Genomic DNA, 55,564 nt, shown 5'->3' with positions numbered 1-55,564 from the left:
CTGGTCGAAAAACCCGGTGAATTCGCTGATGCCCTCAAAAGTGCCCAAGGCGAGGCGACCACGGCCTTTGGCAACCCGGACGTTCTGATCGAGAAGTACATCCAGCAGCCCCGCCATATTGAAGTACAGGTTTTTGGCGACGGGACCCACGCGGTGCATCTGTTTGAACGCGACTGCTCGCTGCAGCGCCGCCACCAAAAAGTGATCGAGGAAGCGCCTGCGCCGGGCATGACCGAGGAGATGCGCGAGGCGATGGGTCTGGCCGGCGTGCGCGCCGCCGAAGCAATCGGCTACAAAGGCGCGGGCACTGTTGAATTCATCGTTGACGGCTCTGACGGTCTGCGTACCGACGGGTTCTGGTTCATGGAAATGAACACCCGCCTGCAGGTGGAGCATCCGGTCACGGAACTGATCACCGGCGTCGATCTGGTGGAATGGCAGCTGCGCGTCGCCTCAGGCGAGAGCCTGCCTGCAGAACAGGAAGACCTGACCATTACCGGCCACGCGTTCGAAGCGCGGCTTTATGCGGAGGACGTGCCGAAGGGTTTCCTGCCTGCAACCGGCACGCTGACCCATCTGTCCTTCCCGGCTGAGTGCCGCGCCGACAGCGGTGTGCGGGCAGGGGATACCATCAGCCCTTGGTACGACCCGATGATCTCCAAGGTGATCGTGCATGGCTCCACCCGCAAGGTGGCGCTGTCGCGGCTGGCCCGCGCGCTGGAGGAAACCCAAGTCGGCGGCACCGTCACCAACCTCGCCTTCCTCGGTGCACTGGCGGCGCATGAAGGGTTTGCGGGTGGAGAAGTGGACACCGGCCTGATTGCCCGCGACCTGGATGCTCTGACCGCTGCACCGGAAGTCGAACTGCGCCACAAGGCGGCCGCCGGCATGGTGGCGCTGGATCTGGTGGAGGCTGCGCCGGACACCGGCTTCACCCTCTGGGCCCCCTTGCACCGGGCCGTTACCCTTTCCCATGCGGGTGAGGCATTCACGGCGGACGTGCAGGTGGACGGGCCGGACCGGCAATTGTGGACCGTTGCAGGCGAAACCGTTGTGGCCGAACGCAGCCAGGGCCAGTGGCGCATCGGTGAGCGCCGGATGCCCGCGGTCTCGCAGTCCGGTGCGCTGATCACTGTGCATGACGCCTATGGGCTGGAGTTCACCGCGATTGATCCGCTGGACCGCGATGCGGCGGCAGGCGGAGACAGCAACGTGATCGAGGCGCCGATGCCCGGTCTGGTCAAGGCGGTCTTTGCCGAGGCCGGCCAGACGGTGAAGGAGGGCGACCGGCTTGCCATTCTGGAAGCGATGAAGATGGAGCATTCGCTGCTGGCCGCCCGCGACGGCGTGGTGGCGGAGGTGCTGGCCGCTGCCGGCGACCAGGTCGAGGCCGGCGCGGCGCTGGTGCGGCTGGAAGAAGAAGACGCCTGATCCGCAGCAGGGGCGGAGCGTTTGCCGCCCCTGCTGCGGATTGAGTATTTATGGAAAGATGAAGCCGGAGGGCATTCCCATGGGCGAATTTGCCGAAATCTTCGAGGTTGGCCCGCGCGACGGGTTGCAGAACGAAAAGCGCGAAATTCCGGTTGCGGAAAAGGTGGCGCTGACTGACTGCCTGAGCCGGGCCGGGTTCAAGCGCATCGAGGTCGCCAGCTTCGTGTCGCCCAAGTGGGTGCCGCAGATGGCGGGCAGCGCGGAGGTGCTGGGTGGCCTCACCCGTGCACCCGGCGTCCGCTATGCGGCGCTCACGCCCAATATGCGCGGATACGAGGATGCGGTGGCTGCCAAGGCGGATGAAATTGCGGTCTTTGCCTCCGCGTCCGAAGGGTTTTCCAAGGCCAATATCAACGCCTCCATCGAAGAAAGCATCACCCGCTTTCTGCCGATCCTGGAGGCCGCCAAGGAGACCGGGCTGCCGGTCAGGGGCTATGTCTCCTGCGTGACCGACTGCCCCTATGACGGGGCCACCCCGCCCGGGAAGGTGGCAGAGGTGGCTGAACGGCTGTTCTCTCTCGGCTGTTATGAGATTTCGCTGGGCGACACCATCGGCCAGGGCACCCCGGAGGCGATCACTGCGATGCTCAAGGCTGTCACCGCGCGGGTGCCCGCCGCACAGCTTGCTGGCCACTACCACGACACCGCGGGCCGGGCGCTCGACAATATCGAGGCCTCGCTGGCGCAGGGCTTGCGGGTGTTCGATGCGGCTGTCGGCGGCTTGGGCGGCTGTCCCTATGCGCCGGGGGCGGCGGGCAATGTGGCAACTGAAGCGGTGCACAAGCGCTTGACCGGACTGGGCTATGACACCGGCCTGGATGCGGAGGTGCTGGAAGAAGCCGCGGCGCTGGCCCGGGCCATGCGCGGCCTGCAATAAGATTTCACCGGAGACACGAGATGTTCGAAACGATCACCCTGGACACCGACGCCCGCGGCGTCTGCACTCTGACCCTGAACCGGGCCGAGAAGCACAACGCCATGTCCGGCCAGATGCTGCAGGAACTGACCCTGGCGGCGAAGCGGCTGGCGGAGGACGAGACCGTCCGCGTGGTGGTGCTGACCGGTGCAGGCAAAAGTTTCTGTGCGGGCGGCGACCTTGCTTGGATGAGGGCGCAGATGGATGCCGATGCCGAAACCCGCGCGCGTGAGGCGCGGGTGCTGGCGGAGATGCTGATGGCGCTCAACACTTTGCCCAAGCCCTTGATCGGCGCCGTGCAGGGCAATGCCTTCGGCGGCGGTGTTGGAATGGCGTCGGTATGCGACGTGGCCATTGGTGCGGACCATCTGAAGATGGGCCTGACCGAGACCAAGCTGGGACTGATTCCCGCCACCATCGGCCCCTATGTGATCGCCCGGATGGGCGAAGCCAAGGCGCGGCGGGTGTTCATGTCGGCCCGCCTGTTCGGCGCTGCGGAAGCGGTGGAGCTGGGATTGCTGGCCAAGGCAGTACCTGCGGACCAACTGGCCGAGGCGGTCGAGGCAGAGGTTGCCCCCTACCTGAACTGCGCCCCCGGCGCAGTGGCGGCAGCCAAGAAACTGGCCCGCGATCTGGGTCCGCGGCTGGATGACGGCGTGATCGACCATACAATCAAGGCGCTTGTGGAGCGCTGGGAGGGACCGGAGGCTGGCGAGGGTATCGCGGCGTTCTTCGAAAAACGCAAACCGGTCTGGCAAAGCTGAAAACCGGTATTACTGACTCACGTTTTCACGGCGGCTGCAGCTTCCCCTGCAGCCGCTTTTCTTATGAAAACACTTGGGAATTATCCCTGTGTTGCAACAGTGCTTTTTCTATCCAAACCCCTGTGGATTAACCTCGCTTTAGTTGACGCTCCGCAGGCGCAGGGGTATGCACAGTCCAAATCAACACGCCAATTGACGCCGCGCGGAAATCCGCCCGGGGAAAGGAGCTGCTCTTGGAAGAGATGTTGAGGGAATACCTGCCGATCCTGGTCTTCCTGGCCGTCGCGGCAGGTCTGGGGATTGTCCTTATCCTGGCAGCCGTCGTCCTGGCGGTCCGCAACCCGGACCCGGAAAAGGTCAGCGCCTACGAATGCGGTTTCAACGCCTTTGACGATGCCCGCATGAAATTCGATGTCCGGTTCTACCTGGTGTCGATTCTCTTCATCATTTTCGACCTGGAAATCGCCTTCCTGTTTCCCTGGGCCGTCGGTTTCAAGGACATGAGCGACCTCGGCTTCTGGTCGATGATGGTGTTCCTGGGCGTGCTGACCATCGGTTTTGCCTATGAGTGGAAGAAAGGGGCCCTGGAATGGCAGTGATGACCGGACCCAACACGGCGGGCGTGGACAAGGAAGTTGTCACCCGGACCATCAATGCCGAGCTTCAGGACAAGGGCTTCCTGCTCACTTCGGCCGAGGACATCATCAATTGGGCGCGCACCGGTTCCTTGCACTGGATGACTTTCGGTCTCGCGTGCTGCGCGGTGGAGATGATGCACACCTCGATGCCGCGCTATGACGCCGAGCGTTTTGGCATCGCGCCGCGCGCCTCGCCGCGCCAGTCGGATGTGATGATCGTCGCGGGAACCCTCACCAACAAGATGGCACCTGCGCTGCGCAAGGTCTACGACCAGATGCCCGAGCCGCGCTATGTGATCTCGATGGGTTCTTGCGCCAATGGCGGCGGCTATTACCACTACAGCTATTCTGTGGTGCGCGGCTGCGACCGGGTTGTGCCGGTCGACGTTTACGTGCCCGGCTGCCCGCCGACGGCTGAGGCGCTGCTGTATGGCCTGATGCAGCTGCAGCGCAAGATCCGCCGCACCGGCACCCTGGTGCGCTAAGGAAGGGCGGAGGCAAAATGAGCGAAGCACTGAAAGAACTGGGCGCCCAGATCGAAGCTAAACGCCCCGACTGCGTGGTGGCCTGGAATGTGTCCTTCGATGAGCTGAACATCGACGTCACACCCTCGAACATCGCGGGTCTGGTGGAATTCCTGAAGCTGGACGCCAACTGCAAGTTTTCGACCCTGGTGGATATCACCGCGGTGGACTACCCGGACCGCGCCAAGCGGTTCGACGTGGTCTACCACTTCCTGTCGATGTACCGGAACCAGCGCATCCGTCTGCGCGCCGCTGTGCGCGAGGATGAGATGGTGCCCTCAATCGTGAATGTTCACCCCTCGGCCAACTGGTTTGAGCGGGAAGTCTACGACATGTTCGGTATCTTGTTCTCCGGCCACCCGGACCTGCGCCGGCTGCTGACCGACTACGGCTTCCGCGGCTACCCGCTGCGCAAGGATTTCCCGACCACCGGTTATACAGAGGTCCGCTATGACGAGGCGCAGAAGCGCGTGGTCTACGAGCCGGTGAAGCTGGTGCAGGAATACCGCCAGTTCGATTTCATGTCACCGTGGGAAGGTGCTGAGTACATCCTGCCTGGCGACGAGAAGGAGGGGGCGCAATGATGTGGTTTGAACCCCTGGCCGAAGTGGGAACGTTTCTGGCGGGATGTGCAACCGCGCTGAATGCGGCGAAAGCACATTTTAAAAAAAATCTACGAGTTACCAATCTGGTAACAGGCCGCTATAGACACAGTGCAATTGCTGGAGGTCGGGTATGATGGACGGCTCCAAATTTGACGACGGCAGCGTTGATGCGCTGAGCGGCGAGCAGAAGATCCGCAACTTCAACATCAACTTTGGCCCGCAGCACCCTGCGGCGCATGGGGTTTTGCGTCTGGTGCTGGAACTGGACGGCGAAATCGTTGAGCGCTGCGATCCGCATATCGGCCTGTTGCACCGCGGCACCGAAAAGCTGATGGAAAGCCGCACCTACCTGCAGAACCTGCCATATTTCGACCGCCTCGACTACGTGGCGCCGATGAACCAGGAGCATGCCTGGTGCCTGGCCATTGAAAAGCTGACCGGCACCGTGGTTCCGCGCCGCGGCCAGTTGATCCGGGTTCTGTACTCGGAAATCGGCCGGGTGCTGAACCACCTTCTGAACGTCACCACGCAGGCGATGGACGTCGGCGCGCTGACCCCGCCGCTCTGGGGCTTTGAAGAGCGCGAGAAGCTGATGATCTTCTACGAGCGGGCCTGCGGCGCACGCCTGCACGCGGCCTACTTCCGCCCCGGCGGCGTGCATCAGGACCTGCCGGACGACTTGCTCGATGATATCGACCTTTGGGCGCTGGAATTCCCCAAGGTGCTGGACGACATCGACGGCCTCTTGACCGAAAACCGCATCTTCAAGCAGCGTAACTGCGACATTGGTGTGGTGAGCGAGAAAGAAATCCAGGACTACGGTTTCTCCGGCGTCATGGTGCGCGGATCCGGCTTGGCTTGGGACCTGCGCCGCGCGCAGCCCTATGAATGCTATGACGAGTTTGAGTTCCAGATCCCTGTCGGCAAGAACGGCGACTGCTACGACCGCTACCTCTGCCGGATGGAAGAGATGCGCCAGTCGACCTCGATCATCCGCCAGGCGATTGCCAAGCTGCGCGAAGCCACCGGCGATGTGATGGCGCGCGGCAAGCTGTCCCCGCCCAAGCGCGGCGACATGAAGACCTCGATGGAAAGCCTGATTCACCATTTCAAGCTCTACACCGAAGGTTTCCACGTCCCCGCGGGCGAGGTCTACGCCGCCGTCGAGGCGCCCAAGGGCGAGTTCGGCGTCTATCTGGTGGCGGACGGGTCCAACAAGCCCTACCGCTCCAAGATCCGCGCGCCCGGGTTCCTGCACCTGCAGGCGATGGACCACGTTGCCAAGGGCCACCAGCTGGCCGACGTCGCCGCCATCATCGGCACTATGGACGTCGTATTTGGAGAGATTGACCGCTAATGCTTCGCCGTCTGCATTCCGAACAACCCGACAGCTTTGCCTTCACCCCGGCCAACCGGGCCTGGGCTGAGGCACAGATCACCAAATATCCTGAGGGGCGCCAGGCCTCCGCGGTCATTCCGCTTTTGTGGCGGGCGCAGGAGCAGGAAGGCTGGGTCACCAAACCCGCCATCGAGCACATCGCGGACATGCTGGACATGGCCTATATCCGGGTGCTGGAAGTCACCTCTTTCTACTTCATGTTCCAGATGCAACCGACAGGGTCCGTTGCCAATATCCAGATCTGCGGCACCACGTCCTGCATGATCTGCGGGGCAGAGGACCTGGTTGCGGTCTGCAAGGAGAAGATCGCCGGGACGCCGCACACCCTGTCGGCGGACGGCAAGTTCACCTGGGAAGAGGTCGAGTGCCTCGGCGCCTGCACCAACGCCCCGATGGCACAGATCGGCAAGGATTACTACGAGGACCTGACCGTCGAGAGCTTCACCAAGCTGCTGGACGATTTGGCGGCGGGCAAGGACGTCACGCCCGGCCCTCAGAACGGCCGTTATGCGGCGGAGCCAAAGTCAGGCCTGACCACACTGACCGACTTTGACAGCGGCAAGACGCAGTACAACGCGAGCGTGCAACTGGCGATGGACATCAAAGATGGCGTCAAGCGCATCCAGGGCGATGAAGTGCCGCTGCTGACCCCGTGGGTCGGCAAGGACGGCGTCGTTGCCGGCCGCGCCGCCGAAGGCCAGCCGCCAAAGGCGCCGGAAGCCCCCAAACCTGCTGTGAAGCAGGCGGAGGAAGCGGCCAAGGCTGCCCCGAAGAAAGCGGACACCGCTGAACCGGCTTCGCCCGAGGGCGCTGCAGCGAAACCTGCAGCTGATAGCGCTGAAGTGGAAAGCCAGCCGGAAATCCTGAAAGAGGCCCGCGGCGGTCTGCCGGATGACCTGAAGCTGCTGAAGGGTGTCGGCCCCAAACTGGAAGAAAAGCTCAACGAACTGGGTTTCTTCCACTTTGACCAGATCGCCGAATGGACTGAGGCCGAAGTCGCGTGGGTCGATGCCAGGCTCACATTCAAAGGCCGGATCGAAAGGGACGGCTGGATCACACAGGCCAAAAGGCTGGCGGTGGGTGACGAGACCGAGTTTGCGAAGCGTGCCAAAGAAGAGCACATCTACGACGAAAAAGAAGACTGATCGGATGCGGCCCGGCCGGGCTGCCTGCGGGTGATAGGGAACAGATGAGCAAGGAACAGGAACAGGCCATCGCAGCAAAAGGCCGGCACATCGCATTGGTGATTGCTGGGACTATCTCGCTGTGGGTCGCCGTTTCGCTGTTCATCGGCCCCATGCTGGGGCTGCCGGGGCGTTATGCGCTCTTGTTCGACTTCGCCGCGCTGGCGGGCATGATCTATGCCCTGGTCAACATATTTCAACTCTGGCGCATGCGTCAGGACAGCCAAAGGTAGGCACACATGCTGAAGGATCAGGACCGGATCTTTACCAACCTTTACGGAATGCACGACCGCAACCTGGCGGGCGCCAAGGCGCGCGGCCATTGGGATGGCACCGCCGGCATCATCGAAAAGGGCCGCGACTGGATCGTTCAGACCATGAAGGACAGCGGCCTGCGCGGCCGTGGCGGTGCCGGTTTCCCAACTGGCCTCAAATGGTCGTTCATGCCCAAGGAAAGCGATGGCCGTCCCGCGTATCTGGTGATCAACGCCGATGAATCCGAGCCTGGCACCTGCAAAGACCGCGAGATTATGCGCCACGATCCGCACACGCTGATTGAGGGCGCGCTGATCGCCTCCTTCGCGATGAACGCGCATACCTGCTACATCTACCTGCGCGGCGAATACATCCGCGAGCGCGAGGCGCTGCAGGCCGCCATCGACGAATGCTACGATCAGGGCCTCCTGGGCAAGAACGCGGCTGGTTCAGGCTGGGACTTCGACGTCTTCCTGCACCACGGGGCAGGGGCCTATATCTGCGGCGAGGAAACCGCGTTGATCGAAAGCCTTGAGGGCAAGAAGGGCATGCCCCGGATGAAGCCGCCGTTCCCGGCAGGCGCGGGCCTTTACGGCTGCCCGACCACGGTGAACAACGTGGAATCCATCGCCGTTGTCCCGACCATCCTGCGCCGCGGCGCCGACTGGTTCGCTTCCTTCGGGCGCCAGAACAACGCGGGCACCAAGCTGTTTGCGATCTCCGGCCATGTCAACAACCCGTGTGTCGTTGAAGAAGCGATGTCGATCGGGTTCGAGGAGTTGATCGAGAAGCATTGCGGCGGCATCCGCGGCGGCTGGGACAACCTCTTGGCAGTGATCCCCGGCGGCTCGTCGGTGCCGTGTGTGCGCGGCGAGAACATGCGCGACGCAATCATGGATTTCGACTACCTGCGCGGCGAGCTGGGCTCGGGCCTTGGTACCGCGGCGGTCATCGTGATGGACAAGCAGACCGACATCATAAAGGCGATCTGGCGCCTGTCCAAGTTCTACAAGCACGAAAGCTGCGGCCAGTGCACCCCGTGCCGCGAAGGCACCGGCTGGATGATGCGCGTCATGGACCGCTTGGTAAAGGGCGAGGCAGAGCTGGAAGAAATCGACATGCTGTGGGACGTGACCAAGCAGGTCGAAGGCCACACCATCTGCGCCCTCGGCGATGCGGCGGCCTGGCCGATCCAGGGCTTGATCAAGAACTTCCGCGAGGAAATCGAAGACCGTATCAGGGCCCAGAAGACTGGCCGCATGGGCGCGATGGCGGCGGAATAACTGATGGACGTCTTTGCTGCATATTCCCACGCTCTGGCCGCGCTGGTGATCTTTACCCTGATCACCCTGGCGCTGTCGCCGTTTTCGGCGCTGGCCAAGCAGAAGGCGGGTCTCGCACCGGGGGCCACCCCGCGGGAGGATTATGCGGATAAGGCCTACCGGCTGAACCGCGCCTATCTGAACGGCTGCGAGACGTTGCCTGCCTTCCTGACTGTGACACTGGTGGCAATTCTGGCGGGCGCGGCACCGTTCTGGGTGAACCTGCTGGCCTCTGTGGCGGTGGTTGCCCGGGGTATCATGATTTTCATTCACCTGCAGGGCACCGGCAAGCCGCATGGCGGTCTGCGCTCTGTATTCTACGTTACCGGCTGGGCCTGCATGGCAGGTTTGGCAATCCTGGCATTGGCGGCAGTATTTTGAGCATGATGAAGACATACCGGATGGCCGTGCCTGCGGCCTGCCTGGCGGCCTTGGCGCTGGTCACGGCCTGCGGCACCTCCGTCACCAACAAGAGCCGGACGCTGTATGACGGCGTGCCGTTCAAGGCCAAGGCGAAGCCGATCGACAAAAAAGCCGATCCGGCCTTGTTTCAGATCGACATCAAGGGTGTCGAGCGGTCGCTGGCGGGCGCACGCGAGGCGGCGGCCCATGGCGGCACCACCTATTGCGTGGTGAACTTCGGCTCCTCCAAGATTGATTGGGCCAACGACCCGCGCAACGAAGACGTGCCGCTGACCATCACCGATGGCCGCGCCCTCTTTCAGGGAACCTGCACCCCGTGAGCGGATTTCCGGCATATCAGGGTCTTGCGGCCCGGCTGCTATTGCATAGCAGCAGCGCGCGGCTGCGCATGGGGGCTTCGAAACTGAAGGAGACCCATGCCATGCGTGCCCTGATTGCCGTTGCCCTGTCCACCATTGTTGCCCTGCCGGCCTCGGCGCTGGCCAAGCCGTCGCTGCGCGATGTGCAGGAAATCGAAGACCCGCTGTTTGCCGTCGCCGTGGCCAAGGAAGTCTCGGATTACTGCGACGATATCTCTCCGCGGTATCTGAAAGGGCTGGGCGAGTTGCGCCGGCTCAAAGCGCGGGCGAATGAACTGGGCTATTCGGACGCGGAAATCCGCGACTACATCGAAGCCGATGCCGAAAAGGACCGCATGCGCGCCAAGGGCGAGCAGCTCCTGGAGCAGAACGGCGTTGACTACGGCAAACCCGAAACCTTCTGCGCCTATGGCCGCGCAGAGATTGAGAAAAACAGCGCGATCGGCGTGTTACTGAGGGCGAAATAGACCATGTCTGACCTCCGCAAGATCAACATTGACGGAACCGAGATCGAGGTGGATGGGGCGATGACCCTGATCCAGGCCTGCGAAGAAGCCGGCGTCGAGATCCCGCGTTTCTGCTACCATGAGCGGCTGTCGATTGCCGGCAACTGCCGCATGTGCCTGGTTGAGGTTGTTGGCGGCCCACCGAAGCCCGCCGCGTCCTGCGCGATGCAGGTGCGCGATCTGCGCCCTGGCCCCGAAGGCCAGGCGCCGCAGGTGAAAACCAACTCGCCGATGGTCAAGAAGGCCCGCGAAGGCGTGATGGAATTCATGCTGATCAACCACCCGCTGGATTGCCCGATCTGCGACCAGGGCGGCGAATGCGACCTGCAGGACCAGGCGATGGCCTATGGCCTGTCGGGCAGCCGCTTCAAGGAAGCCAAGCGCGCGGTGGACGATCTGGACCTTGGCCCGCTTGTCGCCACCACCATGACCCGCTGTATTTCCTGCACCCGCTGCGTGCGCTTCACCACTGAGGTCGCGGGCATCACCCAGATGGGCCAGACCGGCCGCGGTGAGGATGCAGAGATCACTTCCTACCTGAACCAGACGCTGCAGTCGAACCTGCAGGGCAATATCATTGACCTGTGCCCGGTCGGCGCTCTGACCTCAAAGCCGTACGCCTTCTCGGCCCGCCCGTGGGAGCTGACCAAGACCGAAACCATCGACGTGATGGATGCGCTGGGGTCGAACATCCGCGTGGATACCAAAGGCCGCGAAGTGATGCGGATCCTGCCGCGCAACCACGACGGCGTGAACGAGGAATGGATCAGCGACAAAACCCGCTTTGTCTGGGACGGCCTGCGCCGCCAGCGCCTGGACCGCCCCTACGTGCGCGTCGACGGCAAGCTGAAGCCTGCCACCTGGGCCGAGGCCCTGTCAGCGGCCGCCGCAGCCATCAAGGGCAAGAAGGTTGCCGGTCTGATCGGCGATTTGGCCCCGGTTGAGGCCGCTTTTGCCCTGAAGCAGCTGGTCGAGGGCCTGGGCGGCAAGGTTGAATGCCGCACCGACAACGCCCGCCTGCCGATTGGCAACCGCGCAGGCTATGCCGGCACCGCCACAATCGAAGACCTCGATGACGCAGAGATGATCCTGCTGATCGGCACTAACCCGCGCGACGAGGCGCCGGTGCTGAATGCCCGTATCCGCAAGGCCTGGGCCAATGGTGCCGAAGTGGCGCTGATCGGACCCGCAGCGGATCTGACCTATGAATACTACCACGCCGGCACCGGCCGCGACGCGCTCAGCGATATGATCGACAAGGGCGTCTCGGAAGAGACCCGCGACAACAAGAAAACCTTGATCATCGTGGGACAGGCCGCCCTGCGCGAGGCCGATGGCCTGGCCGTGATGGCCGCCGCCCAGAAGATGGCGGAGCTGTCCGGCTCCAAGCTCATGGTGCTGCACACTGCCGCCTCCCGCGTGGGTGCGATGGACGTCGGCGCCGTGACCGAAGGCGGCATGGAAGCAGCCATCGACGGGGCAGAGGTGATCTACAACCTCGGCGCCGATGAGGTGGAAATCGATGCAGGCGCATTCGTGATCTACCAGGGCAGCCACGGCGACCGCGGCGCGCACCGCGCCGATGTGATCCTGCCAGGTGCAGCCTATACCGAGGAAAACGGGTTGTTTGTGAACACCGAAGGCCGCCCCCAGCTGGCAATGCGTGCTGCATTTGCGCCGGGTGAGGCCAAGGAAAACTGGGCCATCCTGCGCGCGCTGAGCGCTGAAGCGGATGCCAAGCTGGGCTATGACTCGCTGGCACAACTGCGCCAGGCGCTGGTGGCAGAGGTTCCGCATCTGGCCCGGATCGACGAAGTGGCGGAGAAAGACGGCGAGCCGCTGGAGCAGGACAAACTCGGCAACGCCGATTTCCTGCCCGCGATCAAGGATTTCTACCTGACCAACCCGATCGCCCGCGCATCCCAATTGATGGCGGAACTGTCGGCAGGCGTGAAATCCCGCGAAACCGGGAAGCTGGCCGCCGAATGATCCGCTTCGCCCTCATAACGCCGTTTCTGCTGGCCGCCTGCGCAATGGCGCCAGGCACAGAAGGCGCACGGCCCGCTCCTGTCTACGAAGGGGTGGAAACCAGTCTGCTGGAGGGCGATCTGGTGCAATTTCACGTCTCCATGCGCGGGACGCGCACGGACGGCGATCTTGATAACTATGCGGAATGCGCCGCCGCGCAATATGCGCTGATCCGGGACTACGGGTTTGCGCGCCATGTGCGCACAACAATGACACAGGCAGGGGGCAGCCGGACCGCTGACGCGGTCTATCTGATTTCGCCCTCTCTGCCGCGCGGGCTGCGCACCATCGACGCCGAAGTCGTGGTCGCGGATTGTGCGGCAAACGGAATACCCACGGTGTGAGGACCTATGGCTGATTTCTTTAACACTCCAGGCGGCATCGCTGTTCTGATCCTGGCGCAAGTGCTTGCAGTTGTTGCCTTTGTGATGATCTCGCTCCTGTTCCTCGTCTACGGGGACCGTAAGATCTGGGCCGCGGTCCAGATGCGCCGGGGCCCGAACGTGGTGGGCGTCTACGGCCTGCTGCAATCGGTGGCCGACGCGCTGAAATATGTGGTCAAGGAGGTGGTGATCCCGGCCGGTGCCGACCGTACCGTCTTCATCCTGGCGCCGATGACCTCCTTTGTGCTGGCGATGATCGCCTGGGCGGTGATCCCGTTCAACGACGGCTGGGTTCTGTCGGACATCAACGTCGCCATCCTCTATGTCTTCGCGGTCTCCAGCTTGGAGGTTTACGGCGTGATCATGGGCGGCTGGGCGTCGAACTCGAAATACCCGTTCCTCGGCTCCCTTCGCTCCGCCGCGCAGATGATCTCTTACGAGGTCTCCATCGGCCTGATCATCATCGGCGTGATCATCTCCACCGGTTCGATGAACTTTGGCGACATTGTACGTGCGCAGGACGGCGATCTGGGCCTTTTGAACTGGTACTGGATCCCGCATTTCCCGATGGTCTTCCTGTTCTTCATCTCGGCGCTGGCAGAAACCAACCGGCCGCCGTTCGACCTGCCGGAAGCGGAATCGGAACTGGTCGCGGGCTACCAGGTGGAATACTCGGCGACCCCGTTCCTCTTGTTCATGGCCGGGGAATACATCGCCATCTTCCTGATGTGCGCGCTGACAACCCTGCTGTTCTTCGGCGGCTGGCTGTCCCCGATCCCGGGCCTGCCCGATGGCGTCCTGTGGATGGTCGGCAAGATGGCGTTCTTCTTCTTCCTTTTCGCAATGGTAAAGGCGATCACCCCGCGCTACCGCTACGACCAGCTGATGCGCCTGGGCTGGAAAGTGTTCCTGCCGTTCTCGCTGGCCTGGGTGGTTTTCGTGTCCTTTGCTGCAAAATTTGACTGGTTCTGGGGCATCTTCGCCCGCTGGACCGTGGGAGGCTAACTGATGGCGAACATCGACTACACCCGCGCCGCCAAATACTTCCTGCTGCAGGATTTCTGGGTCGGCTTCAAACTGGGGCTGAAGTACTTCTTCGCCCCCAAGGCCACCCTGAACTACCCGCACGAGAAGGGCCCGCTGTCGCCCCGCTTCCGCGGTGAGCACGCGCTGCGCCGTTACCCGAACGGCGAAGAGCGCTGCATTGCCTGCAAGCTGTGCGAGGCGGTCTGTCCGGCGCAGGCGATCACCATCGACGCGGAACCGCGCGAGGACGGCAGCCGCCGCACCACGCGTTATGACATCGACATGACCAAATGCATCTACTGCGGCTTCTGCCAGGAAGCCTGCCCGGTGGACGCAATTGTCGAAGGCCCGAACTTCGAGTTCGCCACCGAGACCCGCGAGGAGCTGTTCTACGACAAGGACAAGCTGCTGGCGAACGGGGAACGCTGGGAAGCCGAGATCGCCCGCAACCTGGAAATCGACGCGCCGTACCGATGACCGCAGACGCGCTTCATACCGATACCTATGCCCGCGGCAAGGCTCTGTCCGAACAGGTCAACCCCGGCATGGAGGAGGCTTTGCAGGCCCGTTACGACGCTCTGGTTCCGGGGCTGTCGCGGACCATTGTGGATGTGGCCTATGGCCAGTTCTACACCCGCGGCACGGTGGATGAGAAAACCCGCCTGCTGGCCACCGTGGCGGCATTGGCTGCGCTTGGCGGCCAGACCCGTCCGCAGCTGAAAGTGAATGTCGCCAGCGCCCGCGCTGTGGGGGCAAGCCGCGAGGAGATCTCCGAGATCATCTTTCAGATGGCGCTTTATGGCGGGCTGCCGTCGATGATCAATGCGCTGAACGCCGCAATCGAGGTGTTCGAAGCGGAGGAGGCCGCGGATGACTGATCCCAAGAACCCTTTCGAGGCCATGATGGCCCAGATGCAGACCCAGGCGCAGGAGATGGCCAAGGCCTTCAATCCGGCGCTGGAGAACTTCTCGCCCTCCGAGGCGTTCAAGGAGTTCGAGGCGCTGTGGCCCACCATGCCCAAAGAGGTCATGGAAATGATGTTCGGCAACACCGTCAACAAGGACGGGCTGGATGCCAAGACCCGGCTGCTGCTGACATTGGCCGGGCTGACGATGCAGGGCGCGCAGGCTGACAGTGCCGTGCGCCAGACCGTGCGCCACGCCCTCGCGGCAGGCGCCAAGAAACAAGAGATCGTGGAAACGATCGGACAGATGTCGGTTTTTGCCGGCATTCCGGCCATGAACCGGGCGCTGGATCTGGCGCAAGCGGTCATGGACGACAACAAGGACGATGAGACATGAGCGTTTTTGCCTTCTACCTCTTCGCCATCAGCGCCATCACCGGCGGGCTGTTCACCGTGATCAGCCGCCAGCCGGTGCATTCGGTGCTGTGGCTGATCCTGGCCTTTCTTTCCTCGGCCGGACTGTTTGTGCTGCTGGGGGCGGAATTCGTCGCCATGCTGCTTGTCATCGTCTACGTGGGCGCGGTCGCGGTGCTGTTCCTGTTTGTGGTGATGATGCTGGACGTGGATTTTGCCGAACTGAAGGCGGAGATGGCGAAATACATGCCGTTGGCGCTGCTCATTGGCCTGGTGATCCTGATGCAGTTCGTGATGGCCTTCGGCGTCTGGGAAACCGCGCATAAGGCGCCGGAACTGCTGGCCAATCCGGTGCCCGCCGACCGCCACAACACCGAGGCCCTGGGCCTCATCATTTATGACCAATATTTCCTTCTGTTCCAGCTGGCGGGCCTGATCCTGCTGGTGGCGATGATCGGTGCGATCGTGCTGACCTTGCGCCACCGCACCGACGTCAAGCGCCAGGACGTGGTTGCCCAGATGATGCGCGACCCGGCTGTTGCGATGGAGCTCAAGGACGTGAAACCGGGGCAGGGGCTGTGAGCACATGATCGGACTTGAACATTATCTGACCGTTGCGGCGACGCTGTTCGTTATCGGCATCTTCGGGCTCTTCCTGAACCGCAAGAACGTGATCATCCTCTTGATGAGCATCGAACTGATGCTTCTGGCGGTGAACATCAACCTGGTCGCATTCTCCAGCTTCCTGGGCGATCTGGTGGGGCAGGTCTTTACCCTGTTCGTGCTGACCGTGGCCGCGGCTGAGGCCGCCATTGGCCTGGCGATCCTGGTCTGCTTCTTCCGCAACCGCGGCACCATTGCCGTGGAAGACGTCAACGTGATGAAGGGCTAAAGAAACATGGAAACCATCCTCCTCTTTGCCCCGCTGGTTGGCGCAATCATCTGCGGCTTCGGCCACAAGATGATCGGCGAGAAAGCCGCCACCGTGACCGCCACGGCGCTTCTGTTCCTGGCGGCATTGCTCAGCTGGATCACCTTCCTGTCGTTTGACGGGGGGACTCAGAACATCGAGATCTTCCGTTGGATCGAAAGCGGCTCACTGTCGACCTCCTGGGCGATCCGGCTGGACCGGCTGACCGCGATCATGCTGATCGTGATCACCACGGTGTCGTCGCTCGTGCACCTCTATTCCTTCGGCTACATGGATCATGACCCGCAGTGGAAAGAGGGTGAAAGCTACAAGCCGCGCTTCTTTGCCTACCTGTCGTTCTTCACCTTTGCGATGCTGATGCTGGTGACGTCGGACAACCTGGTGCAGATGTTCTTTGGCTGGGAAGGCGTCGGTGTCGCCTCCTACCTGCTGATCGGCTTCTACTACCGCAAGCCTAGCGCCAATGCGGCGGCGATGAAGGCCTTCATCGTCAACCGGGTCGGCGACTTCGGCTTTGCGCTGGGGATTTTCGGCCTGTTCTTCCTGACCGACAGCATCAACCTGTCCGACATCTTTGCGTCGGCCCCGACGCTGGCAGAAACCCAGGTGTCCTTCCTGTGGTCTGAGTGGAACGCAGCGAACCTGATTGCCTTCCTGCTGTTTGTCGGCGCGATGGGCAAATCGGCGCAGCTCTTGCTGCACACGTGGTTGCCGGACGCGATGGAAGGCCCGACCCCGGTGTCGGCGCTGATCCACGCGGCAACCATGGTGACCGCGGGCGTGTTCCTGGTCTGCCGCATGTCGCCGCTGATCGAATTCGCGCCTGAGGCCGCGGCCTTTATCACCGCCCTGGGCGCGGCAACCGCGTTCTTTGCGGCCACTGTCGGCCTAGTGCAGAACGACATCAAACGCGTCATCGCCTATTCGACCTGCTCGCAGCTGGGCTACATGTTCGTGGCGGCTGGCGTCGGCATGTATTCCGCGGCCATGTTCCACCTGTTCACCCACGCCTTCTTCAAGGCGATGCTGTTCCTGGGCGCCGGTTCGGTGATCCACGCCATGCATCACGAGCAGGACATGCGGAACTACGGCGCGCTTCGCAAAAAGATCCCCTATACCTTCTGGGCAATGATGATCGGCACGCTGGCCATCACCGGTGTCGGTATCCCGCTGAGCGGCTGGGTTGGCTTTGCCGGCTTCGTGTCCAAGGACGCCATCATCGAAAGCGCCTATGCGGGCGGGTCCATGTTCGGCTTCTGGGCGCTGGTGATTGCGGCCTTCATGACCTCCTTCTACTCCTGGCGCCTGATCTTCATGACCTTCTACGGCGAGGCACGCGGCGACAAGCACACCCACGACCACGCCCATGAAAGCCCCTGGACCATGCTGGTGCCGCTGGGCGTTCTGGCCTTGGGCGCGATCTTTTCGGGCATGCTGTGGTACAGCAGCTTCTTCGGCCACGCGGATCAGGTTGGCAAGTTCTACGGCATCCCGGTGGCGGAAGCATCCGCTGCGGCGCATGGCGAGGAGGCCGGGCATGGCGAAGAGGCCGCGCACGGTGAAGACGCTGCCCACGGTGAAGACGCGGCGCATGGCGGCGAGCATCACTATGTGTTTGACGGCAAGCCGGGCGAGGGCGCGCTGTACATCGGCAAAGACAACCACATCCTGGAGGATGCCCACGCGGCGCCGAAATGGGTGAAGCTGTCGCCGTTCGTGGCAATGCTTGGCGGTCTGGTACTGGCCCTGTGGTTCTATATCTGGAACCCGACGCTGCCCAAACGTTTGGCCGAACAGCAGCGTCCGCTGTACCTGTTCCTGCTGAACAAGTGGTATTTTGATGAGATCTACAATGTGATCTTCGTGAAACCCGCTCTGGCCATTGGCCGCTTCTTTTGGAAACGCGGCGATGGCAGCACCATCGACGGCTTCCTGAACGGTCTGGCCATGGGTGTTGTTCCCTTCTTCACCCGTCTCGCTGGACGCGCACAGTCCGGCTACATCTTCACTTATGCCTTCTGGATGGTGCTGGGCATAGCAGCCCTGGTCACCTGGATGTCGATCGGCGGAGGAGCGCACTGATGGACAATCTCCTTTCTATTGTCACTTTCATCCCGGCGCTCGCGGCGGCCATCCTGGCCCTGTTCCTGCGCGGCGAGGATAAGGCGGCGCAGCGCAACGCCAAATATGTTGCGCTTTTTGCCACCACGGTCACCTTCCTGGTGAGCCTGGGCATCTATTTCGAGTTCGATCCCGCCAACACCGGGTTCCAGTTTGTCGAGGACCGGGAGTGGATCCTGGGCCTGAAATACAAAATGGGCGTCGATGGCATTTCGGTTCTGTTCGTGATGCTGACCACCTTCATCATGCCGCTGACCATTCTGGCCAGCTGGTCGGTCACGGACCGTGTGAAGGAATACATGATCGCCTTCCTGCTCTTGGAGACCCTGATGCTGGGCGTCTTCATGGCGCTGGACCTGGTGCTGTTCTACCTGTTCTTCGAGGCAGGCCTCATTCCGATGTTCCTGATCATCGGCATCTGGGGCGGCAAAGAGCGGATCTACGCCTCCTTCAAGTTCTTCCTCTACACCTTCTTCGGCTCGGTGCTGATGCTGGTGGCGATGGTCTTCATGTATGTGGATGCCGGCACCACCGATATCGAGGTCCTGTTGACCCACAGCTTCTCTGCGGCGTCCTTCGACGTCCTGGGCATCCATGTGCTGGGCGGTGCCCAGACACTGATGTTCCTCGCCTTCTTTGCCTCCTTTGCGGTGAAGATGCCGATGTGGCCGGTGCACACCTGGCTGCCGGACGCGCACGTACAGGCGCCGACTGCCGGTTCCGTGGTGCTGGCGGCGATCCTGTTGAAAATGGGCGGCTACGGCTTCCTGCGCTTCAGCTTGCCGATGTTCCCGGTGGGTGCGGACGTGATGACCGATGTGGTCCTGTGGATGTCCGCGATTGCGGTGGTTTACACCTCGCTGGTGGCGATGGTGCAGGAGGACATGAAGAAGCTGATTGCTTACTCCTCGGTTGCGCACATGGGTTTTGTCACCATGGGCATCTTTGCGGCCAACCAGCAGGGCATCGACGGCGCCATCTTCCAGATGCTGTCGCACGGCTTCATCTCTGCCGCGCTCTTCCTTTGCGTGGGCGTGATTTATGACCGCATGCACACTCGCGACATTGACGCCTACGGCGGCCTGGTGATCCGGATGCCCGCCTATGCGCTGGTCTTCATGTTCTTCACCATGGGCAACGTCGGCCTGCCGGGCACAAGCGGCTTCGTCGGTGAGTTCCTGACCCTGATGGGCACCTTCCAAAAGAACACCTGGGTCACCGCGGTGGCGGCCACCGGCGTGATCTTCTCGGCTGGCTATGCCCTGTGGCTCTACCGCCGGGTGGTCTTCGGCGACCTGATCAAGGGCAGCCTTGCGGGCATTCGCGACATGAATGCACGTGAGCGTTTCGTCTTTGCACCGCTGGTCGTGATGACCCTGCTTCTCGGCGTTTATCCCTCGCTCGTCACCGATATCATCGCGCCCTCGACCGAGGCGCTGATTGCAAACTTCAACCAGTCTCTGGCTGCTGCGGACACTGCGCCCGCCGCGACCCGGATTGCTTCGCATTAAGGGAGCATCAGGCAGATGATCCAAGCTGATCTTACCGTAATCCTGCCAGAGATTGTTCTGGCGCTTTACGCCATGGCGGCGCTGCTCGGCGCCGTCTATACCGGCAAGGACAAGCTGGCGGTGCCGCTGGTCTGGAGCACAGCGGCTCTGCTGGCTCTGGTCGCGTTCTGGATCGCGTCCAGCCCGCCCGGCACTCAGACAGCCTTTGGCGGCATGTTCATCGACGACGGCTTCTCGCGCTTTGCCAAGGTGGCGCTACTGCTGGGTGCATCCGCAGTGCTGCTGATCGGCCAGGACTACATGGCACGCCGCGGCATCCTGCGGTTCGAATACCCGATCCTGGTGGCGCTGGCCGCTGTTGGCATGATGATGATGGTCTCCGCCGGCGACCTGATGTCCCTCTACATGGGGCTGGAGCTGCAGTCGCTGTCGCTCTACGTCGTGGCAGCGATGCGCCGCGACAGCGTCAAGTCGACCGAGGCGGGCCTCAAGTACTTCGTGCTGGGCGCGCTGTCCTCCGGTCTGCTGCTTTACGGCGCCTCGCTGGTCTACGGCTTTGCCGGCACCACCCAGTTTGCGGGCATCATCCAGGTGGCAGAGCAGGGCCATATGTCCATCGGTATGCTGTTCGGCCTAGTCTTCATGATCTCCGGCATGGCGTTCAAAGTCTCGGCGGTTCCGTTCCACATGTGGACCCCGGACGTTTACGAGGGCTCGCCGACGCCGGTTACCGCCTTCTTTGCCACCGCGCCCAAGGTTGCGGCCATGGGCCTGTTCGCCCGCGTCCTGTTTGACGCCTTTGGCGGTGCGGTCTCCGACTGGCAGCAGATCATCGTGGTGCTTTCGGTTCTGTCGATGTTCCTGGGCGCCATCGCGGCAATCGGCCAGCGTGACATCAAACGCCTGATGGCGTTCTCCTCCATCGCCCATATGGGCTATGCGATGATCGGTCTGGCGGCGGGCACCGAACAGGGCATCACAGCGATGCTGGTCTACCTGGCGATCTACGTCACCATGAACATCGGCACCTTCTCCTTCATCCTGATGCTGGAGAAGGATGGCAAACCGGTCACCGACATCCTGGCCTTGAACCAGTTCGCCTCGCGCGAACCGGGCAAGGCGCTGGCGGTGCTGATCCTGATGTTCTCGCTGGCAGGCGTGCCGCCGATGCTGGGCTTCTTTGCCAAGCTGGGCGTGTGGCAGGCAGGTGTGGACGCGGGCCTGATGGGGCTGGTTATTGCCTCCGCCGTGGCCTCCGTCATCGGGGCTTTCTATTACATCCGTATCGTCTTCTACATGTACTTCGGCACTGGCGAGGACGATGTGGAGGCCAAGGGCTCTCCGATCCTTGGCGTGGCGCTGATGGCCTCAGCCGCGCTGATGCTGGTGGGTGTGGTCTACCAGTTCGGCATTGACGGCGCTGCCGCTGCAGCTGCAGCAACCCTTGTAAATTGATCTGCTTTTCAGGCAGGCTGGAAAGGCCCGGTCGCGCGACCGGGCCTTTTCGCACTTTCTAAGGAATGCAGATGAGCTGGCCAGCTGGATATGGAAAACGGGTGCTCGATGAGGTGGACAGCACCTTGAACGAGGCCGCCCGCATCGCCGGGGAACTGGCGGGGCCGGAATGGATCCTGGCCCTGCGCCAGACCCAGGGACGCGGCCGCCGCGGACGCGACTGGAAAGACCCCAAGGGTAACTTTGCCGCCACACTGGTGATGCGCCCCGACGGCGCCCCGGATCAGGCCGCGCTGCGCAGCTTTGTGGCGGCACTGGCCGTCTATGACGCCTGCGTCGCGGTGACAGGCCGCAGCGAAGGCCTGTCGCTGAAATGGCCCAACGATGTGCTCCTGAAAGGCGGCAAGCTGGCCGGCATCCTCTTGGAAAGCGCCGGCAACGGCAAAGGGGTCAATCACCTGTTTGTCGGCATCGGCGTCAACCTGGTGGGAACCCCGATGAAGGAGTGGCTGGAGCCCGGAGCGGTCTGGCCGGTGTCCCTCTTGTCGGAGACCGGCGTGCAGGTTTCGCCGGAGGAGTTCCTGGAGGCGGTGGCCGAAGCCTATGCCCGCTACGAGCAGCAATTCGCGACCTACGGCTTCGAGCCGATCCGCACCGAATGGCTCGCCCGTGCGGCCAAGCTGGGCGAGGTGATCACCGCCCGCACCGCGTCATCAGAGACCGAGGGCACTTTTGAAACGGTGGACGTCAGCGGCAACCTTGTCCTAAACACCGCCAAGGGCCGCGTCAGCATTCCCGCGGCGGACATCTATTTCTAGGAAGGAGCAGCAATGCTTCTGGCAGTTGATTGCGGCAATACAAATACCGTCTTCTCGATCTATGACGGCGAAAAGTTCATCGGCATGTGGCGCACCTCCACCGAATGGCAGCGCACGGCAGACCAGTATTTTGTCTGGCTGAATACGCTGATGCGGCTGCAGGGGATCGAGGCGGATATCACAGACATGATCATCTCCTCCACCGTGCCGCGGGTGGTGTTCAACCTGCGTGTGCTGGCGGACCGTTACTTCAACACCCGGCCGCTGGTGGTGGGCAAGCCCGAATGCCTGCTGCCCGTCGCTGTGCGGGTGGACGAGGGAACCGCCGTCGGCCCTGACCGGCTGGTCAACACAGTTTCCGGTTTCGACACCCATGGCGGCAACCTGATCGTGGTGGATTTCGGCACCGCCACCACCTTTGACGTGGTGGCCGAAGACGGCGCCTATGTGGGCGGAGTGATTGCGCCCGGCGTGAATCTCAGCCTGGAGGCGCTGCACCAGGCCGCCGCCGCGCTGCCCCATGTGGACATTTCCAAGCCGCAGAAGGTGATCGGCACCAACACCGTCGCCTGTATGCAATCCGGCGTGTTCTGGGGCTATGTCGGCCTCGTGCGCGAGATCTGCACCCGCATCAAGGCAGAGCGGTCGGTGCCGATGAAAGTAATATCGACAGGCGGACTGGCGCCTTTGTTCCAGCAATCTGCTGATCTGTTTGACGCATTTGAGGACGACCTCACCATGCACGGGCTTCAGATCATCCATAAATACAACAAGGATAACGGTACTGACGCATGAGCAGTGATAGATTGATCTACCTGCCCCTGGGCGGGGCAGGCGAAATCGGCATGAACGCCTATGTCTACGGCTATGGGCCACAGGGCAAAGAACGGCTGGTCCTGATCGACCTGGGCGTGACTTTCCCGGACATGGACACCACCCCGGGCGTGGACCTGATCATGCCCGACATCACCTGGCTGAAGGAGCGCGCCGACGGGCTGGAGGGCATTTTCGTCACCCACGGGCATGAGGATCACATTGGCGCCATCGCCCATCTTTACGCGCATTTGAACGTGCCGGTCTATGCCCGCGCCTTCACCGCCAACCTGGCGCGCCGCAAGATGGAAGAAGCAGGCCACGATCCGGCCAATGTGCACACCGTGCAGGCCTGGCCGGAAGTGACCAAGCTGGGTCCTTTCACTGTTGGCGTGGCCCCGATGAGCCATTCGATCCCCGAAAGCGGCGCGCTGGTAATCGACAGCCCGGCGGGGCGGGTGGTGCATACCGGCGATTTCAAGCTGGACGCAAATCCGCTCGTCGGTGAACCCTTTGACCCGGAAATGTGGTCTGAGATCGCTAAGGACGGCATCCAGGCGCTGGTCTGCGATTCCACCAATGTGTTCTCGCAGCACCCGGGCCGCTCGGAATCCGAACTGCCGGAAGAAATCACCAAGCTGTTCTCCGAGGCGAAAGGGTTGGTTGCCGCCACCACATTTGCCTCCAACGTCGCGCGGGTGAAAACCCTGGCTGAGGCCGGGGTGAAGGCGGGCCGCTCCGTGGTCCTGCTGGGCCGCGCCATGCGCCGGATGATCGAGGCCGCGGTGGAAACCGGCGTGCTGGTGGACTTCCCCAAGACGATCAGCCCGGAAGACGCCAATAATGTTCCGCGCGACAACCTGATGCTGATCACCACCGGCAGCCAGGGGGAGCGCCGTGCTGCCACAGCACAGCTGGCGCGCGGCAAGTACCGCGGGCTGGAGCTGAAGGCAGGCGACCTGTTCCTGTTCTCCTCCAAGACCATTCCGGGCAACGAAAAGGGCGTCATCCGAATCATCAACCAATTCTCCGAAATGGGGGTGGATGTGGTTGATGACAGCTCCGGCCTTTACCACGTTTCCGGCCATGCCAACCGCCCGGACCTGGAAGAGGTGCACCGGCTCTTGAAGCCCAAGATGCTGATCCCGATGCACGGCGAGCACCGCCATCTGCGCCAGCACGCCCGCCTGGGCGAGGAAAAGGGGATCGCCAATGCCGTTGTCGTGAACGGTATGATGATGGACCTGACCGGCGATGCGCCGAAAGTGACCGAGTGGATCGAGACCGGGCGCACCTATCTGGACGGTTCGGTAAAATACGGCGCAATGGACGGCATCGTGCGCGACCGTATCCGGATGGCGCTGAACGGCCATGTGCTGGTGACGGTTATCCTGGACGAAGAAGACGAGCCGCTGGGCGAGCCTTGGTGCGACCTCAAAGGTTTGGCCGAAACCGGGACCTCCAATGCCGCGCTGGTTGATGTGCTGGAGGAGGACTTGAATCAGTTCCTGATGCGGGCTGGGGCCAAAACCCTGCGCGACGATGACAAGCTGGAGCAGGAACTGCGCCGCATCACGCGCCAGACCGCGCAGGCCGAGATCGGTAAGAAGCCCGAGGTAACGGTGGTGGTCAGCCGGATGCGCTGACCCTTCGGGGCCGGAAAAAGACAGGGCAGGGCGGTTCTCCCGCCCGGCCCGTGCCGCATCTAAAGATGCCGCGGGCCCCGTTGGGCCTAGCGCCGCGTGCCCTGACGGGACCGCGGCGCGGCCGCAGAACGCAAATCCAGAAACTGAAAAACGCCGCGGCCCGATGGGGCACGCGGCGTTTTCTGATCAGGGTGCTGCCGGAGAGCCGGCTGCGGCCTCAGCCGTGCAGCGGGCGGGCGCAGCTGGGGCAGGAGACCACCTTGCGCGGGGCGCTGAAAATGGCGCGGAACAGGCTGCGCATCATGGCGGCAAACGCCTGGGCGCGCAGCTCGTGGGCGCGGGCTTCGATGGCTTGGTATTGGGAGATGGTCAGGGTTTTGGTGTCGTTGGTATTCATGGCAAGGCCCATCATCATGGCGCGTTTCTCAGTGTTGCGAACCCTATACGCCTGTTGTTGCGGGCTGACACCGGCCAAGATCGAAGACCCGGTATGCTGCAAATGCAAAGGTGGTTATGCTGCGTGTGCATGGTGGGCGGCGCCGGGATGCACAAAAAAGGCCGCCCCGGCGGGGCGGCCTCAAATTCTGCCTGGCAGGCCGGATCAGCTGGCGCGGCGTTCGGCAAAGCTGAGGGCGATGAAGCTGGGCAGGTGGTCGCCCATGCCGACCACAGCCTTGTCATCGCGTTTGCCGTGCTTGCCGCGGCTGGATGCGCGCTCAGCCTTCTGCACAGGCTTTTCGTCCCTGCGGCGTTCGCGGCTCTCGTCCTTGCGGCGTTCGCGGCTTTCTTCCTTGCCGCTCTCGCGGGGGACCTCTGCCTCCGCCTTGGCGGCGCGGGCCGGCTTTTCCTTCTTGGGTTCCGGCTTGGCCGGATTCTCCAGACGCGGAATTTCTTTCTGGATCAGCTTCTCCACCGCATCCAGAGCCTTGTCGTCGCGCGGAATGCAGATGGTGATCGCCTTGCCCTCGCGGCCGGCACGGCCGGTGCGGCCGATGCGGTGGACGTAATCCTCAGCATGGCCCGGCACGTCGAAATTGAACACATGGCTGACGCTGGGCACGTCCAGGCCGCGTGCGGCGACGTCGGAGGCCACCAGGATGCGCAACGACCCTTCGCGGAAGCCGTCCAGGGTTTTGGTGCGCTGGCTCTGGTCCAGATCGCCGTGGATCGGCGCTGCGTCATAGCCGTATTTCTTCAGCGATTTGGCGACGATATCCACGTCTGTCTTGCGGTTGCAGAAGATGATGCCGTTGGTCAGCTTTTCGCCTTCGGCGTCGATAAGCGCCCGCAGCACCTTGCGCTTTTCGCTGCCCTCGCGGTCGCGGCGCGATGCCTTGAACTGCACCACGGCCTGTTCGATGGTTTCCGACGCGGTGGCCTGGCGGGCCACTTCGATACGGGCAGGACCCGACAGGAAGGTGTTGGTGATCCGTTCGATCTCTGGTGCCATGGTGGCAGAGAAAAACAGCGTCTGGCGGGTGAACGGCGTCAATGAGAAGATGCGCTCAATATCCGGGATGAAACCCATGTCGAGCATCCGGTCGGCCTCGTCCACCACCATGATCTGCACGCCGGTGAGCAACAGCTTGCCGCGCTCGAAATGGTCCAGCAGGCGGCCCGGGGTGGCGATCAGCACGTCGACGCCTTTGTCGATCAGCGCGTCCTGCTCCTTGAAAGACACACCGCCGATGAGCAGCGCCTTGGTGAGTTTCACATGCTTGGCATAGGTGTCGAAGTTTTCCGCCACCTGGGCAGCCAGCTCGCGGGTGGGGCACAGCACCAGGCTGCGCGGCATCCGGGCGCGAGCACGGCCGCGGGCCAAAAGCGTGATCATCGGCAGCGTGAACGACGCGGTTTTGCCGGTGCCTGTCTGGGCGATTCCCAGAACATCACGCCCCTCCAGCGCCGGGGGAATGGCCCCTGCCTGAATCGGGGTTGGGGTTTCGTACCCGGCTTCCTCAATAGCCTTGAGGACCTTGGGATTAAGGTTCAGATCGGAGAATTTTGTCATATGCATCCGTGATTGCGGACACTGACCTGGCCCGCGCGTGTGTGTTGCAGCCGGCTCCGCAAAAGGTCATGCGGTGTGGCAGCTGCCGGCTCGTGGCGGGGCATAGCAAAATCCCATGCGCAGGTCAATTAATGGCGGATTTTACAAGGTTTTGGTTCCGGGAGCGGGCAAAATGGAAACAAATCAGCCAAAATCAGGGAAGTGTTTCTGCCTTTTCTCCGCCAGACGGAGGCGGCGAATCCTCAGCAGCCCGCGTTCCTGCAGCCTGCGGTACACGTCCGGATCCCGCGCGCTAACCTCGTCGAAGAAACCGCGCAGGCCTTCGGAACCGTGCTCCTCCTCAATCAGCGACAGCAGTTCATGCGCGCTAAGCCCGCCCAGCCGCCGGGAAAACCCCGCGCTCAACCCGGGCCGGTAGGAGCCGCGCCGCAGCCGGAACCGGTAGACGGCCTGCCAGTGCTCCCAGCTGGCGGCGTGGCAGTGGCACAGCTCGGCTTGGTCCAGTTCGCAGGTGGCGTCAGCCTTCTCGCCATCCAGGTACAGGTTGTGGATTCGCAGCCCGGCGTTTGGCAGGCCAGTCCTGGCAATGACCTTGCCGGCGGTGTGGCTCAAAAAGCCGCCTTTCAGGAAGCTGCCGAAGGCCGGGTAGACCGCGCGAACCTCCGCCTCGCGGTCCGGCCCTTTGGGAACCATTGCCTTGAATTCCCCGTCCCTGCCTGCCAGCGCCTCGACCGGGCGCACCCGGGCGCTCTGGATGCTTCTGGGCAGGGCGGCCAGCATCTGTCCCAGGTCTTCGGCCGGCCACAGAAACTCATCCGCGTCGATATGGGCGATCCAATCCGTCTGGATGCGCTCATAGGCGTGGGTGGCGTTCAGCGTCTGGCGGAACTGGTGCTTGGCGGGGCGGTTTCTGTTGTGGCGCTTCCAATAGGCGCTGTCGCAGACCGTGACACGCACTTTAGGGTGCTGCTTCAGATGCCCATAGGCCTCCGGGTTGGCCTCATCCAGGTAGATGTGCAGCCGGTGGGCGCCCAGGTCGAGGTGGTGGGCGGCAAAATCCAGCACAGTCCGGGCGTCAGCCTTGATTGTGCTGACTATGCCCCATTTGACATCCCTGTCTGCCATTGCCTGCCTCTTGCCCTGCTGTTTGCCCCAACCATTTCCGCGGTCAGGAGAAAGCGCAAGCCCCGCAATGGAAAACGCCCGGGAAACCCGGGCGTTTCAATCAGATCATCATTTCCTTGGTCGCGGTCAGGTTCAGTTCGGGATAATCCCGCACCACGCGGTCGATGTCCCATTGCAGACGGGTCAGATAGACGATGTCGCCATCGTGGTCATGGGCGATGTGCTGCTTGTTGGCATTGATGAACTTGTCCACTGCCGCCTTGTCGCCGCTGACCCAGCGGGCGGAGGTGAACTGGCTGGCCTCGAACCGCACCGGCAGGCCGTATTCCATTTCGATCCGGCTGGCCAGAACCTCGAACTGCAGCTGGCCGACCACGCCGACGATAAAGCCGGAGCCGATCGAGGGTTTGAACACCTTGGCGGCACCTTCCTCGGCAAACTGCATCAGCGCCTTTTCCAGGTGCTTTGCCTTCATCGGATCGCCCGCCCGAACCGTCTGCAGCAGTTCCGGCGCAAACGACGGGATGCCGGTCACCCGGATTGCCTCGCCTTCGGTCAGCGTGTCGCCGATACGCAGCTGGCCGTGGTTGGGGATGCCGATGATGTCACCGGCCCAGGCTTCCTCCGCCAGCTCCCGGTCAGAGGCCAGGAACAGTACCGGGTTCGACACCGCCATCGGCTTCTTGGTGCGCACATGGGTCAGCTTCATGCCGCGCTTGAAATGGCCCGACGCCATCCGCACGAATGCCACCCGGTCGCGGTGCTTGGGGTCCATGTTGGCCTGAACCTTGAACACGAAACCTGCGACCTTCTTCTCCTCCGGCGAAACCTGCCGCGGCTCGGCAGATTGCGGCTGCGGCTCGGGGCCATAGGCGCCGATGCCGTCCATCAGCTCCTTGACGCCGAAGGAGTTGATCGCGGAGCCGAACCAGATCGGGGTCATATGCCCCTCAAGCACCGATTGCGGGTCCAGCACGGGCAGCAGCTCACGCGCCATCTCGACCTCTTCCAGCAGTTTGTCCAGCAGATGCGCAGGCACATGCTCGGCCAGCTTGGGATCGTCCAGCCCTTTGATTTCGATGCTTTCCGCCACCTTGTTGCGGTCAGCGCGGTCCATCAGCTCCAGCCGGTCGCGCAGCATGTCGTAGCAGCCGATGAAATCGCGGCCCACACCGATGGGCCAGCTGGCCGGGGTCACGTCGATCGCCAGCATCTCCTGGATCTCGTCGATGATCTCAAAGGTGTCGCGGCTTTCGCGGTCCATCTTGTTACAGAAGGTCAGGATCGGCAGGTCGCGCAGCCGACAGACTTCGAACAGCTTCTGGGTCTGGCTTTCCACACCCTTTGCGCCGTCGATCACCATCACCGCCGCATCCACCGCCGTCAGCGTGCGGTAGGTATCCTCGGAAAAATCCGAGTGGCCGGGCGTGTCCACCAGGTTAAAGCGGAAGCCGCTGAAATCAAAGGACATTGCAGAGGCCGAAACAGAGATGCCGCGGTCCTTCTCCATCTGCATGAAGTCTGAGCGCGTGCGCCGTGCCTCGCCCTTGGCGCGCACCTGTCCAGCCATCTGAATCGCACCGCCGTACAGCAGGAACTTTTCAGTCAGCGTCGTCTTGCCGGCGTCCGGGTGCGAGATGATCGCAAAGGTCCGGCGCCGCGCGATTTCGGCGGGCAGTTCGGGGCGGTTTGCAGCGGTGTCCAACATGCGGCTGGCCATAGCCACAAACCGCGGCAGAGGCAAGGAAAACGGCAGCCCCGTGCCGTTGCCGCAGATCCGGGCCCGCGGCGGCGGTGCTTAGTTTAGCCTGTAAATCGCTAAAGGTTTTCCTGTAACACAGGCGCAAGGTTTGTGTGTTACTGGATTTCAAATCCCTTCCCGTTTCAGGAACAATACGTGCAACAAGATGAACTTTCGCATCAATTTGAAATTCTCGACGCTATCGGGATTGCGGTGATCGTTCTGAAGGTGGGGGAGGACGGGCTGCCGCGCTATGTTGCCATGAACACCAAATCGCGGGAGCTTACCAAGTTCGGGCGCAAGGATTACGTGGGCAAGACGGCGCTTGAACTCTATGGCGGGGCTACGGGCCGCCGCGCCTTGAACCAGCATCTTTCGATCATCAGCAGCGGCAAGGAAGCGACCTATGACATCGTCCTTCCCGCGCCGAACAAGGAAAAACACCTCAGCACCACACTCCGGCCCGTGTTCAATGCAGACGGACGCCTGGTCTATCTGGTGGGCTCCTCCAGCGATGTAACCTCTGAACGGGAACGGGACGAGGCACTGGAGCTGACCAGGATGGCTCTGGACAAGGCAGAGGAGGCGAGCCAGGCCAAGGAACGGTTTCTGGCCAACATGAGCCATGAAATCCGGACACCGATGAATGGCATCATTGGCATGTGCGAGTTGCTGCAGGAAACGGAACTGGACGCGCAGCAGCGGCTGTTTGCCGACACCATCTTCAACTCTGCCACTGCGCTGCTTGGTGTCATCAACGACGTGCTCGATTTCTCCAAAATCCAGGCTGACAAAATCTCGCTGCACGACGCGCCGTTTTCCTTGCTGGATCTGGTGCAGGATGTGGGCACCCTGCTGTGGGCCAAGGCCGCCTACAAGGGGATCGACCTGCGCACCGTTTACCCCGAAGACATGCCGCATGAGTTCAACGGCGATGCCAGCAAGATCCGCCAGATTCTGATGAACCTGCTCGGCAATGCTATCAAGTTCACGGAAGACGGCCATGTGGCTGTCAGCGTCAGCTATGACCCCGGCGCGACGGCGCTGCCCTTTCGCCTTCAGGTCTCTGACACCGGCATCGGGATCGCGCAGCCGCAGCTCAATTGGATATTCTCTGCCTTTGAACAGGTCGACCGCCGGTCTGCACAAGTGATCGAAGGCACCGGCCTGGGGCTGGCGATCACCCAGGCGCTGGTGGAGCGGATGGGGGGCACGATCACCGCAAGCTCGGTGCCGGGGCAGGGATCGGTGTTCACGGTTGCCCTGGACCTGAAGCGGCCGGCGCTGCAGGCGCCGGAGCCCTCAGATGCCGGCGCCCCTGCGTTTCTGGACCACAGGCAGGCGCTGAGCCTGCAGCCGGGCCTGCCGGTCCCGGACTTGCCGCCGGGGGCGCTTGAGGGCCTGCGCATTCTGGTGGCGGAGGACAACAGGACCAACCAGCTGGTGGTCCGCAAGATGCTGAAATCCACCGGCGCCGGGCTGCGGTTTGCCGGGAACGGGCGGATTGCGCTGGAGACCTGCATTTCCGAGGGGTGCGACCTGATCCTGATGGACCTGTCGATGCCGGAAATGGGCGGTCTGGAGGCCGCCCGCAGGATCCGTGCCCATGAACGCGGCGCGAGGCTGCCGGAGTGCCCTATTGTCGCCATGACCGCCAACACCCAGCCCAGCGATGTTGAGGCGTGCCTGGCGGCGGGAATGAATGATTTCCTGTCCAAGCCCTTCCGCAAGAAAGAGCTGCTGGCCCGGATCCTGCGGCAGCGCAGTTAGGGCGGCCGCCGCCGGTATGGCCGCCGGGCGTTTTATCCGCAAATCCTGTTGAAAGCCGGAAAAACGGGGGTGACATGCGTGCACCCCCTGTGCACCCCCTGGTGCCGGACGGCGGGCGGAGAGGCTGGACCGGCGGTGTTGCGTCTGCACCGTACGCACCGCTGGCGCGAAAATAACCGGAGCGGGGCAGGATGGGATCAGCGCGGGAGTGCCGCCCCGCGCCGGAACCGCCGCCGCAATGGGAGGGTGCGATGCCCAGCAGGCGATACTATGACAATGAAATGCAGCTGGAACTGGACGAACTGCAGCAAAACCTGCGCCGCGACTGGCTGGACAAGAGCCTGCCGGATGACTGGGACGGCGTCCTGAGCTGGGAGCGGATCGACAAACCCAAGACAAGGGTGACGATCCGGCTGGACGAAGACATGGTGAAATGGTTCCGCAAGCTTGGGCCGAACTACAGCCGCCGCATCAACTCGGTCCTGCGGATATACTGGCTGGCGCTGCTGGCGGCCCGACAATTCAGCTGAATGACCCAGCGGCAAAAAATGAACGCAGTCTCATCAGATGATGGCTTGGCAGATCACCCCTCCGCCGGCGGCACGGCCCGCTGGTAAAGATGCCACGTGGTGTGGCCAAGGACCGGCAGGGTAATGATCAGGCCCAGAAACGCCGGAACCAGCGACAGCAGCATGGTGACTGAGATGATTGCCGCCCAGGCGAGCATGACAACCGGGTTTTCCGTGACGACGCGGATGGACGTCAGCATGGCGGAGACAAAGTTGGTTTCCCGGTCGAGCAGCATGGGCATGGCGGCAACGGTCACCGCGAACAGCACAGCCGACAGAAAAGCGCCGACACAGGTGCCAACGGCAAGAAAGGTCCAGCCCTGCGGTGTGAAAAACACTGTGTTAAAAAAACCGTCAAAATCCGAGAAAGATGCATTCTGCAGGATGATCGCAAGCCAAAGCCGGACCTGGTAAATCCACACCCAGAATATGAACAGGGTGACAAAGGCCATCCAGCCCATTTCACGCTTGCGTTGATTGGCCATGACGGTGAGGATTTCAGACCAGCCGAAACTTTCCCCCTTCTGCAGGCGGCGGGACATTTCATAAAGCCCGGCAGCAGCGAAGGGAGCGACCAGCGGGAAGCCTACGACGGCGGGAATGATCATCCAGATTTTACCGAGCCAGACCAGGCACCACACAAGCAGGATACCGAAGACCGCATAGAACAGTCCGAAAAAACTGCTCATCAAGGGGCGGGCCAGAAAGTCGGAAAACCCGGCCTTCAGCGCCGCGGCGATGTCAGCGGCTGTCACCGTGTTGACCTGGGGGTTTGCCCGCTGCTGCGGTTTCAGATTTTCCGGTGGCGGGGAACCTGCGGTCCCGGACGTCATGACACATTCCTTCCCAAACATGGAACCGCGCTGGTCCGTTTGCTGATGGGCCAAGCGGTGAAACAGACATCCCTCCTGCTTTGGCAAGTTTGCATCAGGCACGGCATCACGGCAAGGGAGACTGTGGCAGCTTTGCCCTGCTTGCGCTTGCAGACGCTAGTTGGATTTTTCCTGCCCTGAGGGGGCGGCGGCGGAGCCATGTCGCGGCCCCCTTACCGCAGCGACGCCCGTTTCAGCAGCGGCACCGCATCGGGACGGTCCAGGAGCGACCGGCTCACGTCCAGTCCGTGGGCACCGTGTTTATGGGAGACGGGCAGGGTGCCATTCTGGTTTTCTGTGCAGCCGGTCCAGAAATCCTCAGGCAGGACGGGCCGGGTGACGGGGTCGAGAAAGGTGCTCTCTGCCGCGATCCCTTCAGCGTAGATGATATGGTGCTGGTCAAAGAGGATCTGGAAGTAGTCGGCAAAGCCGCCGTCCAGAACCACCACGCTGCTGCCGTTCACCAGGTCGCGGGCGCGGACCAGGATCTCCGGGGCGCCGGCGCCGATTTCGTCGCTGCGCTGGTAGACCATCAGCCGGTGGCCGGGGCTCACGATCAGGTCTTCGGCGTTGTTCAACGCGCCCTTGCGGATCAGGATCGGAGCCAGGTCGCCCACCGCGCGCAGGGTGGACTGGCCGACCCAGCGCACCTCTTGGATGCCGTCGTCGCGGGTCAGCACCCGGTCGCCCGGGCGCATGTCCTCAATCGCGCGCTGGGCGCCGGTGGACAGGGTGATGCGGGTGCCGCGGGTGAAGGAGACGCAGGCCGATTGCGCCAGCTTGCGCCGGGCCGGCTCGCGCTCAGCCTTGACCAGCGTGTAGGGCACTTGCGGCTGCAAGGGGGCCAGCGGCACCAGGTAGACGGCGGCGATATAGCCCTCGGCGTCGGCCTCGACCATGACCAGAATTTCGGTGTTGGGGCCGCGGTCGGGCATCAGAGTGAGCAGGCTGTCCAGATGCAGCGCGGCACCCGGCGTGCCAAGCGCGGTATCGCCGGCGATGGTGAAACTGCCGTCGTGATGGGCGGCGATGGCAAGCCGCTGCGGCGATGCGGGGCTGGTCAGCAGATAGATGTCGTCCAGCACCAGATCCTCAAGCACGCCGAGCGGATCGCCCATATTGGCGCCGTATTCAACGCGGAAACGTTCGGCCGGGTAGGCCTGGACGGAAGAAAGGCTGGCGGTCACGGTGTGTCCCATATGCGGGTGTTCTGAATTCCATATGCGCAGGGCGCAGGTGCTGTCCAATAAGATTGCCCGCAGATTGTGGCGAAATGGCGGTGGGAAGGGCCAGATTTTCCGGCAGCTTGACGATTGTGTCAAGCACCGGCCGGGGCTGGCCTTTGGCAGGCCGGCGGTGCACTCTCCGGCAAACGGTGGAGAATCCGGAGGGAGGATGACGATGGATCTGGGTATTTCGGGCAAGCGGGCGCTGGTCTGTGCCAGCAGCAAGGGGCTGGGCCTTGGCTGCGCGGAGGCGCTGGCGGAGGCAGGAGTGAACCTGGTGATGAACGCCCGCGGAGCAGAGGCGCTGGAGGCGTCGGCGCAGATGATCCGCGGCCAGTATGGTGTCGATGTGGTGACGGTGGCCGCGGATGTGGCCACGCCGGAGGGCCAGAAGCAGGTGCTGGATGCGGCTGAGGGCGTCGATATCCTGGTGACCAATGCGGGCGGGCCGCCGCCGGGCATGTGGACCGACTGGGACCGCGAGGATTTCATCAAGGCGCTGGATGCCAACATGCTGGCACCGATTGCGCTGATGAAGGCGCTGCTGCCTGGCATGATGGAGCGCGGCTGGGGGCGGGTGGTCAACATCACATCAGTCTCAGTCAAGGCGCCGATCCCGGTGCTGGGGCTGTCGAACTCGGCCCGCGCGGGCCTGACGGGCTATGTCGCGGGCACGTCGCGGCAGGTGGCGGGCCATGGCGTCACCATCAACAACCTGCAGCCGGGCATCCATGCCACCGACCGCGCCGCGGCGCTGGACGGCGGCGCGGCCAAGGCGCAGGGGATCACAGTCGAGGAAGCGCAAACGCAGCGGTTTGCCACCATCCCCGCGGGCCGCTATGGCACCCGCGAGGAATTCGGTGCCGCCTGCGCATTCCTGTGCTCGCAGCACGCAGGCTTCATTGTCGGGCAGAACATTCTGCTGGACGGCGGCGCCACCAACACCACGATGTAAGGAGGCGCGGCGCGTATGGATGGCGGGTTTTCCCTGAAGGATCAATTGTTTAACCGGGGCAAGGTCCGCTACCTGGCGGGGCTGTTTGCTGCTGCGGATGCGGGTTTTGATGCCGAAGCGTTCGAGGCACGGGTGATGGCGGATCTGCCGGCGCTGGAGCTGAAGCAGCGGATAACGCTGATTGCGGATGTGCTGGCGGATCACCTGCCGGAGGCGCTGCCCGAGGCCGCGCCGGTGCTGCTGAAGGCGTTGCCGCCGCCGCTGGACCCGTCCAAGACAGACGATGATTTCGGCGATTTCATCTTTGCCCCCTTGGGTGAATATGTGGCGGCCAGGGGGATCGAGGCGCACCCGGAGCTGTCGCTGGACCTGCTGGAGGAGATCACTCAGCGGTTTTCCATGGAATGGGCCATCCGCCCCTTTCTGAACCGCTGGCCGGCAGAGGTGCTGGCGCGGATGAAGGATTGGGCCAGCCATTCCAGTTATCATGTGCGCCGTCTGGTGAGCGAAGGCACGCGGCCGCGGCTGCCGTGGGGCGAGGCGGTCGGGCTGACGCTCGACCAGCCGCTGCCCTTACTGGACCAGCTGCACGGGGACGGCACCCGCTATGTCACCCGCTCCGTCGCCAACCACCTGAACGACATTGCCAAGAAGGATCCGGATCTGGTGATGGACCGGCTGGAGCAATGGCAGGCGGCTGGCCGGCAGACAGGTAAGGAGCTTGGCTGGATGACCTCCCACGCGCTGCGCGGGCTGGTCAAGGCGGGCCACCCGCGGGCGATGAAGATGCTGGGGTATGACCCGGATCTGGAGCTTGGCGCCGAAATTGCGCTGACATCGCAAAATGTGCGGATTGGCGATGCCCTGGCGTTCTTTGTGCAGCTGGCGGGTCCGGCGGGTGCGCCGGTTCTGGTGGATTACATCCTGCATTTCCAGCGGCCTGGCGGAAAAGTCTCTGCCAAGGTGTTCAAGCTGAAGCAGGCAAAGATCACCGGCGGCAAGCTGGAGCTGAGCAAGACACATAAGCTGAAGGGCAACGCCACAACCTTCAAGCTGGTGCCGGGGCCGCACCGGATTGAACTGATGGTGAACGGCAAGGTGCGGGCCGAGGCGGCATTTGAGTTGCTGCCAGCGGGGTGAATTTCGAAGCATTGGCGCGACCCTATCCGGTTATACTGCACGCGCCATCACAGTTGCGTCAGACCGCGGGCCGGCCCAATTGCCCGGTTGCCCGGGGGGCGCTATCCCTTTGCTCCTGAACCATCAGGAAGGGCGCCCCCATGAAACATGAAAACGTGCAGACCTATTACGGTGAGGTGCTGCAGGGCAGCGACGACCTCCAGACCAATGCCTGCTGCACGCCGGACGACATGCCGGATCATGTGAAGGCGGTGCTGTCTAAAATCCATGACGAAGTGCTGACCCGCTATTACGGCTGCGGCCTGATTGCGCCCGAGGCGCTGGAGGGCGCGCGGATCCTCGACCTTGGCTGTGGTGCGGGCCGCGATGTTTATGCGCTGTCGGCACTGGCGGGTGAGCGCGGCAAGGTCGTGGGGGTCGACATGACGGAGGCACAGCTGGAGGTGGCACGGCGCCATCAGGACTACCACGCCGAGGCTTTCGGCTATGCCAGGTCCAACGTTGAATTTCATCACGGCTATATCGAAACGCTGGAGGAACTGAACCTGGAGCCGGGCTCCTTTGACATCATCGTTTCCAACTGTGTGATCAACCTGGCCACCGACAAGGGCGCGGTCCTGCGCGGGGCGCATCATCTGCTGAAAGAGGGCGGGGAGATGTATTTCTCTGACGTCTATGCCGACCGCCGCGTGCCGCAGGCAATGGCGGAGGATGAGGTGCTTTATGGTGAGTGCCTGTCCGGGGCGCTGTATTGGAATGACTTTCTGTCAATCGCCAAGGAGGCCGGGTTCAAGGACCCGCGGATGGTGACCTCCCGCCTGTTGACCATCGAGAATCCGGTGCTGGAGAAGCGGGTGCAGCCGCTGAAGTTCCTGTCGGCCACTTACCGGCTGTTCAAATTGCCCGCGCTGGAGCCGGCCTGTGAGGATTACGGCCAGGCGGTGATCTACAAAGGCACCATCGACAATGCGCCGCACCGTTTCATGCTGGATGATCATCACGTGATTGAGGCGGGCAAGGTATTTCCGGTCTGCGGCAACACTTGGATGATGCTGCAGGATACCCGTCTGGCACCGCATTTCGAGTTTATCGGCTCGTTTGACGCCCACTATGGGATCTTTGCGGGCTGCGGCGGCAATTCGCCCTTTAACGGGTTGGAGCAGGACGGCGCCGCGCCGGGGTGTTGCTGAAAACGTCCAGAGAGGTTGGGATGAACCGACTGGCCGATAGGCCGGGCAGCGTTCAAGGCGCTGGTGGCAGGTCTGACCGCTTGCGGCCCTGCCGCAGGGTTGTTATCCCGGCGTGAACCCAAGCGTTTTCATCGGAAACAGCCCGAGGCCTCATGAACACTGCCCCTGCTGGCATCAGCCGCACGATTGCCCCGCCGCGGCTGGAAATCCGCAACATCCGGCGCTTCTTCGAAGGCCGTGCGGTGGTGGACGACGTTTCACTGCAGATCCAGGCGGGGCAGGTGACCTGCCTGCTGGGCCCGTCGGGCTGCGGCAAATCCACCACTCTGCGGATGATTGCGGGCGTGGAGATGCAGGACAGCGGCGAGATTTATGTCGATGGCAAGCTGGTCTGCGACACGGTGTTCCGGGTGCCGCCGGAGCGGCGTGAAATCGGGCTGATGTTTCAGGACTTTGCCCTGTTCCCGCACCTGAGCGTCGCCGATAACGTCGGCTTTGGCCTGAAGGGCAGCAAGGATGAGAAACGGGCCAGGGTCGAGGAATTGCTGAACCGGGTGTCGCTGAAACGTTTCATCGACGGCTACCCGCATCAGCTGTCGGGCGGCGAGCAGCAGCGGGTGGCGCTGGCCCGCGCGATTGCGCCGCGCCCTCGCATCATGCTGATGGATGAGCCGTTCTCCGGTCTCGACAACCGGCTGCGTGACGGCATCCGGGATGAGACGCTGAGCCTTTTGAAGGAAGAGGATACCGCCGTTCTGCTGGTCACGCATGAGCCGGAAGAGGCGATGCGGATGGCCGATGAGATCGCGCTGATGCGCGGTGGCAAGATTGTGCAGCAGGGCGCGCCCTATAACGTCTATACCCACCCGGCGGACAAGGCCGCGGTGGCGTTCTTCAGCGATGTGAACGTGCTGCAGGCAGAGGTGCGCGGCGCGCTGGCCGACACCGCCTTTGGGCAGTTCCTTGCCCCCGGGGTGGCGGATGGCACCGCGGTGGAGATCGTGTTCCGCCCGCAGCATCTGCGCATCGACTTTGACCGCGGCGGCCAGGGGCCGCTGCCGACCCCCAGCGACGGGGTTCCGGCGCGGGCAGTGGTGGAGCGCGCGCGCTTTCTGGGCAGCGAGAGCCTGGTGGAGTTCCGGATGGAGTTCGACGGTTCGATCCTGAAGGCGACGGTGCCCAACGTGTTTCTGCCTGAACAGGGCCGGGTGATGTGGCTGACGGTGCGCCGCAACCGCTGTTTTGTCTTTCCTGCCTGACATTTAACGGGCATTCTGCGCCTGCGGAAAGCGGAGGTGCAGATGCAAAGCAGCTATCAGATCAGGCCCCTGTCCGGCGCAGAGATCCAGGCCGCCGCGGGCTGGGCCGCGCGCGAAGGCTGGAACCCCGGCCACCGGGATGCGGCGTGTTTTGCCTGTGTTGATCCGCAGGGGTTCTGGGGCGGGTTTCTGGACGGGCAGATGATCGCCTGCATCTCGGTTGTGAACTACGGGCAGGCGTTCTCCTTCCTCGGCTTCTATATCGTTGTGCCGGAGCATCGCGGCCAAGGGTATGGCTATGCTTTGTGGCAGAAAGCGCTGGAACACGCCGGGAGCCGGATTGTCGGCCTTGACGGGGTGGTGGACCAGCAAGGGAATTACCGCCGCTCCGGCTTTGAGCTTGCCTATCGCAATATCCGCTTTGGCGGGGTGCCGTCTGGCGGGCTGGAGGTTTCGCCTGAGTTTGATCTGCAGCCGCTGACCGCCCCCGCGGCGGAGCTGGAGGCGCTGGACGCCCGGGTCTTTCCGGCGGCGCGCAGGACCTTCTGGCAGCAGTGGCTGGGGGCGGAGGGGCATCACGCCTTTGCCGCGTACCGGGACGGGAGTCTTGCCGGTTTCGGCACGCTGCGCCCTTGCGTCAGCGGCTGCAAGATCGGGCCGCTGGTTGCGGTGTCGCGCCCGGCGGCCGAGACGGTGCTGGCGCGGCTGCTGCGGGAGCTGCCAGCCGGGCAGGAGGTGTTTCTGGATGTGCCGGACCCCCATACTGCGGCGGTGGAGCTGGCGCGCGGCCTGGGGCTGGATCCGGTGTTTGAGACCGCCCGGATGTACCGCGGGACAGCGCCGCAGCTGGAGACGGGTCTGATTTTCGGTGTGACCACATTCGAACTGGGGTAGGGGGCGCTGCCCCCGCCGCCGCTGGCGGCTCCCCCGGAGTATTTTGAGCAAGATGAAGGAGCTTAGCCCTTGTCCCCGTAGGGATCATAGTCCTGCAGCCGCTTGCCGGGTTCGTCCACGAACAGCTCGGGCAGGGCAGAGGCATCTTCGATCAGGTCCACCCGGAACACCCGGAAATCCCCGCGCGTCTCGCACCAGGCGGTGAGGGTCCAGACACGGCCCCAGTATTCCATGTGCAAGGGACGGATTTTCCGGTCTGTCAGAGTGCCATCAATGCGCCGGTAGCTGAGCTGAAGCTTCTGGCGGGCTTTGATCGCCGCGCGCAAAGCCGGCATGTGAGCAAGGGCGCGGGCGGCGTCGGAGAAGGGGTAGACCGCAAATTTCCACGCCTCGGCCTCGGTTATGGTCTGCTCCGGCAGCACCGCGTCCACCTTGGCCGCCAGCGACAGGGCCGCGGCCTTCAGGTCCGGGTCGGCGGCCTCTGCCACGATGGCCATGCCGAGGTTCAGCGCCTCCAGTTCCTCCGGCGTCAGGGTCAGCGGCGGCAGGCTGATCTGCTCGCGCACCATGTAGCCGACGCCGCGCTCCCCCTCCACCGGCACGCCGGACGCCACCAGCGTGTCCATGTCGCGGTAGATGGTGCGGGTGGACACCTCCAGCCGTTCGGCAATGTCCTGCGCGCGGTGCAGTTTCCCGTCGCGCAGGATCTGGATGATTTCAAAAAGGCGGTCGGTGCGGCGCATGGGGCTAGCCTTTGCGCGGTGGCGGCAGGAGGTCAAGGGCTGCGCCCGGCCCGCAGGCGCAACCTGCTTTGTTTCCGGTCGTCAGGCACAGCCCGGAAGGCTTAAGGCGCCATCTGCCACTGCACCTCTTCATGGCGCATGCTGGCGCTGTCCGGTGCAAGGGCCGCCGCCACCTCAGGCGCAAACTCCTGCTGCATGAAGGTCTGCGCCACCTTTTGCGCCGTGGCCATGTCCTTCCAGACCACGTAGTCGGCCCAGCTGCCGTCTTCGCCCTGGCTTAGCTGACGGGTGACAAAGCCGTCCTGGGCGCGCACGAACCCTTCGGTGCGCAGCATCAGTGCGGTGAAATCCGCGGGACTCACGCCCTCGGCCAGTTTGAAGGTCACGATTTCGGCGACATGTTTGCTCATCACGTTTCTCCTGTTGTGGTGTGATGGGGTGGATTTACCGCCCTGCAACTGACATATACCTGTCAGTTGGGTGCGAGGCGGCGGCAAAAACTGCAAAAACCGCGCTTTGCGGGGGCGCTCAGGGCGCGGAGTTGCTTTTGCTCAAAGCACCGCCCGCGCTAAACCCGTAGCAACTAATTCCACCGGCGCCGCCAATTCGCGCCGGATCAAGCAAGGAGAGACTTACATGCTCAACAATATCGGCCTGCCTGGCCTGCTGCTCATCGCCGTCGTGGTTCTGGTCCTGTTCGGCCGCGGCAAGATTTCCTCGCTCATGGGCGAGGTGGGCAAAGGCATCACCTCGTTCAAGAAAGGCATCAATGAAGGGTCCAAGGAGTTGGAGCAGGACACCGCAGAGGGTGCCAAGGACGTGACCCCCGAGGCCGAAAAAGACAAGGCGTAAGCGCGGATGTTCGATCTTGGGTGGACCGAACTGCTGGTCATCGGCGTTGTCGCGCTGATCGTTGTCGGCCCCAAGGACCTGCCGGTGCTGTTCCGCAACGTGGGGCGGTTTGTCGGCAAGGCCAAGGGGATGGCGCGCGAATTCAGCCGGGCAATGCACGACGCGGCGGATGAGGCCGGGGTCAATGACATGGCCAAGGGCCTGAAAGCGGCGTCGAATCCGATGAGCACCGCGATGGACGGGGTCAAGCAGGCAGCGCAGGAGATGGCGTCGTCGATTGATCCCGCCAAATACGACCCCGGCAGCGAAACCGGCAAGCTGGCGGCGGAGCGCGCCGAAGATGCCAAGAAGATCCAGGCGTCGACAGCACGCGCCGCCGCCGAGCGCAAGGCGCGCGAGGCTGAGGAAGCGCTGGCCAAGGCGGACGCCGCTGAAGCGGCGCTGAAGCCTGTGGCAGCGAAGGAAGAAGAGGCCAAGTCATGAGCAAGACGGATGAGATCGATGACTCAACCGCACCGCTGATTGAGCATCTGGCCGAGCTGCGGAACCGGCTGATCCATTCCGTCGCGGCCTTCATCGTCGGCATGGTGATCTGTTTCACCGTGGCGACGCCGGTGTTCAACTTTCTGACCGCGCCCCTGTGCGAGGTGCTGGCCGAGAGCGGCCAGGACTGTGCGCTGATCTTCATCAGCCCGCAGGAGGGCTTCTTTGTCGCGATCAAGATCTCCTTCCTGGGGGGATTCATTCTGGCGTTCCCCTATATCGGTTTCCAGCTGTGGCGGTTCGTGGCGCCGGGATTGTATAAGTCCGAAAAAGGCGCGTTTCTGCCGTTTCTGGCGGCCTCGCCTTTTATGTTCCTGTTGGGGGCCAGCTTTGCCTTCTATGTGGTGACGCCGCTGGCCTATGACTTCTTTCTGGGCTTCCAGCAATTCGGCTCCGGCGGCGAGGCGGTGGTCGGCGAGGAGGTGAACCAGGGTCTCAGCGTGGTGTTCCAAGGCTCCGCCCAGGAATATCTGAACCTGACAATCAAGTTCATTGTGGCCTTCGGCCTGTGCTTTCAGCTGCCGGTTCTGCTGACGCTGATGGGCAAGGCCGGTCTGGTCAGCGCCGAGGGCCTGGGTTCGGTCCGCAAGTACGCGGTGGTGGCGATTCTGGTGCTGGCAGCACTTGTGACGCCGCCGGACGTGATCACCCAGGTAATTCTGTTTGTGGTGGTTTACGGGCTGTACGAGATTTCGATCTTTCTGGTGCGCCGGGTGGAAGCCAAGCGCGAGGCGAAACTGCGCGCCGAAGGCTACTATGATGATGAGGACGAGATGGAGATGGAGGCGCATCCGGATGATCCGGTGGCCGCTGACGCCGAGGACAGCAAGGGCTAGCAGGCTTGCAGCAGTTCGAAGAGGAAAGACGCGCCAGGAATGGCGCGTTTTTTTTTGCTGGCGTGAAAATGCTGGTTTGCTGTGTGGCCGCTGCGGAGACGGCAAGTTCCAGCTGCCTGTGCACGCAGCGCGGAAGCCGCTGCATGTGCGCAGCCGCCCTTGCTGCGGCGCCAGCATGAAAGCTGCCATTCTGGCTGGCCGCAGTGAGATTTTGCGCCCCAACCCAAAGGTTGCGGGATGGAGTGAACCTTCGCCGCAACCGCATTGAGGACGGCCCCGTGTTCGCGCATTGCGCTGGACGCTCTCTTTTGCCTGGTCTGCGGCAGTTCGGTGAAGCGGACCCTGGGCCGCGCCGGCATCCCGGGGGCGCATAGGCGGCACATGCAGGCAAGCACGCGTTTTCCCGGCAGCGATTATTGACACGATCAACCGCAGGGTCTTATCGTTGCCGCACTATCTCCCTTGTTTGATGTTGCTGTTCTGTGGGGTATTTGGGGAGGGTAATGGTTCCGGCCATGGGCAGGGCCTGCGCAGGGCAGGTTTGCCTTGATATTTGTGTAAGCATGCAACCGCGATTTCCGTGCGGCTTTGGCGGCCGGGGTCGGGTATGTTCGCCTATCAGGAAAACGCCAAGTTCACCCGCAGTTCCGCTTCCCGGTGATGGGGGAGTAATGACTGCCCGCGTCTGCCGCGGGGCGGCGATTGCGCTGCCGCGGCACGCCTGAGGCAGTCCTATACGCACGCCATGCAGGCCGTGCAGTTCGACAGGGGGACACTATGGCGACGATCAGCATCACATCTGCAGACGCAATCGAAAGCGTGGGATCCGGTTTTGGCGGGTTCGTGACCTTCACGGTAACCTTGTCCGAGGTGCCCGCTGATGTGGTGACGGTTCAGTACCGCACCCTGGGCGGCAGCGCGGACGAGCATATCGATTACCCGCAGGAGGACGGGACCATCACGTTTGCACCGGGCGAGGATACCCAGACGGTCGAATTCCGGGTCCGGCACGACGCGCTCGACGAGACCGACGAGGGGTTTGCCCTGGAGCTGTTCAACCCCAGCGGCGCGTCCTTCGCGGGGCGTGCGGCGGTGCTGCGGCAGACCGCCTTTGTGCTGGATGACGACGGCGCGGGGCTGGACCGCGCTGTCTTTGTCTCCTCGCCGGTGATCACAGAGGCGAACGGCGGCACCCAAAAGGCGGACTTCACCATCCGCCTGTCGGAACCTTCAGCCTCCAGCATCACGCTGGACTACCGGACCGAAGATGGCAGCGCCACGGCAGGCGAGGACTATGTGGCGAAGTCAGGCAGCGTGACCTTTCAGCCGGGGCAGACGGAAAAAACTGTCAGGGTCGACCTGAAGGGCGACAAAGCGATTGAGCCGTCCGAGTTCTTCCATTTGATCGTCAGCCCCGATGCCAGCCTTGCCGGAACCGCTGAAGGGCTCGCAGGGACTGCCACCATACTGGACAATGACGGCGGCGGCGGCCAGCCGCTGCTGTCGCTGGCGTCGGCGGATGCGGTTGAGAGCATCGGCTCAGGGTTTGGCGGAATTGTTGTCTTTACGCTGATGCTGTCGCGTCCTTCAGCAGATGCGGTCACGGTGAACTACCGGTCGCTGTCCGGCGCTGCCGATGCGGACATTGATTTTCCTGCATTTGACGGCTCAGTGACTTTTGCCCCGGGCGAAACCGTGCAGAAAATCGAAGTGCGGGTCTCGCATGACAGCGTGGATGAAACGGATGAGGATTTCGGCATTGAGCTGTTCGATCCCAGCGGCGCGGCCTTTGCCGGCAAGGCCAAGGTGCTGCGTGCCTCTGCATTTATCCTTGATGACGACGGTGCCGGGGTTGACCGTGCGCTGACGGTCTCGTCCCCGGTGATTTCCGAGGGCAACGGTGGCGCCCGCAGCGCGCTGTTCGAAGTGCAGATTTCGGAAGCGTCTCCGACGCTGCTTGAATTCGACTATGCAACCCGGAACGGCAGTGCCACAGCGGGTGAGGATTATGTGGCGCAAAGCGGCACCCTGCGGTTTGCCCCCGGCCAGACCAAAACGGTTGTCGAGGTTGAGCTGACCGGCGACAAGGCGGTGGAGCTGAGCGAGTTTTTCCATCTGTCAGTCACCCCGGGCAGCGGGCTTGGCGCCTCGGCCAAGGGGCTGACGGGAACGGCAACGATTCTGGATAATGACGGCAGCACCCAGCCGGTGATCTCGCTGGCTGCGGCGAATGCGGTGGAAAGCATCGGATCGGGTTTCGGCGGCACTGCGGTGTTTACAATCACCCTGTCGAAACCTTCGGCGGACACTGTAGAAGTGCATTACCGGTCGCGGGCCGGGTCCGCAGATGAAGATATCGACTATCCCGGCTTCGATGGCACGGTGGTCTTTGCCCCTGGCGAAACCTCGAAAACAGTCGAGGTGCGGGTCCGGCATGACAGCGTCACCGAAACCGACGAGAGCTTTGGCATAGAGCTGTTCGATCCGGCAGGGGGGATCTTTGCGGGTAAGTCCAAGGTTTTGCGCGCAGATGCTTTCATCCTGGACGACGATGGCGCCAATCTGGACCGCGCTCTTATGGTCTCTTCGCCGGTGATCGTGGAGGGCCGCGGCGGCGCCCGCAGTGCGTTGTTCGAAGTGCAGATTTCAGATCCGGCCGCCAGCATGCTGGTGTTCGACTACACGACGCTGGACGGCAGCGCCGTGGCCGGTGACGATTACACAGCGCAAAGCGGCAAGCTGCGCTTTGCCCCTGGCCAGACCAAAGCGGTGGTCGAGGTGGAGCTGACGGGTGACAGGACGGTCGAGCCGTCTGAGTTCTTTCAATTGGCGGTGACCCCGACCAGCGACCTTGGCAGCACTGCCGAAGGGCTGGTGGGCACCGCAACCATCCTGGATGACGACGGGGCTGGCAAGCGGCCGGTGCTGTCTGTTTCTTCAGCTGATGCAGTCGAAAGCATCGGATCGGGTTTCGGCGGCACAGTGGTGTTTACCCTGACCCTTTCGAAACCCTCAGCTGATACAGTCGAAGTGGACTACAGTTCGGTTTCAGGATCGGCCGCCGCAGGCGTCGATTTCCCAGCCTTTTCCGATACTCTGGTCTTTGCCCCCGGCGAAACCTCGAAAACTGTTGAGGTGCGGGTTCTGCATGACAACATCATCGAAAGCGATGAAAGCTTCGGTATTAAATTGTCCGGCCTTTCCGGGGCGGAATTTGCGGGCGGGGGCAAGGTGCTGCGCAGTTCGGCCTTCATCCTGGACGATGACGGGGTGAACCTGGACCGGACAATTCAGGTGACGGCAACCCAGGCAGAGGAACCCGCGGGCGGCGGCCGGTTTGCGGTTTTTGAGATTGCCCTGTCCGATCCCTTCAGCGAGACGCAGAAAATCCGGTACACAACCAAGGACAACTCTGCCACGGCCGGTAGTGATTACGTGGAAACCAAGGGTGTTCTCACCTTTGAACCGGGCCAAACCAGGGCTGCGGTCAATGTGGAGCTGCTGCCGGACTACCGTGCCGAAGGGACAGAGGCGTTTTCGCTGTTGCTGAGGACAGGCAGCTTCCCGGCCACGCTGAATCCAGACAGCAGTGTTTTAAGAGCCAGGGCGCAGATCCTTGACGATGATATCAAAGGCACCGGGCAGAACGACGTGCTTAGGGGCACTGGCGGGCCTGAGGGCATCTTTGGGCTGGGCGGCGCTGACAGGCTTATCGGTTTTGGCGGTGCCGACCGGCTGGACGGCGGCAAGGGCAGCGACCAGCTGATCGGCGGCAAGGGCGGTGACACGCTGCTGGGGCGCGCCGGAAAAGATGTTCTGCTTGGCGGTAACGGAGGCGACAGCCTGATCGGCGGTTCGGCAGCGGATACTCTGACTGGCGGGCGCGGCGCGGATGAGTTTGTTTTCAACACCGGGCATTCCGGCCCTGGTGCGAACAAGCGGGATACCATCACTGATTTCAGCAGGCAGCAGGGCGACAAGGTCAACCTCAGCGGAATTGACGGCGATCAGGACACGGCGGGGTTCCAGGCCCTGTCTTGGATTGGCCGGGATCAGGAATTCACAGGTGCGGCTGAAGTCAGATACGACACGGACCGTTCGCTTCTGGAGATCAATCTGGACAGCGACCTGGATGCTGAGATGACAATCGACCTTGACGGGTTGAACATTTTTGGAGGCCAAGACCTGCTGCTGTGAGAGCCTGATGAGTGACGGCCGGAGCAGATTCCGCATCCTCAGCCGGTGCTGCTGTCTTCCGGCTCTGGAACCCGAAGAGGAGGGAGGCGGGCAGGCGGCCTACTTTTTGCGCACGGCGCTGAACCATTCTTCTAAAAAGCGCCGGCGTTTTTCGGTGTCCTGATAGACCAGCAGGCCCGGACCCAGTTGGATGGGCCGTGCCGGGCTTGCGGTATCGACAAACGCAACCGGCGGCTTGCTGAAGGGGTAATCGGCGGCCGGCGGCTGCGACCAGGCCGCGGTAATCAGATGATCCACAAAGGTCTTGGCAAGCTCCGGCTGGGCGCTGCCTTTCAGCAGAACCGCAGACCGCATCATCAGGTGCGTATAGTCTTCGGGATCCACGACAATAATCTTGTCTGCCAAGTCCCGCCGCGCCCGCGCATAGCTGCCAAGAACATTGTAAGCCATCAGGATCTCACCTGAGGCGACACGTTCTATCATACTGGCAGAACAGCAGAGCAACCGAGGCTCCAGGCTGCCCAGCACTTCCATCAGGCGCCAATAGGTTTCCGAAGTGCGGGCATCCTGTGTCGCAAAGAGGTACCCCAGACCGCTGAGCGACACATCATAGGTGGCGACTTTGCCGTGGAACCGCTCTGGCTGTGCGCGCAGCAAGGCAATCAGATCCTGGCGCGTGCGCGGCTGGCTGCCGCCGGAAAATGCTGCCGCAGAGAGCACGATTGACGCAGGCTCCAGCGAAACCGCAAATACATGGCTTCGCCATTCCCCCCACTGCGGAACCAAAGCAGTTGCGGCGGAGCGGTGCGGCAGGGTGAAACCGTCGTTTGCCAGTTTGGTTTGCAGGTCCATGGCCGAAGACAAAGCAACATCGAACTTCTCATCGCCTTCCAGGATTGCTTTCATCACCTCGCCGCTGTTGGCAACCGTGTATTCCACCGCAATCCCGGGATGGTCCTGCAGGTAGCTTTCGATCAGCGGGGCCAGAATTTCAGTGTCGGTGGTCGAAATCACCCGCAGCGGCGCACCGTCTGGCGGTCCGATCCAGTGCCGTTCTTCAACTTCAAACCCGGACGCGGCCTGCCCGGCAAAAGCAAGAAGGGTCAGGGCAAGGGAAAACATAGCATTACGCAAGCGCCGGCTCCTGTTTTGCTGCTTTCAATTTTCAGTGTTCCGCCGTGGGCCTCAGCGACTTCGCGGGCGATTGTCAGCCCCAGACCGGACCCGATAGTGCCGGTGGCATTGGCGCCGCGGACGAACCGGCGGGTCAGTGCCTCAGTGTCCTCGTCTCCGAACCCGCCAGCCTGATCTTCGATTTCTATGCAGCTGTGGCCGCTGGATCCGGACACACGAACCCAGATCCGGCTGTCCTCCGCGGAGTATTTGATGGCATTGTCCAGGATATTGCGGACCGCGTTTTGCAGCAGAATGCTGTCGCCTGTTGTTTTTGCAGGGCTGCCGCTCTCAAAATGCAGGGCAATGTCCTTCAGCTCGGCCACCGGCTGCAGCCGTTCGGTCAGATCCCAGGCGAGATCGGTCAAATTGACCTCTTCCTGCGCCAGGCTGTCCGTGCGGAACGACACCATGGCGTGATCCAGCAGCTGCCCGGCGGCGCGGGAGCTTTCGTCAATGGCTCGGATCATTTCGCGCAGGCTGGCCCGGTTGTTCTCTTCTTCCACCCGCAGCAGCGTGACTTCGGCCTGGGTGCGAACCGTAGCCAGCGGCGTGCGCACCCGGTGCGCGGCTTCAGCGATGAAGTCTTCGGACCGGGCCAGCGAGGTTTGCAGCCGGCTGATAAAGCTGTTGAGGGAAGACACCAGCGGGGACATTTCAGAGGGCACCGGACGGGTGACCGGGCGCAGGTCTTTCGGGCCGCGCCGGGAAATTGCTTCAGTGAGCGACCGGAGCGGTTTGATACTGGACTGCGCCGACCAGAAGGCCAGCGCGGAGGCCAGCACAAAAAAACCGGCGCCGATGTATAGCGCCGACCAGGACAGCCGTTCCAGCAGTGCCGCCTGGCCCGACCGGGTTTGGGCGACCGAGACTTGCACCGGGACCGGCGCCCCCTTTACGGACAAACGGCGCGACAGGGTAACAGCCCGGATGCTTTCTGATTTGTATTCGACGGTTTCGAATTGCGGCTGGCCGGGCCGGACCGGTGCCTGGCCTGCCGGCAGATCCGGATACCCGGTTAGAACGCCGCCGGGGCTGGCGATCCGGTAAAACACCCGGTCGTCGCTGACATTGCCCAGCATGGACAGGGCCGCATAGGGAACATCGGCAGTGATCCCGCCGGACTGAACAGACACGGAGTCGAGAATGGATGTTGCCGAGGCAAGCAGGATCCGGTCGTGGCTTTCTTCTGCGACGTTGCGGACGAAGCCGAGAACGGCAAAGAACAGCAGTGCCGCCAAAAGCGCGGCGCTTCCGACAAGCTGAGCCAGCAGCCGGCGGCGGATCGAGCCGCTGAGGTTGACCCCGGCGCTCATTCCAGCGAAAGCCGGTAGCCAAGCCCGCGCACCGTCGTGATCTGCACGCCGGACCCTGCCAAATGCTTGCGCAACCGGGCTACATAGACTTCGATTGCGTTTTCCGAGACGTGTTCGTCATAGGAAAACAGGCGGTCCACCAGTTTCGATTTGGGTAAAATCCGGTCCGGCGCGTTCAGAAACACCTCCAGAAGACGCAATTCCTTGTTGCGCAGCGCCGTTATTTTGCCACCGGCAGAAACCGTGCCTGCCATCGGATCGAACTGCAGGCTCCCGAATCGCCGCAGGTTGGAGCTGCCGCCGCCACGCCGCCGCAGCACTGCCCGGCAACGGGCCTCAAGCTCCGAAAAGTCGAATGGCTTGGTGATGTAATCGTCGGCCCCGAGGTCCAGCATCCCGACCCGGTCCGACACTTCGGAACGCGCGGTTAGGACGATGACGGGGGTCTCTTTCCGGTTCTCGCGATGGGTTTTCAGAAAGCTGCGCCCATCCCCGTCTGGAAGCATAATATCCAATAAAATCAAATCGTAATCAGTGGTGTCGGAAAATGCAAAGGCGGTGCTGACGTCTGCTGCATGGTCCACGACATGGCCATCAAGCCGCAGCCGGTCCAGGATGGCGTTTGCCAGGCTGTGATTGTCCTCAACCAGAAGGAAGCGCATGGTTCCGGGTCCTTTCCATGCTGTTCCTGACAGGCCCGTGACAGGTCCATGTCAGCTTACTGTGCTCTCTTTCAGTCATGGGCGGCGCGACCGCAATTTGTCAAATGGGAGGACACAATGATCAAATGGACCCTGACGCGACGGGCCGCGATTGCGGCGGCGGCGGCAGCGCTGGCGTTTGGCGCACCGGCACAGGCGGAAGAACAGGTGCTGGACAGCATCCACTTTCTGATTCCGGGCGGCGCCGGCGGGGGCTGGGACGGCACGGCCCGCGGCACCGGCGAAGCGCTCACCGCCGCTGGGCTGGTCGGCAAGGCGTCTTATGAGAACATGTCGGGGGGCGGCGGCGGCAAGGCCATCGGCTACCTGATCGAAAACGCCGGCAGCCATCACGGCACGCTGATGGTGAACTCCACCCCCATTGTGATCCGTTCACTGACCGGAGTGTTCCCGCAGAATTTCCGCGACCTGACACTCGTCGCAGGCACCATCGGTGATTACGCGGCCTTGGTGGTCGGCAAGGACAGCCCGATCAATTCAATGGAGGACCTGCTGGCGGCCTACAAGGCGGACCCGCGGGCAACAGCCGTTGGCGGCGGTTCGGTGCCGGGCGGGATGGATCATCTGGTTGCAGCCATGGTGATGGAGGCCGCAGGCGAAGACCCGACGGCTGTGAAGTACATTCCCTATGATGCGGGCGGCAAGGCCATGGCAGCGCTGCTGTCCGGTGAGATCGCCGCGCTCAGCACCGGGTTTTCCGAGGCCATCGACCTGGCAAATGCGGGTGAAGTGAAGATCATCGGCGTCACCTCAGAAGAGCGCGTCGACAGCTACCCGGATGCCCCAACGATGAAGGAGCAGGGCCTGGACACCACATTCGTCAACTGGCGCGGTTTCTTTGCGGCGCCAGGCCTGCCCGAGGACAAGCTGGCCGCGTATCAGACAGCGCTGGAGAAAATGTACACAACGGCAGAATGGGAAGAGGTGCGGTCCCGCAATGGCTGGGTGAACATCCACAATTCCGGCGATGACTTCCGCAGTTTTCTGGAAGGCCAGGAACAGGCCATCGGCGATCTGATGAAGAAGCTTGGCTTCCTGTAACGCATCAGCCGTGCCGCGGCTTCGCGGCACGGTTTCCTGCCGGGCGGCCTAAACCGGAAGCCAGCAAATCCCAAAATCAAAGGAGGAGGACATGGCACTTGACCGCTGGATTGCCCTGGTCATCCTGTTGATCTGCCTCGCCTACGGCTATGCGGCGTTTTTCACCATGGACGCAGCGCTGCCGCCGTTCATGAAACGCAACCCGATCTGGCCGAGCACGTTTCCCAAGATCCTGTCGGTCATGGCGGTTCTTGTCTCGCTCTATGTGTTGCTGGGACTGGAAAAAAGCGCAGGCAGCCGCGAACCGATGGACATCAACTACCGGCGGCTGACGGACTACAATCTGGGTCAGGCGCTGTCTCTGCTGGGGCTGATGGCCGCCTATGCGCTGCTGCTGCGGCCTGCAGGGTTTCTGCCGGCGACAACTGGCTTTCTCGTTGCGGGCGCCTGCCTGCTGGGTGAGCGCAAGCTGCACATTCTGCTGCCGGTCGCTGCGGGAGCCGCAGGCGTGGTCTGGTATCTGGTGCAGCAAGTGCTGGGGATCTTTCTCAGCCCCTGGCCCGCAATTCTGACGAACGGAGGCTGACATGCTCGAAGGCATCATGGTCGGGCTTGGAACCGCCTTTTCCCTCACCAATCTGCTGATGGTCATCGGCGGCTGCCTGATCGGCACATTCATCGGAATGCTGCCGGGACTGGGGCCGATGTCGATCATCTCCATCATGATCCCGGTGGCGATCTCCATCGGCGATCCCTCGGCTGCGCTGATCCTGCTGGCGGGTGTCTACTACGGCGCGATCTTTGGCGGTTCCACCTCGTCTATCCTGATCAACGCGCCGGGTGTCGCCTCAACCGTGGCGACCTCCTTCGACGGTTATCCGCTGGCGCGCCAGGGCAAGGCCGGCAAGGCGCTGACGGTCGCCGCCATCGCCTCCTTCTCGGGCGGCACCATCGGGGCCATCCTGCTGATGATCTTTGCCCCTGCGCTGGCAACCGTGGCGCTGCTGTTCCACTCGGCTGAATATTTTGCGCTGATGGTCGTGGGGCTTTCGGCGATTGCCGCCTTTGCAGGCTCCGGCCAGGTCGGGAAGGCGCTGCTGATGACCCTGCTGGGGCTGATCATGGCCACGGTCGGCGAAGGCGCGCTGTTCAACATGCCCCGCTTCACCATGGGTGTCATGGACCTGCAGTCGGGCTTTGGCTTCATCACCCTGGCGATGGCCATGTTTGCCCTGCCAGAGGCGATGTATCTGGTGCTGGACCCCTCCCGCTCCAGCTCGGGCGGGGAGAGCAGCGAAATCAAGGACCTGCGCATTTCCAAAGAGGAGGCAAAGGCGATCACCCCGGTCATCGGCCGCCAGTCGATCCAAGGGTTCCTGATCGGCGTGCTGCCAGGCGCAGGGGCCACCATTGCCTCCTTCCTCGGCTATGCGGTGGAGCGCAACATCGCCTCCAAAGAAGAGCAGGCGCAATTCGGCAAGGGTTCGGTCAAGGGCCTGGCCGCGCCGGAGAGCGCCAACAACGCCGCCTGCACCGGCTCTTTTGTGCCGCTGCTGACCTTGGGCATCCCCGGCTCCGGCACCACGGCGATCCTGCTGGGCGCGCTGATTGCGCTGAATGTTTCGCCGGGGCCGCGGCTGATGGTGGATGAGCCGCAGATCTTCTGGGCGGTGATCATCTCGATGTATCTGGGCAACCTGATCCTGCTGATCCTGAACCTGCCGCTGATCCCCTATATCGCCAAGGTGCTGGCAGTGCCGCGCAACTACCTGATCCCCTTCATCCTGTTCTTCACCCTGATGGGGGCCTACATCGGCCAGAACAACGCCACAGAACTGCTTATCCTGGTCGGGCTGGGCATCTGCGCGACGGTGCTGCGGTTTGCTGACTACCCGCTGGCGCCCCTGCTGATCGGCTTTATCCTTGGCGCGATGCTGGAGGACAACTTTGCCCGTTCCATGCAGCTTTATGACGGGCTCGGGTTCCTTCTGGAGCGGCCGATGACCCTGGGGCTCCTGGCCCTGGCCATCATCCTGATGGTTTTTCCCAGTTACCGCGCCCGGCGTGCCCGGCTGCGGGCAGAAGGCGCTGCTGACGCAGACTGAACGCAGCAAATGGGAGGCTTCGGCCTCCCATTTTCATTTCCAAAACCGTTTCAGAACACCGTTGATCCTGCGCCGCCGAATGGCGGCTGCGGCAGGGGCAAGGAAGCGCTGACGCTTTCCGCAGATGGATTGGCCGCGGCTGCAACAGGCGGCACCGTCCCGCTTTGCTGCCCGTCACCGTTTCAATAGCTTAGTTGTCCCCCCGCCTTGGAACCCGGTCAATCCGTCGCGCCACCCGCCCAACACGCTTTCGTGAAACGCCGCCTGCCGGCATATCATTGCCCCGCCCCATGCGGCATCCTGCGGCCAGTCCTGGAGAAAGGGAGGTTTCCATGAACAAGTTTCTCGCTGTCCTGACCTGCACAGCCGCCTGCGCGCTGGCGTCTGCGTCCTATGCCGAAGACCCGCCAATGGGGTTCTTTGTGACCTCGGTTGGTCTTGGCGACGGCGGCAATCTGGGCGGCCTCGAAGGCGCGGATGCCCATTGCGCCAGCCTCGCAGAGGCGGCTGGCTCCACGGGCCGCACCTGGCGCGCCTATCTTAGCACCCAGGAAGAGGGCCAACGCGGCGTCTCTGCCCGCTCGCGTATCGGCACCGGCCCTTGGTACAACGCCAACGGCGAGCTGATTGCCGTGGATCTGGACCAGTTGCACATCATGCCCAATCTTTATACCCGCACCGCAGTGGATGAGAACGGCAACCGCATTAAGGGCCGCGGCGATGATCCGAATGAGCACGACATTCTGACTGGCACGCAAGAAGACGGCACCGCCTACTTCCCCTGGCAGGAAGGGGACAAGACCTGCTCGAACTGGACCTCTAACGGCGAGGGTTCGGCCACGGTCGGCCACCACGACCGCCACGGCGGCGGCAACACGTCCTGGAACGCCGCCCATAACTCCCGCGGCTGCAGCGCCGAAAATCTGCGCGCGACCGGCGGAAACGGCTATTTCTACTGTTTCGCAGCGGATTGAGGCGGCAAGAGCGAACAGGCTGGAGATGGCATGAAACAGAATGGCGTGCCTGATCGGGCGCGTCTTTCTATGCCGCGGCACCGCGCAGGAAGAAAACCTCCACCGGACCGGAAACACCGCGGAGGCTGTGGCGGCCGCAGCTTGCGAATAAATCGGGCGCAGCCGCGGCGACGGCTGAGGATGCGAGGACGGAGTGCCCTGCCGGTTTTGTCAGGCCTTCGATCCGGCTTGCCAGGTTGACCGCGGCGCCGAGCACCGTGAAATCCAGCCTGCCTGAACTGCCGATGTTGCCATAGCTGACCAGGCCCGCGTTTATGCCGATACCGATCTCCAGCGGCGCCCTGCCAGTTTCCGCGCGGGCGATGTTTGCTGCGGCAAGCCCGGCAAGCGCTTTTTGCGCAGCCTTTGCGGCCTGCACTGGTCCGGCCGGCTGTTCCCGTCAGCGCATGGAAGATGGACAGAATACCGTCGGCCATGAACTTCAGGACATCGCCGCCCGCTTCCTCAACCGCCTGCACAACCACGTCAAAATAGGTGTTGAGGGCCTCAAACACCTCTTCCTCGCTGGCGCTGACAGACAGGGCGGTGAAGCCGCGCAGGTCAGTGAACATGACCACAGCCTCCAGCGCCGCGCGTGATGGAGCCATTCCAGACAGCGTCCGAAGGTCCAGCCCCAAGATAGGTCCGCAACAGGCTGCGCGACGACTTGCGCATGGTGACAGGTTCCAGCGCAGAGGAGAGGCCGGGCAGGGAAGCTTCTATCATCGCCAGGTTTTCCGCAGTGAACCCGCTGTCCGGCTGTGTGACAAAGGTGCAGCCGTGCAGCGACCCGTCGCCGTAGTGCAGCAGTGTTGCATAGTAGTCGGTGCCGCCGCGCTCCGCGAACTCCTGATAGGAAATATGGTCCGTCTCAGGGTCAAGCGCGCGCAGGCTTTTGTGCAGCGGGCGGTGGTGGGTCAGAATGTACTCGAACGAACTGCCGACGTAGCTGTCTGTCAGCATCACATCATGGGTGACGTCGTAACTTTCTGCGCCTTCGGGCGTCCACACAATGCCCCAGGCAATCAGCAGCGGGTTTGCAAACCGCTGGCCGATGTTGACGCGCCACAGCGGCACACCGGCCTCCTTCAGGGCTGTGCAGTAGTGCGACACGACCTTGACCGGATCGCCGCAGCAGCGGCCTTCGGTGATCATCCAGTCGGAGAGTTCGGTTAAGAGGGCCATCTCACTAGGCTAGCCTGAATGCCCGCTTCCGAACAGATGCTGTCTCCCCCTTGCCGCTTGCCCCTGAACATGCTTTGAAAACCGGCAACTGACGGATGGAGGCACCCTATGGACCAGATCGCATTGACCCGCATTGCCGAGGCGCTGGAGCGGATGTCGCCTGCGCCTTTGGAACCCCCTGATTTCAACGCCGCCAGCGCCTTTGTCTGGCATGTGGGGCCGGAGCGGCTGGAGCCGGTGGAGGCGGTGAACCGGGTCGATCTGGATCTTCTGGTTGGCATCAACCGCTCCCGCGATACGCTGCTGGAAAACACCCGCCGGTTCGCGCAAGGGTTTGCCGCCAACAACGCGCTGTTGTGGGGCGCGCGGGGGATGGGGAAGTCGAGCCTGGTGAAGGCCGTGCACGGTGCGCTGGCGGCGGATCACCCGGATCTGAAACTGGTGGAGCTGCAGCGCGAGGATCTGCCGTCGGTGGCGCGGCTGTTGAACCACCTGCGCGGCTCGGAGCACCGGTTCATCCTGTTCTGCGACGACCTGTCGTTCAGCCATGACGACCAGCACTACAAGAGCCTCAAGGCGGTGCTGGACGGCGGCATCGAGGGGCGGCCGGAAAACGTGGTGTTCTACGCCACCTCCAACCGCCGCCACC

The 55,564-nt window shown here is 62.8% G+C and carries 58 protein-coding genes (2 of these 58 cut by a window edge); 45 read left to right on the top strand and 13 right to left on the bottom strand.

The features are described 5' to 3' along the window. From AC5STB_RS20005 to AC5STB_RS19870, 28 genes are all read left to right on the top strand, one after another. Window positions 1-1,431, top strand: the 3' portion of a protein-coding gene (locus AC5STB_RS20005) for an acetyl/propionyl/methylcrotonyl-CoA carboxylase subunit alpha (RefSeq protein ID WP_495444518.1). The gene continues 507 nt to the left of window position 1, outside the view; 1,431 of the gene's 1,938 nt are visible here — the last part of the coding sequence; the start codon falls outside the window, past its left edge; it ends in the stop codon at window positions 1,429-1,431. A gap of 79 nt (window positions 1,432-1,510) precedes the next feature. Further along, the gene (locus tag AC5STB_RS20000) at window positions 1,511-2,368 is read left to right on the top strand and encodes a hydroxymethylglutaryl-CoA lyase (protein WP_495444637.1); all 858 of its coding nucleotides are present in this window, start codon (window positions 1,511-1,513) and stop codon (window positions 2,366-2,368) included. A 20-nt stretch (window positions 2,369-2,388) separates the two neighbouring features. Next, a complete protein-coding gene (locus AC5STB_RS19995) occupies window positions 2,389-3,171 on the top strand; it encodes a crotonase/enoyl-CoA hydratase family protein (protein WP_495444517.1) in 783 nt (260 codons plus the stop codon). A 233-nt stretch (window positions 3,172-3,404) separates the two neighbouring features. Further along, entirely contained in the window at window positions 3,405-3,770 is a 366-nt protein-coding gene (locus tag AC5STB_RS19990) for an NADH-quinone oxidoreductase subunit A (protein WP_495444516.1), read from the top strand. Next, a complete protein-coding gene (locus AC5STB_RS19985) occupies window positions 3,761-4,294 on the top strand; it encodes a NuoB/complex I 20 kDa subunit family protein (protein WP_495444515.1) in 534 nt (177 codons plus the stop codon). Before AC5STB_RS19990 ends, AC5STB_RS19985 begins: the two co-directional genes overlap by 10 nt. A 17-nt stretch (window positions 4,295-4,311) precedes the next feature. Then, window positions 4,312-4,917 (top strand): NADH-quinone oxidoreductase subunit C, encoded by a 606-nt coding sequence (locus tag AC5STB_RS19980; RefSeq protein ID WP_495444514.1) that lies wholly within the window; start codon window positions 4,312-4,314, stop codon window positions 4,915-4,917. Then, window positions 4,914-5,072, top strand: a complete 159-nt coding sequence (locus AC5STB_RS19975; RefSeq protein WP_495444513.1) for a hypothetical protein — start codon at window positions 4,914-4,916, stop codon at window positions 5,070-5,072. The genes AC5STB_RS19980 and AC5STB_RS19975 overlap by 4 nt, the downstream gene beginning before the upstream one ends. Then, window positions 5,072-6,295 (top strand): NADH-quinone oxidoreductase subunit D, encoded by a 1,224-nt coding sequence (locus tag AC5STB_RS19970; RefSeq protein ID WP_495444512.1) that lies wholly within the window; start codon window positions 5,072-5,074, stop codon window positions 6,293-6,295. Before AC5STB_RS19975 ends, AC5STB_RS19970 begins: the two co-directional genes overlap by 1 nt. Next, window positions 6,295-7,482, top strand: a complete 1,188-nt coding sequence (locus AC5STB_RS19965) for an NADH-quinone oxidoreductase subunit E (protein ID WP_495444511.1) — start codon at window positions 6,295-6,297, stop codon at window positions 7,480-7,482. The genes AC5STB_RS19970 and AC5STB_RS19965 overlap by 1 nt, the downstream gene beginning before the upstream one ends. Before the next feature lie 44 nt (window positions 7,483-7,526). Beyond that, window positions 7,527-7,754, top strand: coding sequence for a DUF5337 domain-containing protein (locus AC5STB_RS19960; RefSeq protein WP_495444510.1), 228 nt, complete (start codon window positions 7,527-7,529; stop codon window positions 7,752-7,754). A 6-nt stretch (window positions 7,755-7,760) separates the two neighbouring features. Further along, window positions 7,761-9,059: an NADH-quinone oxidoreductase subunit NuoF gene (nuoF, locus tag AC5STB_RS19955; RefSeq protein WP_495444509.1), complete on the top strand. Its 1,299-nt coding sequence runs from the start codon at window positions 7,761-7,763 to the stop codon at window positions 9,057-9,059. Between the two features lie 3 nt (window positions 9,060-9,062). Next, a complete protein-coding gene (locus AC5STB_RS19950; RefSeq protein ID WP_495444508.1) occupies window positions 9,063-9,479 on the top strand; it encodes an MAPEG family protein in 417 nt (138 codons plus the stop codon). Between the two features lie 2 nt (window positions 9,480-9,481). After that, a complete protein-coding gene (locus AC5STB_RS19945; protein WP_495444507.1) occupies window positions 9,482-9,841 on the top strand; it encodes a hypothetical protein in 360 nt (119 codons plus the stop codon). 101 nt (window positions 9,842-9,942) lie between these two features. Then, window positions 9,943-10,347 (top strand): DUF5333 domain-containing protein, encoded by a 405-nt coding sequence (locus AC5STB_RS19940; RefSeq protein ID WP_495444636.1) that lies wholly within the window; start codon window positions 9,943-9,945, stop codon window positions 10,345-10,347. 3 nt (window positions 10,348-10,350) lie between these two features. Then, window positions 10,351-12,375 (top strand): NADH-quinone oxidoreductase subunit NuoG, encoded by a 2,025-nt coding sequence (gene nuoG / locus AC5STB_RS19935; protein WP_495444506.1) that lies wholly within the window; start codon window positions 10,351-10,353, stop codon window positions 12,373-12,375. Next, window positions 12,372-12,758 carry a YNQ4 family lipoprotein gene (locus AC5STB_RS19930; protein ID WP_495444505.1) on the top strand — a complete coding sequence of 129 codons (387 nt, stop codon included), beginning with the start codon at window positions 12,372-12,374 and terminating at the stop codon, window positions 12,756-12,758. Before nuoG ends, AC5STB_RS19930 begins: the two co-directional genes overlap by 4 nt. Before the next feature lie 6 nt (window positions 12,759-12,764). Continuing rightward, on the top strand, window positions 12,765-13,802 hold the full coding sequence (gene nuoH / locus AC5STB_RS19925) for an NADH-quinone oxidoreductase subunit NuoH (RefSeq protein ID WP_027237100.1): 1,038 nt from the start codon (window positions 12,765-12,767) through the stop codon (window positions 13,800-13,802). A gap of 3 nt (window positions 13,803-13,805) precedes the next feature. Continuing rightward, window positions 13,806-14,300: an NADH-quinone oxidoreductase subunit NuoI gene (gene nuoI / locus AC5STB_RS19920; protein ID WP_495444504.1), complete on the top strand. Its 495-nt coding sequence runs from the start codon at window positions 13,806-13,808 to the stop codon at window positions 14,298-14,300. Beyond that, window positions 14,297-14,701: a carboxymuconolactone decarboxylase family protein gene (locus AC5STB_RS19915; RefSeq protein WP_495444503.1), complete on the top strand. Its 405-nt coding sequence runs from the start codon at window positions 14,297-14,299 to the stop codon at window positions 14,699-14,701. Before nuoI ends, AC5STB_RS19915 begins: the two co-directional genes overlap by 4 nt. Continuing rightward, entirely contained in the window at window positions 14,694-15,125 is a 432-nt protein-coding gene (locus AC5STB_RS19910; protein WP_495444502.1) for a carboxymuconolactone decarboxylase family protein, read from the top strand. Before AC5STB_RS19915 ends, AC5STB_RS19910 begins: the two co-directional genes overlap by 8 nt. Further along, window positions 15,122-15,724 (top strand): NADH-quinone oxidoreductase subunit J, encoded by a 603-nt coding sequence (locus AC5STB_RS19905; RefSeq protein WP_259966810.1) that lies wholly within the window; start codon window positions 15,122-15,124, stop codon window positions 15,722-15,724. Before AC5STB_RS19910 ends, AC5STB_RS19905 begins: the two co-directional genes overlap by 4 nt. Before the next feature lie 4 nt (window positions 15,725-15,728). After that, entirely contained in the window at window positions 15,729-16,034 is a 306-nt protein-coding gene (gene nuoK / locus AC5STB_RS19900) for an NADH-quinone oxidoreductase subunit NuoK (protein WP_008553673.1), read from the top strand. A 6-nt stretch (window positions 16,035-16,040) separates the two neighbouring features. Further along, window positions 16,041-18,155 carry an NADH-quinone oxidoreductase subunit L gene (nuoL, locus tag AC5STB_RS19895; RefSeq protein WP_495444501.1) on the top strand — a complete coding sequence of 705 codons (2,115 nt, stop codon included), beginning with the start codon at window positions 16,041-16,043 and terminating at the stop codon, window positions 18,153-18,155. Then, window positions 18,155-19,705, top strand: coding sequence for an NADH-quinone oxidoreductase subunit M (locus tag AC5STB_RS19890; protein ID WP_495444500.1), 1,551 nt, complete (start codon window positions 18,155-18,157; stop codon window positions 19,703-19,705). The genes nuoL and AC5STB_RS19890 overlap by 1 nt, the downstream gene beginning before the upstream one ends. Window positions 19,706-19,720: 15 nt before the next feature. Then, window positions 19,721-21,160, top strand: a complete 1,440-nt coding sequence (nuoN, locus tag AC5STB_RS19885; protein WP_495444499.1) for an NADH-quinone oxidoreductase subunit NuoN — start codon at window positions 19,721-19,723, stop codon at window positions 21,158-21,160. A 71-nt stretch (window positions 21,161-21,231) separates the two neighbouring features. Further along, window positions 21,232-21,978, top strand: coding sequence for a biotin--[acetyl-CoA-carboxylase] ligase (locus AC5STB_RS19880; RefSeq protein ID WP_495444498.1), 747 nt, complete (start codon window positions 21,232-21,234; stop codon window positions 21,976-21,978). Between the two features lie 12 nt (window positions 21,979-21,990). Then, window positions 21,991-22,773: a type III pantothenate kinase gene (locus tag AC5STB_RS19875; protein ID WP_495444497.1), complete on the top strand. Its 783-nt coding sequence runs from the start codon at window positions 21,991-21,993 to the stop codon at window positions 22,771-22,773. Next, entirely contained in the window at window positions 22,770-24,437 is a 1,668-nt protein-coding gene (locus tag AC5STB_RS19870) for a ribonuclease J (RefSeq protein ID WP_495444496.1), read from the top strand. Before AC5STB_RS19875 ends, AC5STB_RS19870 begins: the two co-directional genes overlap by 4 nt. 217 nt (window positions 24,438-24,654) lie before the next feature. Here the strand turns inward: AC5STB_RS19870 and AC5STB_RS19865 are convergent, their stop codons facing one another. The 4 genes from AC5STB_RS19865 to AC5STB_RS19850 form a co-directional block, all read right to left on the bottom strand. Further along, entirely contained in the window at window positions 24,655-24,834 is a 180-nt protein-coding gene (locus AC5STB_RS19865) for an RSP_7527 family protein (protein WP_495444495.1), read from the bottom strand. Window positions 24,835-25,038: 204 nt separating this feature from the next. Further along, on the bottom strand, window positions 25,039-26,448 hold the full coding sequence (locus AC5STB_RS19860) for a DEAD/DEAH box helicase (protein ID WP_495444494.1): 1,410 nt from the start codon (window positions 26,446-26,448) through the stop codon (window positions 25,039-25,041). Window positions 26,449-26,631: 183 nt separating this feature from the next. Next, window positions 26,632-27,573 (bottom strand): glycosyltransferase family 2 protein, encoded by a 942-nt coding sequence (locus AC5STB_RS19855; RefSeq protein ID WP_495444493.1) that lies wholly within the window; start codon window positions 27,571-27,573, stop codon window positions 26,632-26,634. Window positions 27,574-27,673: 100 nt separating this feature from the next. After that, window positions 27,674-29,281, bottom strand: a complete 1,608-nt coding sequence (locus tag AC5STB_RS19850) for a peptide chain release factor 3 (protein ID WP_495444635.1) — start codon at window positions 29,279-29,281, stop codon at window positions 27,674-27,676. 189 nt (window positions 29,282-29,470) lie between these two features. On the opposite strand from AC5STB_RS19850, the gene AC5STB_RS19845 reads away from it, so the two are divergent. Beyond that, a complete protein-coding gene (locus AC5STB_RS19845) occupies window positions 29,471-31,084 on the top strand; it encodes a response regulator (protein ID WP_495444492.1) in 1,614 nt (537 codons plus the stop codon). Between the two features lie 251 nt (window positions 31,085-31,335). Beyond that, window positions 31,336-31,614 carry a BrnA antitoxin family protein gene (locus tag AC5STB_RS19840; RefSeq protein WP_495444491.1) on the top strand — a complete coding sequence of 93 codons (279 nt, stop codon included), beginning with the start codon at window positions 31,336-31,338 and terminating at the stop codon, window positions 31,612-31,614. Window positions 31,615-31,667: 53 nt separating this feature from the next. Here the strand turns inward: AC5STB_RS19840 and AC5STB_RS19835 are convergent, their stop codons facing one another. Beyond that, window positions 31,668-32,486, bottom strand: a complete 819-nt coding sequence (locus AC5STB_RS19835; protein WP_495444490.1) for a DUF2189 domain-containing protein — start codon at window positions 32,484-32,486, stop codon at window positions 31,668-31,670. 212 nt (window positions 32,487-32,698) lie between these two features. Further along, a complete protein-coding gene (locus AC5STB_RS19830; RefSeq protein ID WP_495444489.1) occupies window positions 32,699-33,724 on the bottom strand; it encodes a Hint domain-containing protein in 1,026 nt (341 codons plus the stop codon). 202 nt (window positions 33,725-33,926) lie between these two features. On the opposite strand from AC5STB_RS19830, the gene AC5STB_RS19825 reads away from it, so the two are divergent. The 5 genes from AC5STB_RS19825 to AC5STB_RS19805 all read left to right on the top strand — a co-directional run bounded on the left by AC5STB_RS19825 (window position 33,927) and on the right by AC5STB_RS19805 (window position 39,189). Continuing rightward, window positions 33,927-34,706: an SDR family oxidoreductase gene (locus AC5STB_RS19825; RefSeq protein ID WP_495444634.1), complete on the top strand. Its 780-nt coding sequence runs from the start codon at window positions 33,927-33,929 to the stop codon at window positions 34,704-34,706. A 15-nt stretch (window positions 34,707-34,721) separates the two neighbouring features. After that, on the top strand, window positions 34,722-35,846 hold the full coding sequence (locus AC5STB_RS19820; protein WP_495444488.1) for a YhaZ family DNA alkylation repair protein: 1,125 nt from the start codon (window positions 34,722-34,724) through the stop codon (window positions 35,844-35,846). 140 nt (window positions 35,847-35,986) lie between these two features. Further along, window positions 35,987-37,036 (top strand): methyltransferase domain-containing protein, encoded by a 1,050-nt coding sequence (locus AC5STB_RS19815; protein ID WP_495444487.1) that lies wholly within the window; start codon window positions 35,987-35,989, stop codon window positions 37,034-37,036. 152 nt (window positions 37,037-37,188) lie between these two features. Next, entirely contained in the window at window positions 37,189-38,295 is a 1,107-nt protein-coding gene (locus tag AC5STB_RS19810) for an ABC transporter ATP-binding protein (RefSeq protein ID WP_495444486.1), read from the top strand. A gap of 42 nt (window positions 38,296-38,337) precedes the next feature. Then, entirely contained in the window at window positions 38,338-39,189 is an 852-nt protein-coding gene (locus AC5STB_RS19805) for a GNAT family N-acetyltransferase (RefSeq protein ID WP_495444485.1), read from the top strand. 62 nt (window positions 39,190-39,251) lie between these two features. On the opposite strand, the gene AC5STB_RS19800 is transcribed toward AC5STB_RS19805, so the two are convergent. Continuing rightward, window positions 39,252-39,932, bottom strand: coding sequence for a helix-turn-helix transcriptional regulator (locus AC5STB_RS19800; protein ID WP_495444484.1), 681 nt, complete (start codon window positions 39,930-39,932; stop codon window positions 39,252-39,254). A 101-nt stretch (window positions 39,933-40,033) separates the two neighbouring features. Next, on the bottom strand, window positions 40,034-40,342 hold the full coding sequence (locus AC5STB_RS19795; RefSeq protein ID WP_495444483.1) for a hypothetical protein: 309 nt from the start codon (window positions 40,340-40,342) through the stop codon (window positions 40,034-40,036). A 226-nt stretch (window positions 40,343-40,568) separates the two neighbouring features. On the opposite strand from AC5STB_RS19795, the gene AC5STB_RS19790 reads away from it, so the two are divergent. From AC5STB_RS19790 to AC5STB_RS19775, 4 genes are all read left to right on the top strand, one after another. Next, window positions 40,569-40,784: a twin-arginine translocase TatA/TatE family subunit gene (locus AC5STB_RS19790; RefSeq protein ID WP_495444482.1), complete on the top strand. Its 216-nt coding sequence runs from the start codon at window positions 40,569-40,571 to the stop codon at window positions 40,782-40,784. A 6-nt stretch (window positions 40,785-40,790) separates the two neighbouring features. Beyond that, window positions 40,791-41,267 (top strand): Sec-independent protein translocase protein TatB, encoded by a 477-nt coding sequence (tatB, locus tag AC5STB_RS19785; RefSeq protein ID WP_495444481.1) that lies wholly within the window; start codon window positions 40,791-40,793, stop codon window positions 41,265-41,267. Next, on the top strand, window positions 41,264-42,163 hold the full coding sequence (gene tatC / locus AC5STB_RS19780; protein WP_495444480.1) for a twin-arginine translocase subunit TatC: 900 nt from the start codon (window positions 41,264-41,266) through the stop codon (window positions 42,161-42,163). Before tatB ends, tatC begins: the two co-directional genes overlap by 4 nt. Window positions 42,164-42,940: 777 nt before the next feature. Then, window positions 42,941-46,360: a Calx-beta domain-containing protein gene (locus AC5STB_RS19775; protein WP_495444479.1), complete on the top strand. Its 3,420-nt coding sequence runs from the start codon at window positions 42,941-42,943 to the stop codon at window positions 46,358-46,360. A 99-nt stretch (window positions 46,361-46,459) separates the two neighbouring features. Here the strand turns inward: AC5STB_RS19775 and AC5STB_RS19770 are convergent, their stop codons facing one another. The 3 genes from AC5STB_RS19770 to AC5STB_RS19760 are packed head-to-tail and all read right to left on the bottom strand — an operon-like array spanning window position 46,460 to window position 49,511. Further along, a complete protein-coding gene (locus AC5STB_RS19770) occupies window positions 46,460-47,482 on the bottom strand; it encodes an ABC transporter substrate-binding protein (RefSeq protein ID WP_495444478.1) in 1,023 nt (340 codons plus the stop codon). After that, window positions 47,464-48,849, bottom strand: coding sequence for a sensor histidine kinase (locus AC5STB_RS19765; RefSeq protein WP_495444477.1), 1,386 nt, complete (start codon window positions 48,847-48,849; stop codon window positions 47,464-47,466). The genes AC5STB_RS19770 and AC5STB_RS19765 overlap by 19 nt, the downstream gene beginning before the upstream one ends. Beyond that, window positions 48,846-49,511: a response regulator transcription factor gene (locus AC5STB_RS19760; protein WP_495444476.1), complete on the bottom strand. Its 666-nt coding sequence runs from the start codon at window positions 49,509-49,511 to the stop codon at window positions 48,846-48,848. Before AC5STB_RS19760 ends, AC5STB_RS19765 begins: the two co-directional genes overlap by 4 nt. Before the next feature lie 117 nt (window positions 49,512-49,628). On the opposite strand from AC5STB_RS19760, the gene AC5STB_RS19755 reads away from it, so the two are divergent. From AC5STB_RS19755 to AC5STB_RS19740, 4 genes are all read left to right on the top strand, one after another. Further along, entirely contained in the window at window positions 49,629-50,612 is a 984-nt protein-coding gene (locus tag AC5STB_RS19755; RefSeq protein ID WP_495444475.1) for a tripartite tricarboxylate transporter substrate binding protein, read from the top strand. A gap of 91 nt (window positions 50,613-50,703) precedes the next feature. Next, entirely contained in the window at window positions 50,704-51,198 is a 495-nt protein-coding gene (locus tag AC5STB_RS19750) for a tripartite tricarboxylate transporter TctB family protein (protein WP_495444474.1), read from the top strand. Window position 51,199: 1 nt separating this feature from the next. Continuing rightward, a complete protein-coding gene (locus AC5STB_RS19745) occupies window positions 51,200-52,717 on the top strand; it encodes a tripartite tricarboxylate transporter permease (protein WP_495444473.1) in 1,518 nt (505 codons plus the stop codon). A gap of 332 nt (window positions 52,718-53,049) precedes the next feature. Continuing rightward, the gene (locus AC5STB_RS19740) at window positions 53,050-53,691 is read left to right on the top strand and encodes a hypothetical protein (RefSeq protein WP_495444472.1); all 642 of its coding nucleotides are present in this window, start codon (window positions 53,050-53,052) and stop codon (window positions 53,689-53,691) included. A gap of 67 nt (window positions 53,692-53,758) precedes the next feature. Here AC5STB_RS19740 and AC5STB_RS19735 read toward each other — a convergent pair whose 3' ends face one another. Next, the gene (locus AC5STB_RS19735) at window positions 53,759-54,109 is read right to left on the bottom strand and encodes an adenylate/guanylate cyclase domain-containing protein (protein ID WP_495444471.1); all 351 of its coding nucleotides are present in this window, start codon (window positions 54,107-54,109) and stop codon (window positions 53,759-53,761) included. A gap of 28 nt (window positions 54,110-54,137) precedes the next feature. On the opposite strand from AC5STB_RS19735, the gene AC5STB_RS19730 reads away from it, so the two are divergent. Next, a complete protein-coding gene (locus AC5STB_RS19730; protein WP_495444470.1) occupies window positions 54,138-54,329 on the top strand; it encodes a hypothetical protein in 192 nt (63 codons plus the stop codon). Here AC5STB_RS19730 and AC5STB_RS19725 read toward each other — a convergent pair. Next, window positions 54,292-54,915, bottom strand: coding sequence for a hypothetical protein (locus tag AC5STB_RS19725; protein ID WP_495444469.1), 624 nt, complete (start codon window positions 54,913-54,915; stop codon window positions 54,292-54,294). The genes AC5STB_RS19730 and AC5STB_RS19725 overlap by 38 nt on opposite strands. Window positions 54,916-55,023: 108 nt before the next feature. On the opposite strand from AC5STB_RS19725, the gene AC5STB_RS19720 reads away from it, so the two are divergent. After that, a protein-coding gene (locus AC5STB_RS19720; RefSeq protein WP_495444468.1) for an ATP-binding protein crosses the window boundary here: on the top strand, window positions 55,024-55,564 show its 5' portion. Its footprint extends 302 nt past the window's final position; the window shows 541 of its 843 coding nt (coding positions 1-541); its start codon is at window positions 55,024-55,026; its stop codon lies off the right edge, out of view.

This window comes from Leisingera sp. CC-HEC093 (assembly GCF_059429195.1).
This window is presented reverse-complemented; position numbering and strand designations above follow the sequence as displayed.

Coding starts and splice junctions, on each gene's coding strand:
- AC5STB_RS20000 (WP_495444637.1), top strand. CDS start 1,511: ATGGGCGAATTTGCCGAAATCTTCGAGGTTGGCCCGCGCGACGGGTTG.
- AC5STB_RS19995 (WP_495444517.1), top strand. CDS start 2,389: ATGTTCGAAACGATCACCCTGGACACCGACGCCCGCGGCGTCTGCACT.
- AC5STB_RS19985 (WP_495444515.1), top strand. CDS start 3,761: ATGGCAGTGATGACCGGACCCAACACGGCGGGCGTGGACAAGGAAGTT.
- AC5STB_RS19980 (WP_495444514.1), top strand. CDS start 4,312: ATGAGCGAAGCACTGAAAGAACTGGGCGCCCAGATCGAAGCTAAACGC.
- AC5STB_RS19975 (WP_495444513.1), top strand. CDS start 4,914: ATGATGTGGTTTGAACCCCTGGCCGAAGTGGGAACGTTTCTGGCGGGA.
- AC5STB_RS19970 (WP_495444512.1), top strand. CDS start 5,072: ATGGACGGCTCCAAATTTGACGACGGCAGCGTTGATGCGCTGAGCGGC.
- AC5STB_RS19965 (WP_495444511.1), top strand. CDS start 6,295: ATGCTTCGCCGTCTGCATTCCGAACAACCCGACAGCTTTGCCTTCACC.
- AC5STB_RS19960 (WP_495444510.1), top strand. CDS start 7,527: ATGAGCAAGGAACAGGAACAGGCCATCGCAGCAAAAGGCCGGCACATC.
- nuoF (WP_495444509.1), top strand. CDS start 7,761: ATGCTGAAGGATCAGGACCGGATCTTTACCAACCTTTACGGAATGCAC.
- AC5STB_RS19950 (WP_495444508.1), top strand. CDS start 9,063: ATGGACGTCTTTGCTGCATATTCCCACGCTCTGGCCGCGCTGGTGATC.
- AC5STB_RS19945 (WP_495444507.1), top strand. CDS start 9,482: ATGATGAAGACATACCGGATGGCCGTGCCTGCGGCCTGCCTGGCGGCC.
- AC5STB_RS19940 (WP_495444636.1), top strand. CDS start 9,943: ATGCGTGCCCTGATTGCCGTTGCCCTGTCCACCATTGTTGCCCTGCCG.
- nuoG (WP_495444506.1), top strand. CDS start 10,351: ATGTCTGACCTCCGCAAGATCAACATTGACGGAACCGAGATCGAGGTG.
- AC5STB_RS19930 (WP_495444505.1), top strand. CDS start 12,372: ATGATCCGCTTCGCCCTCATAACGCCGTTTCTGCTGGCCGCCTGCGCA.
- nuoH (WP_027237100.1), top strand. CDS start 12,765: ATGGCTGATTTCTTTAACACTCCAGGCGGCATCGCTGTTCTGATCCTG.
- nuoI (WP_495444504.1), top strand. CDS start 13,806: ATGGCGAACATCGACTACACCCGCGCCGCCAAATACTTCCTGCTGCAG.
- AC5STB_RS19915 (WP_495444503.1), top strand. CDS start 14,297: ATGACCGCAGACGCGCTTCATACCGATACCTATGCCCGCGGCAAGGCT.
- AC5STB_RS19910 (WP_495444502.1), top strand. CDS start 14,694: ATGACTGATCCCAAGAACCCTTTCGAGGCCATGATGGCCCAGATGCAG.
- AC5STB_RS19905 (WP_259966810.1), top strand. CDS start 15,122: ATGAGCGTTTTTGCCTTCTACCTCTTCGCCATCAGCGCCATCACCGGC.
- nuoK (WP_008553673.1), top strand. CDS start 15,729: ATGATCGGACTTGAACATTATCTGACCGTTGCGGCGACGCTGTTCGTT.
- nuoL (WP_495444501.1), top strand. CDS start 16,041: ATGGAAACCATCCTCCTCTTTGCCCCGCTGGTTGGCGCAATCATCTGC.
- AC5STB_RS19890 (WP_495444500.1), top strand. CDS start 18,155: ATGGACAATCTCCTTTCTATTGTCACTTTCATCCCGGCGCTCGCGGCG.
- nuoN (WP_495444499.1), top strand. CDS start 19,721: ATGATCCAAGCTGATCTTACCGTAATCCTGCCAGAGATTGTTCTGGCG.
- AC5STB_RS19880 (WP_495444498.1), top strand. CDS start 21,232: ATGAGCTGGCCAGCTGGATATGGAAAACGGGTGCTCGATGAGGTGGAC.
- AC5STB_RS19875 (WP_495444497.1), top strand. CDS start 21,991: ATGCTTCTGGCAGTTGATTGCGGCAATACAAATACCGTCTTCTCGATC.
- AC5STB_RS19870 (WP_495444496.1), top strand. CDS start 22,770: ATGAGCAGTGATAGATTGATCTACCTGCCCCTGGGCGGGGCAGGCGAA.
- AC5STB_RS19865 (WP_495444495.1), bottom strand. CDS start 24,834: ATGAATACCAACGACACCAAAACCCTGACCATCTCCCAATACCAAGCC.
- AC5STB_RS19860 (WP_495444494.1), bottom strand. CDS start 26,448: ATGACAAAATTCTCCGATCTGAACCTTAATCCCAAGGTCCTCAAGGCT.
- AC5STB_RS19855 (WP_495444493.1), bottom strand. CDS start 27,573: ATGGCAGACAGGGATGTCAAATGGGGCATAGTCAGCACAATCAAGGCT.
- AC5STB_RS19850 (WP_495444635.1), bottom strand. CDS start 29,281: ATGTTGGACACCGCTGCAAACCGCCCCGAACTGCCCGCCGAAATCGCG.
- AC5STB_RS19840 (WP_495444491.1), top strand. CDS start 31,336: ATGCCCAGCAGGCGATACTATGACAATGAAATGCAGCTGGAACTGGAC.
- AC5STB_RS19835 (WP_495444490.1), bottom strand. CDS start 32,486: ATGACGTCCGGGACCGCAGGTTCCCCGCCACCGGAAAATCTGAAACCG.
- AC5STB_RS19830 (WP_495444489.1), bottom strand. CDS start 33,724: ATGGGACACACCGTGACCGCCAGCCTTTCTTCCGTCCAGGCCTACCCG.
- AC5STB_RS19825 (WP_495444634.1), top strand. CDS start 33,927: ATGGATCTGGGTATTTCGGGCAAGCGGGCGCTGGTCTGTGCCAGCAGC.
- AC5STB_RS19820 (WP_495444488.1), top strand. CDS start 34,722: ATGGATGGCGGGTTTTCCCTGAAGGATCAATTGTTTAACCGGGGCAAG.
- AC5STB_RS19815 (WP_495444487.1), top strand. CDS start 35,987: ATGAAACATGAAAACGTGCAGACCTATTACGGTGAGGTGCTGCAGGGC.
- AC5STB_RS19810 (WP_495444486.1), top strand. CDS start 37,189: ATGAACACTGCCCCTGCTGGCATCAGCCGCACGATTGCCCCGCCGCGG.
- AC5STB_RS19805 (WP_495444485.1), top strand. CDS start 38,338: ATGCAAAGCAGCTATCAGATCAGGCCCCTGTCCGGCGCAGAGATCCAG.
- AC5STB_RS19800 (WP_495444484.1), bottom strand. CDS start 39,932: ATGCGCCGCACCGACCGCCTTTTTGAAATCATCCAGATCCTGCGCGAC.
- AC5STB_RS19795 (WP_495444483.1), bottom strand. CDS start 40,342: ATGAGCAAACATGTCGCCGAAATCGTGACCTTCAAACTGGCCGAGGGC.
- AC5STB_RS19790 (WP_495444482.1), top strand. CDS start 40,569: ATGCTCAACAATATCGGCCTGCCTGGCCTGCTGCTCATCGCCGTCGTG.
- tatB (WP_495444481.1), top strand. CDS start 40,791: ATGTTCGATCTTGGGTGGACCGAACTGCTGGTCATCGGCGTTGTCGCG.
- tatC (WP_495444480.1), top strand. CDS start 41,264: ATGAGCAAGACGGATGAGATCGATGACTCAACCGCACCGCTGATTGAG.
- AC5STB_RS19775 (WP_495444479.1), top strand. CDS start 42,941: ATGGCGACGATCAGCATCACATCTGCAGACGCAATCGAAAGCGTGGGA.
- AC5STB_RS19770 (WP_495444478.1), bottom strand. CDS start 47,482: ATGTTTTCCCTTGCCCTGACCCTTCTTGCTTTTGCCGGGCAGGCCGCG.
- AC5STB_RS19765 (WP_495444477.1), bottom strand. CDS start 48,849: ATGAGCGCCGGGGTCAACCTCAGCGGCTCGATCCGCCGCCGGCTGCTG.
- AC5STB_RS19760 (WP_495444476.1), bottom strand. CDS start 49,511: ATGCGCTTCCTTCTGGTTGAGGACAATCACAGCCTGGCAAACGCCATC.
- AC5STB_RS19755 (WP_495444475.1), top strand. CDS start 49,629: ATGATCAAATGGACCCTGACGCGACGGGCCGCGATTGCGGCGGCGGCG.
- AC5STB_RS19750 (WP_495444474.1), top strand. CDS start 50,704: ATGGCACTTGACCGCTGGATTGCCCTGGTCATCCTGTTGATCTGCCTC.
- AC5STB_RS19745 (WP_495444473.1), top strand. CDS start 51,200: ATGCTCGAAGGCATCATGGTCGGGCTTGGAACCGCCTTTTCCCTCACC.
- AC5STB_RS19740 (WP_495444472.1), top strand. CDS start 53,050: ATGAACAAGTTTCTCGCTGTCCTGACCTGCACAGCCGCCTGCGCGCTG.
- AC5STB_RS19730 (WP_495444470.1), top strand. CDS start 54,138: ATGGAAGATGGACAGAATACCGTCGGCCATGAACTTCAGGACATCGCC.
- AC5STB_RS19725 (WP_495444469.1), bottom strand. CDS start 54,915: ATGGCCCTCTTAACCGAACTCTCCGACTGGATGATCACCGAAGGCCGC.